Raw genomic sequence first — 57,671 nt, forward strand, 5'->3', positions numbered from 1 at the left:
ATATAGTGCATGCCCGGCGTCACCCTTCACCGCTGATCAGCCTGCCGATGTTTAAAACCCGCACCTTCTCAGTCGGCATCGGTGGCAACATCGCGTCACGTCTCGGCACGGGCTGCGTGCCCTTTTTAATGCCACTGATGTTGCAGGTCGGTTTTGGCTATTCAGCGATTATCGCAGGCTGCATGATGGCTCCCACCGCGATAGGCTCTATCCTGGCGAAATCCACGGTGACCCAGCTGCTGCGCTGGCTGGGATACCGCCGCCTGCTGGTCGGCATTACCGCCATCATTGGCATTCTGATCGCCAGCTTCTCCCTGCAGTCGCCTGCTGAGAGCATTATTGTGCTGTTACTGCCGCTGTTTATTCTCGGCATGGCCATGTCGACACAGTTCACTGCCATGAATACGATCACGCTGGCCGATCTGGATGATGACAACGCCAGCGGCGGCAACAGCGTGCTGGCCGTGACGCAGCAGTTAGCGATCAGTTTTGGTGTGGCCGTCAGCGCCGCGGTACTGCGCTTCTATCAGGAGTTTGAAACCAGCACCATTTCACAGTTTCACGCCACATTTCTGACCATGGGCGTGATAACCGTCTTCTCCGGGCTGACCTTTATGCTGCTGAAAAACGGGGATGGACGTAACCTGATCACCAATCGCGACAGGAAGAAAAAGTCTTAAGCCGACCCACGCACCACGAGTTCCGGCGTCAGCACCAGCGTCTGCTGGCTGGCGTCGGGATCGCTGAGACGGTGGATTAAGGTGTCTATCGCCAGTTCGCCCAGGGCATCTTTTGGCTGATGAACGGTACTCAGTGGCGGAGAAAGATAGCGCGCCAGTTCGATATCGTCATAGCCCATGACCGCCATCTGCTGTGGAACCTGCAGTCCGGCCTGATAGAGCGCATGGTAAACGCCGACCGCCATGGCGTCGTTGCTGGTGAACACCGCATCCGGTGGCGTGTCCAGTGCCAGCAGCTCTACCATCCCGTTGTAACCGCCCTGAAATTCAAAGTCACCGCTCACCACGTAGCCCGGCAGAATCTCAAGGCCGCTTTTTGTCATGGCGTTGCGATACCCCTGCAGACGCATGCGGGCTGGAGTTTTATCCTGCGGGCCGGCGATACAGGCGATGCGGGTATAGCCGCTGTCGATAAGATGCTGAGTTGCCAGTTCGCCTCCCAGCAGCGCGTTATCCTGAATAATGTCACCACGCCCTTCAAATGGCGCCCAGTCCATCATGACGGCCGGGATAGAGGGATAGCGATTCAGAATGTCTGCGGAAGGGAGGTGACTTTCGGTGCACATAATCAGTAAGCCGTCGACGCGCTTTTGCATCAGCGTCTCAAGGCTACGGTTCATCCGCTCCTCATCCCCGGCGGTGTTACAGAGGATCAGGCTGTAGCCACGCTGATAGCAGCTCTCTTCGACGCCCCGCACCACCTCCGCATAGAACGGGTTACTACTGGTGGTCAGCAGCATGCCTATCGTGTGGGTCTGGTTGATCTTCAGACTGCGCGCCAGTGCCGAGGGGGCGTAATTCAGATGACGTATCGCCTGCTCGACTTTTTCCCGCACGCCTTCACTGACAAAGCGATTGTTGTTGATGACGTGCGAGACGGTGGAGGTAGAGACGCCCGCCAGGCGAGCGACATCTTTCATGGTACTCAAGCGCTTAGCCCTGCTGCTGCAAAAATTCATCGATCTCCGCGCGCCACGGCACGGAGGGCTGTGCACCCGAGCGGGTCACGGCAATCGCGGCGGCGGCGTGGGCAAATCGTACGGCCTCACCGATCGGCTTCTGCTCCAGTCGCGCGGTAATAAACGCACCATTAAAGGTATCGCCCGCCGCGATAGTATCGATCGCCTTCACGCTGAAGCCTGCAATGCGCTGGCCCTCACCCTGTTCGCTCAGCCAGACGCCGCGGCGCCCCAGCGTAATCAACACCGTGCCGATGCCCTTTGCATGTAACACTGCCGCGGCGCGGGCAGCATCTTCATCGCTGTTGACGGCGATGCCGGTCAGGCTCTCCGCTTCGGTCTCATTCGGCGTAATAATGTCGACCAGCGCCAGCAGGTCGTCAGAGAGCGGGGTGGCCGGGGCCGGATTGAGAATCACCTGGGTCTGATGCTGTCGGGCAAACGTGGCCGCGGCCAGGACGCTCTCCAGCGGTGACTCCAGCTGCATAAGAAGCGCATCGGCTGCAGCAATGACCGGCTGATGACGCGCCACACAGGCAGGCGTTAACGCCGCGTTGGCACCGGCGTAGATACCGATACTGTTTTCGCCGTCACCGTTAACGAAAATCATCGCCACGCCGGTGGACTCACCCGAAACTACTTCAACCGGGGTGGTATCAATATTGTCCTGCGCCAGCTGCTGACGAATCCGTTCACCCATGTCGTCAGCGCCCACACAGGCGATAAAGGCGATATCGGCGCCTGCGCGACCGGCGGCAACCGCCTGATTCGCACCTTTACCGCCAAACGCAATCTGATAATTCTGCCCGATCACCGTTTCACCGGGACGAGGAAAGTGCGCCAGATTAAGGATGTGGTCAGCGTTAATGCTGCCAAGAACGGCCAGTTTTGCGTTTTTGCTCATTAGGGGAGTCCGGAATAAGTGCGCCACCGGAAGGGTGGCGCGGTGCCCTGCTTTTCTTTGAGTTATTGAGTGACCAGCTTCAGGTCGACCGGATTGATCGCCTGCACTTTTTCACCCTTCAGCACTTTATCAGCGGTATCCACGCCGATCATGCCAATTTTGTCCGGCATCTGTGCCACGGTCGCAGACAGTTTGCCACTTTCTACCGCTTTCACGCCATCCGCCGTGCCGTCAAAACCGACCACGATCACACCGGTTTTACCGGCGGTCTGCAGCGCGCGCAGAGCACCCAGAGCCATTTCATCGTTCTGCGCGAAGACGGCCTGCACATCCGGGTGGGCCTGCAGCAGGTTCTGCATAACGTTCAGCCCTTTGGTGCGGTCAAAGTCAGCGGGCTGGCTGGCGAGGATCTGGAACTTATGCGCATCGGCAGCCTGTTTGAAACCTTCGCCACGTTCACGGGCCGCGGAGGTCCCGGCAATGCCCTGCAGCTCAATAATTTTCGCGTTTTCACCGACTTTTTTGGCGATGAAGTCACCGGCCATTTTACCGCCGAACCGGTTATCGGAGGCGACATGGCTGACAACTTTGCCCTGTGACGCGACGCGATCCAGTGTGATGACCGGGATGTTCGCCTGATTAGCCATCTTCACGGCATTGCCTACAGCATCCGAGTCGGTAGGGTTGATCAGCAGCAGTTTAGTGCCGCGCACCGTCAGATCCTGCACGTTTGCCAGCTCTTTCGCCGGATTGTTTTGTGAATCCAGCACCACCAGGTTGTAGCCCAGCTTATCGGCTTCTTTCTGCGCACCCTCTTTCAGCGAAACGAAGAAGGGGTTATTCAGGGTCGAAACCACCAGAGCGATGGTCTCTTTTGCCATGGCGCTGGTACTGAGGGTTGCGCCAAGGATGATGGCCAGTGCGGTTAACTTTTTCATCTTATTATCCTGTGTAAGGTCAGAGTTATTTACTGCTTTTATTATCCACCAGCACCGCCAGCAGGATGACTACCGCTTTAACGATCATCTGGTAGTAAGAAGAGACGCCCATCAGGTTCAGGCCGTTGTTCAGGAAGCCGAGGATCAGCGCACCGATCAGCGTGCCGAAAATACGCCCTTTACCGCCCGCCAGACTGGTGCCACCCAGCACCACCGCGGCAATCGCATCCAGCTCATAGCCGGTGCCCGCAGTAGGCTGTGCCGAAGAGAGACGGGCCACTTCAATCGTGCCCGCCAGCGCCGCCAGCATGCCACTCAGTGAATAGACGATGATTTTGACGCGATTCACATTGATGCCGGAGAGACGGGTAGCCGCTTCGTTACCGCCCAGCGCATAGATATAACGGCCCAGGCGGGTATGCTGCAGCATGTACCAGGCGGCGATAAAGACCAGCGCCATCAGCCAGACCGGTGCAGGCACACCCAGCGGGCGACCAATACCAAACCAGCCCAGCAAATCGGCATTGGCGCTGAATCCGGTGTTAATCGGGCTGCCGTCGGTATAGACCATGGTAACGCCGCGTAACAGCAGCATCATGACCAGCGTGGCAATAAACGCCTGTACCCTGCCGCGCGCCACGATGGTGCCGGTCAGGGCACCGATTGCCGCCCCCAGCGCCAGCGAAGCCGCCACCGCCACCAGGGCATTGACCTCCATACCCACCAGCGACGCGCCTACCGCACCGGTCAGTGCCAGCAGCGATCCCACAGAGAGGTCGATACCGGAAGTCAGGATCACCAGCGTCATCCCGACCGCCATAATGGCATTCACCGAGGTCTGCTGCAGGATGTTGAACAGGTTCGCGACGGTAAAGAAGTTCGGACTCTGACTGGCGACCACGGCGATTAGCACCATCAGCGCAATCAGCGACTTCTGCTCCAGTAACCAGCTTTTGCTAAACCAGCGGCGGCTGGCAGGTAACGTTTGGGTTGTCATACCACTAAATCCTCGCTGTGTTGCTTGCCTACGGCGGCGGCCATCAGATGTTCCTGAGTGGCGTCTTCCCGGGTAAATTCGCCGCTGATACGGCCTTCATGCATCACCAGAATCCGGTCGCTCATGCCCAGCACTTCCGGCATTTCCGAGGAAACGAGGATGATGCTCAGCCCTTCGGCCTTGAACTGGTTAATCAGTTGATAGATCTCTTTCTTCGCGCCGACATCCACACCGCGGGTCGGTTCGTCCAGAATCAGTACGTTGGGCCGGGTCATCAGTCCGCGGGCAATCGCCACTTTCTGCTGATTACCCCCGGAAAGCAGGCCAATCGGCTGCTCCATTGAGGGCGTTTTCACATTGAACAGCCGGATAAAATCGCCGACCGCCAGCTGCTCTGCCGCGTGCTTCAGTGACCCGCTGCCGCGACTGAAATAACGCAACGCCGTCAGCGACATGTTCTCTTTTACCGACATGCCCAGCACCAGGCCGTCGCGCTTACGATCCTCGGAGATATAGACGATGCCGTTAGCCAGCCCATCCTGTGGCGAACGCGTTACCACTTCGCGGCCGCTGAGCCACAGTTTGCCTTCGTGGCGCGGCAGCGCGCCGTAAAGCACCTTCATCAGTTCGGTACGGCCCGCGCCCATCAGGCCGGAGATACCCAGAATTTCGCCTTTGCGCAGGCTGAAGCTGACCTTATCCACGCCCGGTCCGCTGACGTTTTCCACTTTCAGGCGCACGTCGCCGGGCGCCTGATCCAGACGGGGATATTGATCTTCCAGTTTGCGCCCGACCATCATCTCGATCAGGCTCTCTTCGGTCAGCGCGCTGACCGGACGCTCCGCAATAAACTGCCCGTCACGGAACACCGTGACGTCATCGCAGATCTCAAAGATCTCTTTCATGCGATGCGAGATGTAGACGATGCCGCAGCCCTGCGCTTTCAGCTCATTGATCACCCGGAACAGCGACAGCGTTTCGGTGTCGGTCAGCGCGTCGGTCGGCTCATCCATGATGATCACCTGCGATTCAAAGCTCAGCACTTTGGCGATTTCGACCATTTGCTGATCGCCAATCGACAGCTCGCCCACCAGCTTGTGGCTGCTGAAGCGCAGATTGAGGCGTTTGAGCAGCGCGTCGGCTTCGGCATACATGCGTTGCCACTGAATGCGGCCAAACCGGCTGACATATTCGCGACCAAGAAAAATGTTCTCCGCCACGGTTAACTGCGGGATCAGGTTCAGTTCCTGATGGATGATGCCAATGCCCGCTTCCTGCGACGCTTTCGGCCCACTGAAGCGGGTCTCTTTGCCGAGCCAGCGCAGCGTACCGGCATCATACTGGTAGATCCCGGTCAGGACTTTCATCATGGTGGACTTGCCTGCGCCGTTCTCTCCGACCAGCGCCATCACGCGACCTGCGCGGACATTCAGCGAAGCACCCTTAAGGGCTTTCACCCCTGGAAAGGATTTTTCAATGCCGTCGAGTTGCAGTAAAGGTTGCATAGCGGCCTCAGAAGGTCACACCGGCGCTGAGGATGACATTGGCAAACGGAGAGCACTCCCCGCTGCGAATGACCGCCTGGCTACGCTGCGTGTGTTGTTTGAACTGTTCATGCGAAAGGTAGCGGATGGTGATGACGTTCCCCTGCTGCTGCTGCAGGGCTTCGAGTGCGGCAATCAGCGCACGGTGAAGAGGCGGATTGTGCTGCTGAATCTCCTCCGCCATCAGGGCGCTTTCTACCTGCATCTCCAGGGCAACCGCATTCACCACCTGCATAAAATCGGGCGTACCCGGCGTGAGCGCCAGATCAATACGCTGCGGACCGGCCGGAATCGGCAGGCCAGCATCCGCAATCGTCAGCGTATCCGTGTGTCCCAGGCGGGCAATCACATGAGAGAGTTCAGCGTTTAACAGGCGACCTTTTTTCATCTTTTCACTCCACAGCGAAACGTTTCGCTGACAGGAGTGTATGAAATGCCGCCATCAACTCAACCGGCAAAGAAGAAATCTGTGATCGCTATCGAAACGTTTCGCTTACGCGGGCGAGAATTTGAATTAGGGCAGGAGAGGGGATGAAAAAAGGATCGTGAAGGCAGTCTCAGGCGGCTGGCAAACTTAACGCCGGAAAAAACGGGCAGCAAGGGTTCAGCACCAGACAGAGAGGAGATGGACAGAGGAGGAAAGCGTCCCGCGCCGGGAGAGGCGCGGGCCTGAAAAAAAGATTAAGGCAGTTTCTTAACCTGTTTGACGTCCATCTCAATGCTGTTGAAATCTTTATCCAGCTCACCCGTCAGCTCAACATTGTCTTTCGGTGAGATGGTCTGGCCGTTCCAGTGCTTGTGGTCGATTTCAACTTTCATCGTGCCGGTCTGGTCGCGAAACAGATAATCTTCATCGCCGATCTGTTTCTCCAGCTTGCCGCGCACGGTGATCCAGCTGTCATCTTTCATCTCTTCTGCCTGCTTCACCGTCACCACACTGGTCTGGTCGGCACGAAAACCGCCCTGGCCAGCGGCAGCCTTCGTCTGTGCGGCGGGCGCACTGGGATCAACAAATCCGCCCTGCTGTGCAGCAAAAACCGGCGCGGAAGCCAGCATAACGACGGTCAGAATAGCAGCGTGCTTTTTCATGGTGTACCCCTTTTTTAGTGGTCGGTCCGGGTGGAACAGGCTCAGTTGACCACAGAGTTCTTAACAGCTTCTTAAGCATTAAAAATAGACGATATTTGCCGGAATCCGCTGTACAAGCAGGAGGGGGCTTCGTATAAAACGCTATCGGAACAGGGAGACATCATGCGTATTTTACTGATTGAAGACGATCGCTTAATTGGTGACGGTATTAAGGCAGGGCTGAGCAGGCTGGGCTTCAGCGTTGACTGGTTTACCTCCGGTGAGGCGGGCTTTAACGCGCTGGACGCGGCCCCCTGGGATGCGGTGATTCTGGATCTCTCTCTGCCCGAACGCGACGGGCTCGATATTCTGCGACAGTGGCGGCAGCAGGGCAAAGATGTTCCGGTGTTAATCCTGACCGCGCGCGATGCGCTCGATCAGCGGGTCGAAGGGCTGCAGCAGGGCGCCGATGACTATCTGTGTAAACCTTTTGCCCTGACCGAGGTGGCCGCGCGCCTGCAGGCGTTGATTCGCCGCCGGCACGGTCAGCTTCAGCCTGAACTTCGTCACGGCAATGTGGTGCTGATCCCCGGCGGTCACAGCGTGATGCGTGAGGGGGAAACCATTGCGCTGAAAAGCCGGGAGCTGGCGCTGCTGGAGCTGTTTATGCGAAACCCCGGCCGGGTACTGACGCGCAGCCAGCTGGAGGAGAAGCTCTACAGCTGGGATGCCGATGTCTCCAGCAATGCGGTGGAGGTGCATATCCATCATCTGCGTAAAAAACTGGGCAGTCAGTTCATCCGCACGCTGCACGGCGTCGGCTATACCCTGGGAGCCGCCGAATGCGATCAATGAGCCTGTTTCTGCGGCTTGGCATCGGTTTTGTGCTGCTGGTCGCTCTCTGCTGGGTCAGTGCCAGCCTCAGTGCCTGGCATCAGACGCGTGAAACCCTGGATGAACTCTTCGATACCCAGCAGATGCTGCTGGCAAAGCGTCTGCTGACACTGGATTTTTCGACGCTGGAGAACACCACGCTGCCAAAAACCAAAGCGATCCTGCACCACCATCGCGGCGAACAGGATGACGACGCCCTGGCATTTGCCGTCTTCACGCATGACGGCAGGCAGGTGATGAACGATGGGGATAATGGCCGCTATCTGCCGTTCGACGCAGCGTCTCAGGGATTCCATGAAGGTCAGCTCACGAATGATGATGATCGCTGGCGGTTTGTCTGGCTCACCACTCCCGACAAGCAGTTTCGTGTGGTGGTCGGCCAGGAGCTGGAATACCGGGATGACATGACGCAGGACGTGATGAAAGCGAGCGTGCTGCCCTGGTTGATCGCGCTGCCGTTTATGTTGCTGCTGCTGATGGGGCTGGTCTGGTCTGAACTGCGCCCGCTGAAGAGGCTGGCGAAGCAGCTGGCGCAGCGCGCGCCCGATGATGATACGCCGCTGCAGGCCGGGCGGGTGCCGAAAGAGGTCCAGCCGCTGATGGTGGCGCTGAATGGCCTCTTCCGCCGCATCAGCGCCATGATGCAGCGCGAACGGCGCTTTACCGCCGATGCGGCGCACGAGCTGCGCAGTCCGCTGGCTGCACTGCAGGTGCAAAGCGAGGTCATTCAGCTGACGGCGGATGATGAGGTGATGCGCACCCATGCGCTGCAGCAGCTGGATGCGGGGATCCTGCGCGCCACGCGGCTGGTGGATCAGCTGCTGACGCTCTCGCGGGTGGAAGCCGACGATGCGCGCAGTGCCTTCGGGCCGGTGGCGCTGAAGCGCACGGTTCAGGAGACGCTGGCCGCCCAGCTGCCGCTGGCGGATAAAGCGGGCGTGACGCTGCGGCTGCATGCCGACGCCGATCCGCAGATTCAGGGGCATGCGCTGCTGCTGTCACTGCTGGTGCGTAATCTGCTGGATAACGCCATTCGTTATACGCCAGCAGGCAGTGAAGTTGATGTGCGGTTACAGGCGAACAGCCTGGCGGTGGAGGATAACGGCGAGGGATTGAGTGAAGCCGACCGCCAGCGTCTTGGTGAACGTTTCTGGCGACCGCCCGGTCAGGAGAAGAGTGGCAGCGGACTGGGACTCTCGATTGTGCGTAATATTGCCCAGCTGCACGGGATGCAGGTGAGCTTCAGCCAGCGTCCCGGCAGCGGCCTGTGCGTCACGCTGCGCTGGTCCGCGCCCACCCCATAAGGCGGGCGCGACCCGTCAAATCTCGACCTGGGTGCCCAGCTCGATAACCCGGTTTGGCGGGATCTCGAACTGGTCTGGTGCGCGCAGTGCGTTGCGCTGCAGCGCCAGGAAGAGTTTGCCGCGCAGGCGCAGATACCAGGGGCGTTTGCCGATGATCAGCGACTCGTGCGACATGAAGAACGACGTCTCCATCATGCGGCAGTTCAGCCCTTCCAGCCCGCAGCGATGGAAAATCTCCTCAACGTTAGGCGTTTCACGCCAGCCGTAACTGGCGACCACCCGCCAGAAGGTCGGTGAGAGCTGCTCAATCGTCACACGCCGCACGTTGTGAACGTAGGGCGCATCTTCCGTTCTCAGCGTCAGCAGCACCACGCGCTCATGCAATACCTTGTTGTGCTTGAGGTTATGCAGCATGGCGAACGGAATCACATTCAGCGCACGCGACATATAGACCGCGGTGCCCGGCACGCGAACCGGCGGCGACTTCTCCAGCGAGGCGATCATCGCCTCCAGGGAATTACCGTGCTCATGCATGCGACGCAGCAGGCGGAAACGCTCGCTTTTCCACGTCGTCATAATGATAAACATCACCAGACCGAGGCAGAGCGGCAGCCAGCCACCGGAGAAGATTTTCACCAGGTTGGCGGTAAACAGCGGCACGTCGATAAACAGCAGCAGCACCAGGATGAGGCCGACGGCCAGCTTTTGCCAGTGCCAGTTTTTAATGGCCACGGTGCAGACGAGGATCGAGGTCAGCACCATGGTGCCGGTTACGGCGATACCGTAGGCCGCCGCCAGGTTACTCGAATGCTCAAAGCTGATAATCACAATCAGCACGGCGAAATAGAGCACCCAGTTGATGGCCGGAATATAGATCTGACCCGACTCGCGCTCAGAGGTGTGGATGATACGCATCCCAGGCAGATAGCCCAGTCGCACCGCCTGACGCGTCAGCGAGAAGACGCCAGAGATAACCGCCTGTGAGGCGATAACGGTGGCCAGCGTCGCCAGAATCAGCATCGGGATCAGCGCCCAGTCCGGGGCCAGCAGAAAGAAGGGGTTTTTAATCGCTTTCGGATCGCTGAGCAGCAGCGCGCCCTGACCAAAGTAGTTCAGCACCAGCGACGGCAGCACCACCGAGAACCAGGCCAGCCGGATCGGCACTTTGCCGAAGTGGCCCATATCCGCATAGAGTGCCTCCACGCCGGTAATCGCCAGCACGACGGCGCCCAGCGCGAAGAACGAGACCGACTTGTAGTGCAGGAAGAACTCAATGGCATAGGCGGGATTGAGTGCGTGCAGCACTTCCGGGTTTTTCATGATGCCGCAGGCTCCCAGGACCGCCAGCACCAGGAACCAGATCAGCATCACGGGCGCGAACAGTTTGCCCACCATACCGGTGCCATGTTTCTGAATCACAAACAGCAGCGTCAGCACCGCAATCGACATCGGCACAATAAAAGGATCCAGTGACGGCGCGGCAATCTCCAGGCCCTCAATCGCGGACATCACCGAAATGGCCGGTGTGATCACCACCTCCCCGTAGAAGAAGCTGCCGCCAATCAGTCCCATGATCACCAGCACCGCCGTGGCGCGCGCACCGGTGTGGCGGCCCGCCAGCGACATCAGGGTCAGAATACCGCCCTCTCCGGCGTTGTCGGCGCGCATCACATAACTGATATATTTGAGTGAGACCACCAGCACCAGCAGCCAGAAAATCAGCGACAGAAAGCCAAACACCGCTTCCCGTTCAACGCCGAAACCAAACTGTCCGGAGAGACATTCACGCAGGGTATAGAGCGGACTGGTGCCGATATCCCCGTAAACAACACCAATCGCGGCCAGCGTTAATCCGGGAAGGGACTGCTTATTATCTGAGCTCATAGAGTTATCTTTTGTTGGAGTCTGAGAGGCGCAAACACCCCTCGCTCAGGCCATCAAAAAGCGCACAGTATGCACGTATTGGTGAAAATTCCTATACCCGCTTCGCCTTGCTCGCCGGATAACGGGGGCGCTTCAGGCGGTAAAATGTCAGTGGATACCGCGTGATAGCAGGCAAACCTTCTGATACAAAAAAGCTGACAGCTATCAACGCTTTCACGCATGATGATCTATAGAGTAAGGCGCTTGCTTAAGCGCGGCGGCCCGTCGATCGTAAGGACATTGAAGTGATTATGGCTCAACCCCATCTTTTGGCAGAAAGAATTTCTCGCCTGAGCAATGCGTTAGAAAAAGGATTGTATGAGCGGCATCATGCCATTCGCCTTTGCCTGCTGGCGGCGCTGAGCGGTGAAAGCGTGTTCCTGCTGGGCCCGCCCGGCATCGCCAAGAGCCTGATAGCACGCCGCCTCAAATATGCCTTTCAGCACGCCCGCGCCTTTGAATATCTGATGACCCGTTTCTCGACGCCGGAAGAGGTGTTTGGCCCGCTCTCTATTCAGGCGCTGAAGGATGAAGGGCGCTATCAGCGCCTCACTAAAGGGTATCTGCCCGACGCAGAGATTGTGTTTCTGGATGAGATCTGGAAAGCCGGCCCGGCGATTCTGAATACCCTGCTGACCGCCATCAACGAACGCCGCTTCCGCAATGGCGACAGCGAAGAGACCATCCCGATGCGTCTGCTGGTCACCGCCTCCAATGAACTCCCGGAAGCGGACAGCGGTCTTGAGGCGCTCTATGACCGGATGCTGATCCGCCTGTGGCTGGATAACGTGCATGAGAAGCAGAACTTCCGCAGCATGCTGACTCACCAGCAGGATGAACACGCCAATCCGGTGGCGGAATCTCTGCGCATCAGTGATGAGGAGTATGCGCAGTGGCAGCTCAGCATCAGCCAGGTGGGCCTGCCGGATGCCGTTTTCGAGCTGATCTATCAGCTGCGTCAGCAGCTGGAGAGCCAGCCTGCCGCCCCCTACATTTCCGATCGTCGCTGGAAAAAAGCCATTCACCTGTTACAGGCCAGCGCCTTTTACAGCGGACGCAGCGCGATTGCGCCGATAGACCTGATCCTGCTGAAAGATTGCCTCTGGCACGACGTGGCGTCCATGCAGCTGCTGGAACGCGAAATCGACCAGCTGATGACACAACACGCCTGGCAGCAGCAGCCGATGCTGCTGAAACTGCATCAGATCAAAGCCCGTCGTCTGGCGCTGCAGCAACAGCAGAGCGTGGCGCAGGCCATCACGCTGGAGAAGCACAGCGGCATGTTCAGCCGCAAGCCGCACTACGATATGCCCGAAAGCCTCACCGACGAGCAACTGACGCTGATGCTGCAAAAGCCGCTGATGCTGCACGATATGCAGGTTACTCACCTGGTCATCGCGCGTGATGCGCTGAACCAGTGGCTGCAGAAAGGGGGCGAGGTGCGCGGCAAGCTCAACGGCATCGGCTTTGCTCAGAGCCTGGATCTTCAGGTGGATGCGCAGCACTGCCTGGCGATCCGCGATGTCAGCCTGCAGTCGTCGCGGCTGACCCTGCCCGGCGTCAGCAACAGCGAGCCGCTGCCCGGTGAGATTACCGAGGCGCTGGATGCACTGGAGAGTGAACTGCGCACCCAGCGGCATCTCTTCAGTCAGCATCAGCGCTGCCTGTTTATCAGCGACGACTGGCTGGCGCGGGTCGAAACCAGCCTGCAGGATGTGGCAGAGCAGCTGAAACAGGCGCGTAAATGATCTCCGTGGAGACGCTCAGCACCCTGCTCTCGGTGGGGGAGACCGAACTGATTGAAGAGCTGATCGTCGCCCTGCTGGCCTCCCCACAGCTTGCGCTGTTTTTTGAAAAGTTTCCCGGGCTGAAAAAAACGCTGCTGCGCGATGTGCCGCGCTGGCGGGCCGAGATCAACGCGGAACTCAAAGCCACCCCGGTTCCGGCCACGCTGGCAGAGGAGTTTCAGCTCTTTCAGCGGGTTCAGCTCCTCAGCGATCGTGAATTTATCCACCAGCTGGATGCGACGCTTCAGGCGCTGCAAAGCCTGCCTTCGCCCTTCCTGGATGAAGCGAACCGGCTGTTGCAGCACACCGATATCCACCATCTCAGCAGCGCGCAGCACCAGCTTTTTCTGCAGCGCTGGCGGCTGAGTCTGACCTTACAGACCCTGACCCTGAATCAGCAGCTGCTGGAGCAGCAGCGCGAACGCCTGCTGGCGGAGCTGCAGCAGCGCATGGCGCTGAGCGGTCAGCTGGCCCCGATCCTGGGCGACGATGAAGAAGCGGCGGCAGGCCGGTTATGGGACATGAGCAAAGCGTCACTGCAGCCCGGCGACTATCAGCTGATGCTGCAATATGGTGATTTTCTCGCGCAGCAACCGGAGCTGCTGAAGCTGGCACAGCAGCTGGGCCGCAGTCGGGAGGCTAAATCGGTGCCGTCACAGGATGCCCCGATGGAGGCCTTTCACCATCTGGTGCAGGAGCCCGCGTCCGTGCCGGAAGAGGTGAGCGGCATTCATCAGAGCGATGACGTGCTGCGTCTGCTGCCGCCGGAGTTAGCCGCGCTGAGCATCAGCGAACTGGAGCTGGAGTTTTACCGGCGCCTGGTTGAGAAACGGCTGCTGACCTACCGTCTGCAGGGCGAGGCCTGGCACGAAAAAGTGACGATGCGGCCAGCCAGCCATCAGCAGCATGAGGAGCAGCCCCGCGGGCCGTTTATCGTCTGCGTAGATACCTCCGGCTCCATGGGGGGCTTCAACGAGCGCTGCGCAAAAGCGTTTTGTCTGGCGCTGCTGAAAGTCGCGCTGGCCGACCGGCGTCGCTGCTACATCATGCTGTTTGCCCATGAAGTCATCGGCTACGAGCTGACCGGGGAAGATGGGCTGGAACAGGCGATTCGCTTTCTCAGTCAGCGCTTTCGTGGCGGCACCGATCTGGCCGCCTGCCTCTCCTCGGTGGTGAACCGGATGGAGGGCGCACTGTGGCAGGAAGCGGATGCGGTCATCGTCTCCGATTTCATCGCCCAGCGTCTGCCGGAAGAGGTGATCGGGGCGATAAAACAGCGCCAGCGACACAATCAGCAACGTTTTCACGCGGTGGCCATGTCGGCCCACGGGAAACCCGGTATTCTGCGCATCTTCGACCATATCTGGCGTTTTGATACCGGCATGAAAAGCCGCCTTCTGCGCCACTGGCGCCGTTAAGAGCCTGTCCCGACAGGCGTAATTGTTGCAGGCAGTCTGGACACGGACAGCGCGGAACAACCGGAGCGTACACGGAGTACGTGAGGATTGTGAGCACTGCCCAGGTTCAGAGTGGCAAATAAAATAGCCTGACGGGCAGGCTCTAAGTCATCTGGCAGAAAAGCTTCTTTGCTATAGTGAATTACCGTTTCACTTACTCAGCAATCTGGAGCTTCCTGTGACGCTTGCTCAACCCCACCGCGATCTGCCTGCACCTACGCGGACGTTATTGCTCTCCGGCCAGAATAGCGAACAAAAACGTGCCGATTTGCTGGCCTATTTCCATCAGACCTGGGAGCAGTATGAGAGTCTGTTTACCTGTCTGGCGGATCCGCAGGCCTGGTTCACTAAAGCCATTCCGCTGCGCCACCCCCTGATTTTCTATTTCGGTCACACGGCGACCTTCTACATTAATAAGCTGATGGCCGGACGTCTCATCGACGCGCGTCTGAACGATCGCATCGAAGCGATGATGGCGATTGGGGTGGATGAGATGAGCTGGGACGATCTCAATGACAGTCACTACGACTGGCCCACCGTCGATGAAGTGCGTGAATACCGGGGACGTGTGAAAGCCCTGGTCAGCGATCTCATCCAGACCATGCCGCTGACTCTGCCGATCGACTGGGAAAGTCCGGCCTGGGTGATCCTGATGGGCATCGAGCATGAGCGCATTCATCTGGAAACCTCCAGCGTGCTGATCCGCCAGCTTCCGATTGAGTGGGTTAAGCCGCAGTCCGCATGGCCCATCTGTCCGCTGGCGCGCCACCAGCGTCAGGCTGTTCCGGCCAACGCCCTGCTGCCGATGCCCGGCGGCACGGTCACGCTGGGTAAAACTGACGACACCTACGGCTGGGATAATGAGTATGGCCGCCAGCAGATTACGCTGCAGCCGTTCCAGGCGAGCAAAATGCTGGTCAGCAACGCAGAATTTCTGGCCTTCGTCGAGGCGGGAGGATATCAGGATCGTCGCTGGTGGGATGATGAAGGCTGGGGCTGGTGTCAGTTTGCCAAAGCAGAGATGCCCACCTTCTGGGTTGGCACACCTGCGATGCCCGATCAGCTGAAACTGCGTCTGATGTGTGAAGAGGTGGCCATGCCCTGGGACTGGCCTGCCGAGGTCAATCAGCTGGAAGCCGCCGCCTTCTGCCGCTGGAAAGCAGAGCAGACGGGGCTGGCGATTCAGCTTCCCTGCGAAGCGGAGTGGACTCAGCTGCGCGAACAGGTTGCCGGCGACCAGCCGCACTGGGAGCAGGCACCGGGCAACATTAACCTGGCTTACTGGGCCTCCTCGTCACCGGTCGATCTGTTCGCCCAGGGCGACTTCTTCGATATCGTCGGCAACGTCTGGCAGTGGACCACTACGCCAATTAACGGCTTCGAAGGCTTCCGGGTCCATCCGCTTTACGACGATTTCTCGACGCCGACGTTCGATGGCAAGCACTCGCTGATCAAAGGGGGCAGCTGGATATCCACCGGCAACGAAGCCCTGAAATCGGCACGCTATGCGTTTCGCCGCCACTTCTTCCAGCATGCCGGTTTCCGCTATGTGGTGTCCGGGCACAGGGAGAGCATGGCGCTGAATCCGTATGAATCTGACGCCATGGTGTCGCAGTATCTCGACTTCCAGTATGGCCCGCGCTATTTCGGCGTGGAAAACTATGCCGAAAGCCTGGTGAAGCTGGCGCTGAATTACACCCGCGCCCGGGGCGACGCCCTGGATATCGGCTGCGCGACCGGACGCGCCAGTTTCGAACTGGCCCGCCACTTTGAACGCGTCACCGGCATGGACTACTCGGCGCGTTTCATTGATGTGGCGCTGCAGCTGACCAGCGGTGAAGATTTCCGCTATCTCCTGCCTCAGGAGGGCGATCTGGTCGAGTATCGTCAGGTTCGCCTGAAAGATTTCGATCTGGAGAGCGATCTGGCGCAGCGAATCCGCTTTGTGCAGGGGGACGCCTGCAATCTGAAGCCGCAACCGGCCGGTTACGATCTGGTGCTTGCCTCCAATCTGATCGATCGTCTGCGTCAGCCCGCGCGCTTCCTGCAGGATGTGACGCCGATGCTGCGTCCGGGCGGCATTCTGCTGCTCTCATCGCCTTACACCTGGCTGGAAGATTTCACGCCGAAAGAGAACTGGCTGGGCGGCGTGCGGGAAAACGGAGAAGCCCTGACGACCCTGCAGGCGCTGCAACGGCTGCTGGCCGCCGACTTCGAGCTGATCGATGAACCGCAGGATGTGCCGTTCGTGATCCGCGAAACGGCCCGCAAGTTCCAGCATACGCTGGCGCAGGTCACCGTCTGGCGCAAACGCTAAGCAACCCGGCAGCGGCGCCCGTCGCTGCCGGGAGTTGCCTGAACCACTATTTTGCTGCACATTCACCCTTGTTCACTTAAGCAGACCCACAACGAGGATGGCCATGGCCGAACATCTGCAGCTCGACAATCTGGATCGCGGCATTCTGAATGCCCTGCTGGAGAATGCGCGCACCGCTTACGCCGAGCTGGCAAAGCAGTTTAACGTCAGTCCCGGCACCATTCATGTGCGCGTGGAGAAGATGAAGCAGGCGGGTATTATCCTCGGCACGCGGGTGGATATTGATCCGCGCCAGCTGGGGTTTGATGTCTGCTGCTTTATCGGCATTATCCTGAAGAGCGCGCGTGACTATCCGGCGGCGCTGAGCAAACTGGATGCGCTGGATGAGGTGGTTGAAGCCTGGTACACCACCGGTCACTACAGCATCTTTATTAAGGTGATGTGCCGGTCAATCGATGCCCTGCAGCAGGTGCTGATCAACAAGATCCAGACCATTGATGAAATTCAGTCAACCGAAACCCTGATCTCGCTGCAAAACCCGATCATGCGCACCATCAAGCCCTGATCGTCCCTTCCCTTGTGCATAATCTTATCCCTGACGAATGTGGCGGCTGACAACGGCTGCGTTCGCCTTTCCCGATCCATTAACCCTGTTGTCCACAGGTGGATCACCGCTTGATCACAGCGTACAATGCTCGCCTTACTGTCCGGGAGAGCAAGATGGCCGATATTACCTTAATCAGTGGCAGTACTCTGGGAAGCGCCGAGTATGTGGCTGAACATCTGGAAGAAAAATTACAGGAAGCAGGCTTCTCCACGCAGCTGCTGCATGGCCCGGAGCTGGATGAGGTGCCGCAGACCGGTATCTGGCTGGTGGTCTGCTCAACGCATGGTGCCGGCGATATTCCTGACAATCTGCTGCCACTCGCTGAAGCCATCCGCGACAGCCAGCCCGATCTTTCTCAGGTTCGCTTTGGCGCTGTCGGACTCGGCAACCATGAGTACGATCTCTTTTGCGGTGCGATCCGCCAGATTGATGCGCTGCTGACCGCACAGGGGGCGCAGCGGATAGGCGATCGTCTGGAGATTGACGTGCTGGAGCATGAGATCCCCGAAGATCCGGCAGAGGCCTGGCTGGAAACGTGGAAAAACGCGATCTGAATCGTGGACGGGGATCGCGAAATAGTGACGATCCCCAGTGGAAGATGCTGATTTTATCCTTTTCCGCTCGTTTATTTTGTGGATAACTACCCTCTTTTACTGCGTATAACCGGTAGTTATCCAAAGAACAACCGATGCATGTTTTTTGAGCTGTGTATAACCTAAGGTTTTGATCCCAGCTTATACGGATCAGGATCACCGATCACTCACAGCTAGTGATCCTGCCCATCCTGTTGTTTATGCAATGCTTCTGGCACATATCCACAGGAGGCCGGGATCCTAATAAGAGATCTAACAGAAAGATCATATACAGATCTAAGATCCTTTCTTTTAAAACCGGACGATCCCGCGGCTTTCACCCCAGACGGAATTTGAGTAGAATCCACGCCCCAGGACGACGATCCTGCACGTTCATCAACCGAGGTACCACTTCATGTTTTATCAGGATCCTTTTGACGTCATCGTAATTGGTGGTGGTCATGCGGGCACCGAAGCCGCAATGGCGGCAGCCCGAATGGGTCAGCAAACCCTGTTACTCACCCATAACATTGATACGCTTGGACAAATGTCCTGCAACCCGGCGATCGGTGGCATTGGCAAAGGACATTTGGTGAAGGAAGTGGATGCCCTGGGGGGTCTGATGGCCCATGCGATCGACCAGGCCGGTATCCAGTTTAGGATACTAAACGCCAGCAAAGGGCCGGCGGTGCGGGCCACCCGTGCTCAGGCCGATCGCGTGCTCTATCGCCAGGCGGTGCGCACTGCCCTGGAGAACCAGCCTAACCTGATGATCTTCCAGCAGGCGGTCGACGATCTCATCGTTGAAAACGATCGTGTGGTGGGTGCCGTGACTCAGATGGGACTCAAGTTCCGCGCGAAAACCGTGGTACTGACCGTCGGAACCTTCCTGGACGGCAAAATTCATATCGGTCTGGACAACTACAGTGGCGGTCGCGCAGGTGATCCCCCGTCCATTCCGCTGGCAAAACGACTTCGCGCGCTGCCGCTGCGGGTAAACCGCCTCAAAACCGGCACGCCGCCGCGCATTGACGCTCGCACCATCGATTTTTCAGTGCTGAGCCCGCAGCATGGGGATAATCCGATGCCGGTCTTCTCGTTTATGGGCAGTGCCGCTCAGCATCCGCAGCAGGTGCCGTGCTGGATCACTCATACCAATGAGAAAACCCACAACGTGATCCGCGAAAACCTGGATCGCAGCCCGATGTACGCCGGGATCATCGAAGGGATCGGCCCGCGCTACTGCCCGTCGATCGAAGACAAAGTCATGCGCTTTGCCGATCGTAACTCGCATCAGATCTTCCTGGAGCCGGAAGGGCTGACCAGTAATGAGATCTACCCGAACGGTATCTCTACCAGCCTGCCGTTTGACGTGCAGATGCAGATCGTCCGCTCAATGAAGGGGATGGAGAATGCGAAGATCGTGCGTCCGGGTTATGCCATCGAGTATGACTTCTTCGATCCGCGCGATCTCAAACCGACGCTGGAGAGTAAGTTTATCGACGGCCTCTTCTTTGCCGGACAGATCAACGGCACAACCGGTTATGAAGAAGCCGCTGCGCAGGGGATGCTGGCCGGTCTGAACGCCGCCCGTCAGTCTGCTGACAAAGAGGGCTGGGCACCGCGTCGCGATCAGGCTTATCTGGGCGTGCTGGTTGATGACCTCTGTACGCTCGGCACCAAAGAGCCGTACCGCATGTTTACCTCCCGTGCCGAATACCGTCTGATGCTGCGCGAAGACAATGCCGATCTGCGTCTGACCGAAACCGGTCGTGAACTGGGTCTGGTCGATGATGCACGCTGGGCGCGCTTCAACCAGAAGCTGGAAGCGATTGAGCAGGAGCGTCAGCGTCTGCGTGATATCTGGGTTCATCCGAAATCCGAACACGTTTCCGACGTCAATACGGTGCTCAGCGCGCCGCTGACCAAAGAAGCGAGTGGTGAAGATCTGCTGCGTCGTCCAGAGATGACCTATCTGAAGCTGATGGCGCTGGAGGCCTTCGGCCCGGCACTGGCTGATGAGCAGGCCGCTGAGCAGGTTGAGATTCAGGTGAAGTATGAAGGCTACATCGCGCGTCAGCAGGAAGAGATTGATCGTCAGTTGCGTAATGAGAACACGCTGCTGCCGGTTGAGCTCGACTATCGCCAGGTGAATGGACTCTCCAATGAGGTGATCGCCAAGCTGAACGATCACAAGCCGACGTCGATCGGGCAGGCGACGCGCATTTCCGGTATTACCCCGGCGGCCATCTCGATTCTGCTTATTTACCTGAAAAAACAGGGTCTGCTGCGCAAAAGCGCCTGATCTTAAACGGGGCGAGGAGACTCGCCCCCGCTGAATGGACTTATGCTGTGATTAACACACTCACGTCGCTGCTCAATGCAGCCGGTATTTCCCTCTCCGATCAACAAAAACAGCAGCTGATTGCCTATGTCGGCCTGCTGGATAAGTGGAACAAAGCCTACAACCTGACCTCCGTCCGCGATCCGCAGCAGATGCTGGTGCGTCATATCCTCGACAGTATCGTGGTGGCGCCGCATCTTCAGGGCGCACGTTTTATTGATGTTGGCACCGGACCGGGTCTGCCAGGCATTCCGCTGGCTATCGTCATGCCGGAGGCGCACTTTACGCTGCTCGACAGTCTGGGCAAGCGGGTCCGGTTCCTGCGTCAGGTTCAGCATGAGTTAGGACTTACTAACATCACGCCGGTCCAGAGCCGGGTAGAGACCTTCCCGGCGGAACCCCCGTTCGACGGGGTGATCAGCCGTGCTTTTGCCTCCCTGACCGATATGGTGACCTGGTGTCATCATCTGCCGGGAAGGGAAGGGCGCTTCTTTGCGCTGAAAGGGGTGCGACCAGACGATGAAATTGCCGCTTTACCGGCGGGCTTTGGGGTAGATTCCGTCATCAGACTGCAGGTGCCTCAGCTGGACGGTGACCGCCACCTGGTCATTCTGCGTCACCAGTAACCTTATCGTCAGCAGGGTCTTAGCGCGTTTCAGCCTCAGGCCCTCTCAGGCGGCTGATTAAAAAAAACGCAGACGAGATCGGTGTGATAAAAGTTTTTGATTAAACGCGCGCGGTAAGAAGGTTAAAAAGGCCGATGGAAATTATCCGAAAAGCTCTGTTACATTTAACCTTTAATTCACATTTGGTTATCAGAAATATCACTTGTATAGCTGGGTAGCGGAATAAAAATAGTCACGTCAGAAAATATATCGCGGTAATAACCTGCCGTGCGTAATATCAGTTTCACGATTCTCAGGCACAGTTCGATGTCAATAGCCTGTTTTCCGGGAAATTACGCTTTCCGCTACAGCGATCTAATTTTAAGTGGCTGATTCAACTAGCCTTAACCTATGCAGGCCGGGCGCTGAAATAGCGCCCCGATAAAACTCATTCTGGCGCAGGTGCTTATTATGTGATCTAAAGCACGCTTTAAAAGCAAGACGCCAGTGAATTTTCAGTCCGATTCAGATGAATTCCGGCAGGGTAATCTTTGGAAAAATAGCCCTCCGGAAAGAAATTTAAATAATTGTTCACCTTTTCGCTACTTACCGATTGAAATCGCAGGTGCGGCCCGTATAATTTGCACGGCTTTTGCTGCTTGACTCAACTGCGCAAAGGCAGTCTTATACGACACGCGACATACCCCTGATGGGGCAGGAGAGTATCAGCGTCATGTCAGTGTCTCTTTACAGTGTGAAATTCGCCCGAACGGTGCTGATGATTCAGCTGGTGACGATAGTCATCATCGGCGCACTCTTTGCTGTTAAAGATGTCACGTGGGGTGTCTCTGCTCTTGCTGGCGGAGCGGCAGCCTGGCTGCCAAACGTATTGTTTTTGTTTTTAGCCTGGCGCCTGCAGGGGCAATCCCCCGCTTCGGGGCGAGTCGCGTGGAGCTTCGCTTTAGGTGAAATAGCCAAAGTGTTTGCGACCATCATTTTGCTCATTGTGGCGTTGGGTCTATTCGGCGCGGTCTTCTGGCCGGTCGGAATAACCTGGTTATCGGTGCTGGTGGTACACATGCTGGCACCGGCGGTAATTAACAACAAAGGGTAAGAGGCATCATGGCTGCAGGAGAAATCTCTACTCCGCAAGAGTACATTGGTCACCACCTGACTCATCTTCAGTTGGACCTGCGTACCTTCGAGTTAGTGAATCCGCACGACGCTCCCGCGACGTTCTGGGTATTAAATATCGATTCCATGTTTTTCTCTCTGGTGCTGGGAGTTATCTTCCTGGTGTTGTTCCGTAGCGTGGCGAAGTCTGTCACCAGCGGTGTGCCAGGGAAAATGCAGGCGGCTATCGAACTGGTTGTCGGCTTCGTTGATAGTAACGTGCGCGACATGTATCACGGTAAGAGTAAACTTATCGCCCCGCTGGCTCTGACAATCTTTGTCTGGGTCTTCCTGATGAACTTCATGGATCTGCTGCCAATCGACCTGCTGCCTTATATCGGCGAGCACGTATTGGGGTTACCGGCGCTGCGCGTCGTACCGTCTGCAGACGTGAACATCACGCTCTCTATGGCGTTGGGCGTATTTATTTTGATTCTGTTCTACAGCGTCAAAATGAAAGGCATTGGCGGCTTCACGAAAGAGCTGACGCTGCAGCCTTTTAACCACCCGATCTTCATCCCGATCAACCTGATTCTGGAAGGTGTAAGCCTGCTGTCTAAGCCTGTTTCACTGGGTTTACGACTGTTCGGTAACATGTATGCGGGTGAACTGATCTTTATCCTTATTGCCGGTCTGTTGCCGTGGTGGTCACAGTGGGTGCTGAATGTGCCGTGGGCCATTTTCCACATCCTGATCATTTCGCTACAGGCTTTCATTTTCATGGTCCTCACGATCGTCTATCTGTCGATGGCATCTGAAGAGCATTGATTTTTTTCTCAACACTACTTTCCCTCCTGATTCCGGGTGGCAGCGCACGCCGCTGAAGCCCGGAAGATGAAGGGAGCATTTAACTGAAACAAACTGGAGACTGTCATGGAAAACCTGAATATGGATCTGCTGTACATGGCTGCCGCTGTGATGATGGGCTTGGCGGCAATCGGTGCTGCGATCGGTATCGGCATCCTCGGAGGAAAATTCCTGGAAGGCGCTGCTCGTCAGCCTGACCTGATTCCTCTGCTGCGTACGCAGTTCTTTGTTGTAATGGGTCTGGTGGATGCAATCCCGATGATCGCTGTTGGTCTGGGTCTGTACGTGATGTTTGCTGTCGCCTAAAGCCCTGTGTTCACTCAGCGCACAATGTGCAGGGGTGAACGGATTCTGCCGCTTATCGCTGATAACGGCAGAAAAGTTAAATACTCAATCTAGAGGCATTGTGCTGTGAACATTAATGCAACAATCCTCGGCCAGGCTATCGCGTTCATCCTGTTTGTCGCGTTCTGCATGAAGTACGTATGGCCGCCGATTATGGCTGCCATCGAAAAGCGCCAGAAAGAAATTGCTGAAGGCCTTGCTTCTGCTGAACGTGCGAAGAAAGATTTGGATCTCGCGCAGGCTAATGCGACCGACCAGCTGAAAAAAGCCAAAGAAGACGCTCAGGTCATTATCGAGCAGGCGAACAAGCGTCGCACGCAGATTCTGGACGAAGCCAAAACCGAAGCTGAAAACGAACGTAATCGTATCGTGGCACAAGCGCAGGCGGAAATTGACGCCGAACGTAAACGTGCACGTGAAGAACTGCGTAAGCAAGTCGCGTTGCTGGCTATGGCTGGCGCCGAGAAGATCATCGAACGCTCCGTGGATGAAGCTGCTAACAGCGACATCGTTGATAAACTGGTCGCTGAACTGTAAGGAGGGAGGGGCTGATGTCTGATCTGATTACTGTAGCTCGCCCCTACGCCAAAGCAGCTTTTGACTTTGCTGTTGAGCATCAAAGTATTGAACGCTGGCAACAGATGCTGGCGTTCGCCGCAGAAGTGGCTCGCAATGAACAGATGGCTGATCTTCTCTCTGGTGCGTTAGCACCGGAAGCGCTGGCAGCGTCGTTTAACGCAGTCTGTGGTGATCAACTGGATGAACCCGCGCAGAACCTGATTAAGGTGATGGCGGAAAACGGACGTTTGACAGCGCTTCCGGCTGTACTGGCCCAATACATCGAACTGCGTGACGCTCATGAAGCCACCGCTGAAGTTGATGTTATCTCCGCCAGTACGCTGAGTGACGACCAGCTGAATAAAATCAGCGCCGCGATGGAAAAACGTCTGTCACGCAAAGTTAAGCTGAATTGCAAAATTGATAAGTCTGTGATGGCAGGCGTGATCATCCGTGCGGGTGATCTGGTTATTGATGGCAGCGTACGCGGCCGTCTTGACCGTCTGGCTGACGTCTTGCAGTCTTAAGGGGACTGGAGCATATGCAACTGAATTCCACCGAAATCAGCGAACTGATCAAGCAGCGCATTGCTCAGTTCAATGTCGTGAGCGAAGCTCACAACGAAGGTACGATTGTTTCTGTAAGTGACGGTATCATCCGCGTACACGGCCTGGCCGATGTCATGCAGGGTGAGATGATTGCCCTGCCGGGTAACCGTTACGCTATCGCCCTGAACCTCGAGCGTGACTCGGTTGGTGCTGTGGTGATGGGTCCTTACGCTGACCTCGCCGAAGGCATGAAGGTTAAGTGTACTGGCCGTATTCTTGAAGTACCGGTAGGCCGTGGCCTGCTGGGCCGCGTCGTGAACACCCTGGGTGCTCCTATCGACGGTAAAGGCGCAATCGACAACGACGGTTTCTCACCGGTTGAAGTGATTGCTCCTGGTGTTATCGATCGTCAGTCAGTCGACCAGCCGGTTCAGACCGGTTATAAGTCGGTCGATGCGATGATTCCAATCGGCCGTGGCCAGCGTGAGCTGATCATCGGTGACCGTCAGACCGGTAAAACCGCGATGGCGATCGATGCGATCATCAACCAGCGCGACTCAGGCATCAAGTGTGTCTACGTTGCGATTGGTCAGAAAGCCTCAACCATCTCTAACGTGGTTCGTAAGCTGGAAGAGCATGGCGCACTGCAGAACACCATCGTTGTTGTGGCGTCTGCGTCTGAATCTGCTGCACTGCAGTATCTCTCTCCGTACGCAGGTTGTGCGATGGGCGAATACTTCCGTGACCGCGGTGAAGATGCGCTGATCGTCTATGATGACCTCTCCAAGCAGGCTATCGCATACCGTCAGATCTCTCTGCTGCTGCGTCGTCCACCAGGTCGTGAAGCATTCCCTGGCGACGTGTTCTATCTCCACTCTCGTCTGCTGGAACGTGCATCACGCGTAAGCGCTGAATATGTTGAGCGTTTCACCAATGGCGCGGTGACAGGTAAAACCGGTTCACTGACTGCACTGCCGATCATCGAAACTCAGGCGGGCGACGTTTCTGCGTTCGTTCCGACCAACGTAATCTCGATTACTGACGGTCAGATCTTCCTGGAATCGAACCTGTTCAACTCCGGTATTCGTCCGGCGGTTAACCCAGGTATTTCGGTATCCCGTGTTGGTGGTGCTGCACAGACCAAGATCATCAAGAAACTGTCCGGTGGTATCCGTACCGCGCTGGCACAGTATCGTGAACTGGCGGCGTTCTCGCAGTTCGCTTCTGATCTGGATGATGCAACCCGTAAACAGCTGAGCCACGGTCAGAAAGTGACCGAGCTGCTGAAGCAGAAACAGTATGCGCCGATGTCTGTCGCGCAGCAGGGTCTGGTTCTGTTCGCTGCCGAGCGTGGCTACCTGAACGACGTTGAACTGGCAAAAATTGGTAGCTTTGAAGCTGCACTGCTGGCCTTCGCCGATCGCGACCACGCTGAGCTGATGGCTGAAATCAACCAGTCGGGCAACTTTAACAACGATATCGAAGCGAAGCTGAAAGGCCTGATCGATACGTTTAAAGCAACCCAGTCCTGGTAATGTCTGGCGGCTTGTCTGAAAAGGCAGGCCGCAAGGCTTTGAGGAGAAGCTAATGGCCGGCGCAAAAGAGATACGAAGCAAGATTGGAAGCGTGAAAAACACGCAGAAAATCACCAAAGCGATGGAAATGGTCGCCGCCTCCAAGATGCGTAAAACGCAGGAACGCATGGCGGCCAGCCGTCCGTATGCAGACACCATGCGCAAAGTGATTGGTCACCTTGCGTTGGGTAATCTGGAATACAAGCACCCTTACCTGGAACAGCGCGACGTCAAGCGCGTCGGCTACCTGGTCGTTTCAACAGACCGCGGGCTTTGTGGTGGTTTGAACATTAACCTGTTCAAAAAATTACTGGCGGATATGAAGTCCTGGTCCGATAAAGGCGTGCAGAGCGATCTGTCGATTATCGGTTCAAAAGGGGCGTCATTCTTCAGTGCTGTGGGTGGCAACATCGTGGCGCAAGTCAGCGGCATGGGCGATAAACCTGCCCTGTCTGACCTGATTGGCCCGGTAAAAGTGATGTTGCAGGCTTATGATGAAGGCCGCATCGACAAGCTGATGATCGTCAGTAACAAGTTCAATAACACCATGTCTCAGACTCCGACCATCACCCAACTGCTGCCGTTAGCGCCAGCGGAAGGTGAAGAAGAGATGAAGGCGAAGACCTGGGATTACCTGTACGAACCCGATCCGAAAGCGCTGCTGGATACCCTGCTGCGTCGTTATGTCGAATCGCAGGTTTATCAGGGTGTGGTGGAAAATCTGGCCAGTGAGCAGGCCGCACGTATGGTGGCGATGAAAGCCGCAACCGATAACGGCGGAAATCTGATCAAAGAGCTGCAGTTGGTGTACAACAAAGCTCGTCAGGCCAGCATCACCCAGGAACTTACCGAGATCGTCTCGGGGGCCTCCGCGGTTTAACCAGGTTTGGAATTAGGTAGAGGATTCAAGATGGCAACTGGAAAGATTGTCCAGATTATCGGCGCCGTTGTTGACGTCGAATTCCCTCAGGACGCGGTACCGCAAGTGTACAGCGCCCTCGAGGTGATGAATGGTGATGCACGTCTGGTGCTGGAAGTTCAGCAGCAGCTGGGCGGCGGCGTTGTGCGTACCATCGCAATGGGTACGTCTGACGGCCTGAAGCGTGGTCTGAGCGTCAACGACCTGCAGAAACCGATTCAGGTTCCAGTCGGTAAAGCGACCCTGGGCCGTATCATGAACGTTCTCGGCGAGCCAATCGATATGAAAGGCGAGCTGAAAGAAGAAGATGGCAGCGCAGTAGAGATCGCCTCTATTCACCGCGCGGCACCTTCTTATGAAGATCAGTCTAACTCGCAGGAACTGCTGGAAACCGGCATCAAGGTTATCGACCTGATGTGTCCGTTTGCGAAAGGCGGTAAAGTCGGTCTGTTCGGTGGTGCGGGTGTAGGTAAAACCGTCAACATGATGGAACTGATCCGTAACATCGCGGCTGAGCACTCAGGTTACTCTGTGTTTGCCGGTGTGGGTGAGCGTACTCGTGAGGGTAACGACTTCTACCACGAAATGACCGACTCTAACGTTATCGATAAAGTTGCGCTGGTCTATGGCCAGATGAACGAGCCGCCGGGTAACCGTCTGCGCGTCGCACTGACCGGTCTGACCATGGCGGAAAAATTCCGTGATGAAGGCCGCGACGTTCTGCTGTTCATCGATAACATCTACCGTTATACCCTGGCCGGTACAGAAGTTTCTGCACTGCTGGGTCGTATGCCATCTGCGGTAGGTTACCAGCCAACGCTGGCAGAAGAGATGGGCGTGTTGCAGGAGCGTATTACCTCCACCAAGACCGGTTCAATCACATCCGTACAGGCCGTTTACGTTCCTGCGGATGACCTGACTGACCCGTCACCAGCGACCACCTTCGCGCACCTGGACTCAACCGTTACGCTGAGCCGTCAGATTGCCTCTCTGGGTATCTACCCGGCCGTTGACCCGCTGGATTCTACCAGCCGTCAGCTGGATCCGCTGGTTGTGGGTCAGGAGCACTATGATGTTGCACGTGGCGTTCAGTCACTGCTGCAGCGTTATCAGGAGCTGAAAGACATCATCGCCATCCTCGGTATGGATGAGCTGTCTGAAGAAGACAAACTGCTGGTGGCACGTGCGCGTAAGATTCAGCGCTTCCTGTCTCAGCCGTTCTTCGTTGCGGAAGTATTCACCGGTTCACCGGGTAAATACGTTTCCCTGAAAGACACTATCCGTGGCTTTAAAGGCATCATGGAAGGTGAGTTTGACCACCTGCCAGAGCAGGCCTTCTACATGGTTGGTGCCATCGAAGAAGCCGTGGAAAAAGCGAAGAAACTGTAATAACGGTTTCCCGGGAGGAAGATTATGGCTATGACTTATCACCTGGATGTGGTCAGCGCAGAGGAGCAGTTGTTCTCTGGTCTGGTACAGAAAATTCAGGTGTCAGGTAGCGAAGGTGAACTGGGGATTTTCCCTGGCCATGCGCCGCTGCTGACTGCCATTAAGCCTGGAATGATCCGTATCGTGAAACAGCACGGCGAAGAGGAGTATATCTACCTCTCTGGCGGCGTGCTGGAAGTGCAACCGGGCAGCAGCACCGTTCTGGCCGATACCGCGATTCGCGGTACCGATCTGGATGAAGCGCGTGCTCTGGAAGCAAAACGCAAAGCAGAAGAGCACATGAACAGCAGCCACGGCGACGTGGACTATGCTCAGGCCTCTGCCGAGCTGGCGAAAGCCATTGCTAAACTGCGCGTGATCGAACTGACCAAAAAAGCGATGTAATCCAGCTTTATGCGTCACGAAATGCCAGCCCTCGGGCTGGCATTTTTTTTGTCTGCTGTGGCAAATCGGCCTCTTCGCCTAATTTCGGCCTGAGAAAAATGTAGTAATCTCCCCCCTAAACCGTTTTACTTTCACCCGTAAAAATTCACCCAGGATAGTTATGTCTAACAGTGCGATGAGTGTGGTGATCCTTGCTGCTGGCAAGGGCACCCGTATGTATTCCGATCTGCCGAAAGTTCTGCATACGCTGGCAGGCAAACCGATGGTTCAGCATGTCATTGACGCCGCCAAAGGGCTGGGCGCACAGCACATCCATCTGGTTTATGGTCACGGCGGCGACCGCCTGAAAGCAACCCTCACTGATAGTGCACTCAACTGGGTGTTGCAGGCTGAACAGCTTGGCACCGGCCACGCGATGCAGCAGGCCGCGCCTGCGTTTGCCGATGATGAAGAGATCATGATGCTGTATGGTGACGTGCCGCTGATCTCCCAGGAGACCCTGAAGCGACTGCGCGAAGCCAGACCGCAGGGCGGTATCGGGCTACTCACCGTGGTGCTGGACGACCCCACCGGATACGGGCGCATTGTGCGTGAGAACGGCACCATCACCGGCATCATCGAACAGAAAGATGCCAGCCCGGCACAGCTTGCCATTACCGAAATCAACACCGGTATTCTTATCGCCAACGGCGGCGATTTAAAACGCTGGCTGGCGCAGCTCACCAACAATAATGCGCAGGGCGAATATTACATCACCGACATTATTGCGCTGGCGCATCAGGAAGGGCGGACGATCAATGCCGTTCATCCGGCGCGTATCAGTGAAACCGACGGGGTGAACAACCGGCTGCAGCTGGCAACCTTAGAACGCACTTATCAGGCGGAACAGGCGGAAAAATTGCTGCTGGCGGGCGTGATGCTGCGCGATCCGGCCCGTTTTGACCTGCGCGGAACGCTGACGCATGGGCGGGATGTGGAGATCGACACCAACGTCATTATTGAAGGCCAGGTGACGCTGGGCGCACGCGTGAAAATCGGTGCAGGCTGCATTATCAGAAACAGCGTGATTGGCGACGATTGCGAAATCAGCCCCTATAGCGTGATCGAGGATGCCACCCTCGCGACCGCCGTCACCGTCGGGCCGTTTGCCCGTCTGCGTCCCGGCAGCGATCTGGCGCACGCCGCCCACGTGGGTAACTTCGTCGAAATGAAAAAAGCGCGTCTGGGCAGAGGATCGAAAGCGGGTCACCTCTCCTATCTCGGCGATGCGGAGATCGGCGACAACGTAAATATCGGTGCAGGCACCATCACCTGTAACTATGACGGCGCGAACAAATTTAAAACCGTGATTGGCGATGACGTCTTTGTGGGCTCCGATACCCAGCTGGTGGCCCCGGTCAGCGTGGCAGCAGGCACCACTATCGCGGCAGGCACCACCATCATGAAGGATGTGACCGAAGCCGGTCTGGTCTACAACCGTAAAGAGCAGAATCACAAAGCGGACTGGCAGCGTCCGGTGAAGAAAAAATAAATTTTTAACGGCCCGCCTTGAGCGGGCCGGTACAGTGCAGTGCCAAAACTATAATCCCCACTCTCTACAAGGCTCGGGGAACCGGCAAAGCCGGATATCAGGTCGCATGACAACGAAAGTGGCGAAAAGCCATGTAGTCAGGAAAACATCATTATGTGTGGAATTGTTGGTGCAGTAGCACAGCGCGATATCGCAGAGATTCTGCTGGAAGGTCTGCGTCGTCTTGAATATCGCGGATATGATTCGGCCGGTCTGGCCGTGGTCGATCGTCAGGGGCACGTTACGCGCCTGCGGCGTTTAGGGAAGGTGCAGAAACTGGCGGAAGCCGCTGAACAGCAGCCGCTGATTGGGGGCACCGGCATCGCGCACACGCGCTGGGCAACCCATGGCGAGCCGTCGGAAGCGAATGCGCATCCGCACGTCTCAGAACATATCATCATCGTGCACAACGGCATTATCGAAAACCATGAGCCGCTGCGCGCGGAGCTGATCGAACGCGGCTACGTTTTTGTTTCTGAAACCGACACGGAAGTGGTGGCGCATCTGGTTCACTGGGAGCAGAAGCAGGGTGGATCGCTGCGTGACGTGGTGCTGCGCGTGATCCCGCAGCTGCGCGGTGCCTATGGCATGGTCATCATGGACAGCCGCGATCCTTCACGGCTGGTGGCGGCCCGTTCCGGCAGCCCGCTGGTCATCGGTCGCGGCGTGGGTGAAAACTTTATCGCCTCCGATCAGCTGGCGCTACTGCCGGTCACCCGTCGCTTCATCTATCTGGAAGAGGGCGATATCGCCGAGATCAGCCGCCGCGACGTGACGGTAATCGATCGGGAAGGCAACAGCGTGACGCGCGCCGAGATTGAGTCGAACCTGCAATATGATGCCGGTGACAAAGGCATTTACCGTCACTATATGCAGAAAGAGATCTATGAACAGCCGATGGCGCTGAAAAGTACCCTGAGCGGTCGCTTCAGCCAGGGGCAGGTGGATCTCAGCGAGCTGGGTGCGGGTGCCGAGGCGCTGCTGAGCCAGGTCGAGCATATCCAGATTATCGCCTGCGGCACCTCCTATAACTCTGGCATGGTGTCACGCTACTGGTTTGAGTCGCTGGCCAACATCCCCTGTGATGTTGAGATCGCCTCGGAGTTCCGCTACCGCAAGTCAGCGGTGCGCAAAAACAGCCTGCTGATCACCCTGTCGCAGTCGGGCGAGACCGCCGATACCCTGGCGGCGCTGCGCCTCTCGAAAGAGCTGGGCTACCTGGGATCGCTGGCGGTCTGCAACGTGGCCGGTTCGTCACTGGTGCGCGAGTCGGACCTGGCGCTGATGACCAAAGCGGGCACTGAAATCGGCGTCGCGTCGACCAAGGCGTTCACCACGCAGCTCGCCGTCCTGCTGATGCTGGTGGCGAAACTGGGCCGTCTGAAAGGGATGTCTGCCGACACCGAGCATGAGATCGTGCACGCGCTGCAGGCGCTGCCCAGCCGGATTGAGCAGATGCTGGCGCAGGATAAGCTGATTGAGAATCTGGCCGAAGGCTTCTCTGACAAGCATCACGCGCTGTTCCTGGGTCGTGGCGATCAGTATCCGATCGCTATGGAAGGGGCGCTGAAGCTCAAAGAGATCTCCTACATCCATGCGGAAGCTTACGCCGCTGGCGAACTGAAACATGGCCCGCTGGCGCTGATTGATGCCGATATGCCGGTCATCGTTGTAGCACCCAACAACGAACTGCTGGAGAAGCTCAAATCCAACATCGAAGAGGTGCGCGCCCGTGGCGGCCTGCTCTATGTCTTTGCCGACCAGGATGCCGGCTTCAGCGACAGTGACGGGATGAAGATTATCCCGCTGCCGCATGTCGAAGAGGTGATTGCGCCGATCTTCTACACCGTGCCGTTGCAGTTACTCTCCTATCACGTCGCCCTGATCAAAGGCACCGACGTCGACCAGCCCCGTAACCTGGCCAAATCGGTTACCGTGGAATAATCAGGTGGGCCCCAGCGTGGGCCCACTTCATTTTTGCGCACTGTCATATAACTGTCATATTTCGTACATTTCACTGTCATCAAACTGTCCTATTTTCCCTCCTGCAGCAATCACTGACTCTTACTAAAACGGCCCCGAGCCTGACTTTTCTCCCCTGGAGGGAACATGACACTGATGCGTAGCACCGTAGCCCGAATTCTTGCCACCACCTTCGCCGTCAGCGCGGTATCTGCTTTTGCGGCCACCGATCTCACGGGCGCTGGCGGGACATTCCCGGCACCGGTTTATGCCAAGTGGGCAGCAGAATATCAGCAAGCCACCGGTAGCAAAATTAACTACCAGGGCATCGGTTCATCCGGTGGTGTCAAACAGATCATCGCCAAAACCGTGGATTTCGGTGCGTCCGATGCGCCTATGAAAGAGGAAGATCTGCAGAAAAATGGCCTGTTCCAGTTCCCGACCGTCATCGGTGGCGTGGTACTGGCGGTTAACCTGCCAGGCATCAAGTCAGGCCAGCTGACGCTGGATGGCAAAACCGTCGGTGATATCTACCTCGGTACCATCAAAAAATGGAACGACCCGGCGATTGCCAGACTTAACCCGGGCGTAAAACTGCCAGAGACCAACATCAACGTGGTGCGCCGCGCTGATGGTTCAGGCACCTCGTTCGTCTTCACCAGCTATCTGGCGAAGGTGAACCCGGAGTGGAACAGCAAAATCGGTAAAGGGAACACCGTTAACTGGCCGGTCGGTCTGGGCGGGAAAGGCAACGACGGTGTCGCCGCCTTTGTTCAGCGTCTGCCGGGTTCAATCGGCTACGTGGAATATGCCTACGCCAAACAGAATAACCTGACCTACACCAAACTGATGGATGCCGATGGCAAAGCGGTCGCGCCAGACGAAACCAGCTTCAGCAATGCTGCGAAAGGCGCTGACTGGAGCAAATCGTTTGCCCAGGACCTGACCTTCCAGAAGGGTGCAGATGCCTGGCCTATCTCCTCCACCACCTTCATTCTGATCTACAAAGATCAGGCGAATGCGGCCAAAGGCGCTGAAGTGCTGAAGTTCTTCGACTGGGCTTACAAAAGCGGCGGCAAAACGGCTAACGCGCTGGATTATGCGGCGCTGCCTGCGAGCGTAACCGAACAGATCCGTGCCGCATGGAAAGCCAACATCAAAGACAGTTCTGGTAAAGCGCTTTATCAGTAATTGAACGACCCTGACCGGACGGTAGTCCGGTCAGACCCAGCGGGCGGCGTCATGCCGCCCCGATAACCTCTGAAGACTGAGACTTCTATGGCTGCAACGAAGCCGGCTTTCAAAGCCCCAGGCAAACAGGGTGACAAAATTTTCGGTGCACTGGTCCGGCTGGCTGCGCTGATTGTCCTGTTACTGATGGGCGGCATTATCGTCTCCCTGATCATCTCCTCGTGGCCCAGCATCCAGAAGTTTGGTTTCGCCTTTTTGTGGACCAAAACCTGGGATGCGCCTAATGAAGAATTTGGTGCTCTGGTGCCGATCTACGGCACGCTGGTGACCTCCCTTATCGCGCTGATTATCGCCGTGCCGGTCAGTTTTGGTATCGCGCTGTTCCTGACTGAACTCGCACCCGGCTGGCTGCGTCGTCCGCTGGGCACCGCTATTGAGCTGCTGGCGGCGATTCCGAGCATCGTTTATGGCATGTGGGGCCTGTTTGTTTTCGCCCCGCTGTTTGCCGAATATTTTCAGACGCCGGTCAACGACGTCATGTCAGGCATTCCGATTGTCGGCGCGCTCTTCTCCGGCCCCGCTTTCGGTATCGGTATTCTCGCGGCGGGGGTGATTCTGGCCATCATGATCATCCCTTACATCGCCTCCGTGATGCGCGACGTCTTTGAGCAGACGCCGGTCATGATGAAAGAGTCCGCCTACGGCATCGGCTGCACCACCTGGGAAGTGATCTGGCGCATCGTCCTGCCGTTTACCAAAAACGGCGTGATTGGCGGCATCATGCTGGGACTGGGTCGTGCACTGGGTGAGACCATGGCGGTCACCTTTATTATCGGCAACACCTACCAGCTCGACAGCCCGTCGCTGTTTATGCCGGGTAACAGCATTACCTCGGCGCTGGCCAACGAGTTTGCGGAGGCGGAGTCGGGTGTGCATGTTGCCGCGCTGATGGAGCTGGGGCTGATCCTGTTTGTGATTACCTTTATCGTTCTGGCGATTTCCAAGCTGATGATTATGCGCCTGGCGAAAAGTGAAGGAGCGCGCTCATGACCACGATTGAAATTCAGGCGCGTGCCGAACTGGACGCTTCACGCCGTAAAATGCAGTCCTGGCGCAGCACCAAAAATAAGATCGCGCTGACGCTGTCGCTGCTGACCATGGCGTTTGGCCTGTTCTGGCTGGTGTGGATCCTCTTCACCACGGTTTCCCGCGGCGTGGATGGCCTCTCCTGGTCCCTGTTTACCGAATCGACCCCGCCACCGAACACCGCGGGCGGCGGGCTGGCGAATGCCCTGGCCGGGAGTGGATTACTGATCTTCTGGTCGACCTTCTTTGGCACGCCGCTGGGCATTCTGGCCGGTATCTATCTGGCGGAATATGGACGCAAGTCCGCCCTGTCAGAGGTGATCCGCTTCATTAACGACATTCTGCTGTCGGCACCGTCGATTGTGGTCGGCCTGTTCGTCTACACCCTTGTGGTGTCGCAGATGCAGCACTTCTCCGGCTGGGCCGGGGTGATAGCGCTGGCGCTGCTGCAGGTGCCGATTGTGATCCGTACCACCGAAAACATGCTGCGTCTGGTGCCAGACAGCATGCGTGAAGCGGCTTACGCCCTGGGCACGCCGAAGTGGAAGATGATCTCGGCCATTACCCTGAAGGCGTCCGTCTCCGGCATCATCACCGGCGTGCTGCTGGCCATCGCCCGCATCGCCGGGGAAACAGCACCGCTGCTGTTTACCGCGCTCTCGAATCAGTTCTGGAGCACCGACATGATGCAGCCGCTGGCCAACCTGCCGGTCACCATCTTTAAGTTCGCCATGAGCCCGTTCGCCGAATGGCAGAGCCTGGCCTGGGCGGGCGTGCTGATTATTACCCTGTGCGTGCTGCTGCTGAACATTGTCGCGCGGGTGATTTTCGCCAAAGGCAAACACGGTTAACTTCCGGCGCGGCCCGCTGCGGCGCCGTATAAGAGAGATGAATGATGAGTATCGCGACGGCATCAGCCGATAAAATTCAGGTCCGTAATCTGAACTTCTATTACGGTAAGTTTCATGCGCTGAAGAACATCAACCTGGATATCGCTAAGAATCAGGTGACGGCATTTATCGGGCCATCGGGCTGCGGTAAATCGACCCTGCTGCGTACCTTTAACAAAATGTACTCCCTCTATCCTGAGCAGCGGGCCGAAGGGGACATTCTGCTGGATGGCGAAAATATTCTGACGGCCCAGCAGGATATTGCGCTGCTGCGCGCCCGCGTCGGCATGGTCTTTCAGAAGCCGACCCCGTTCCCGATGTCGATCTATGACAACATCGCCTTTGGCGTGCGCCTGTTTGAAAAGCTGTCACGTGCCGATATGGATGAGCGCGTGCAGTGGGCGCTGACCAAAGCGGCGCTGTGGAATGAAACCAAAGACAAGCTGCATCAGAGCGGTTACAGTCTCTCCGGCGGTCAGCAGCAGCGTCTCTGCATTGCGCGCGGCATCGCGATTCGCCCGGAAGTGTTACTGCTCGATGAGCCCTGCTCGGCGCTGGACCCGATCTCGACGGGGCGTATCGAGGAGCTGATCACCGAGCTGAAGCAGGACTACACCGTGGTGATCGTGACGCATAACATGCAGCAGGCGGCACGTTGCTCTGACCATACGGCCTTTATGTATCTGGGCGAGCTGATTGAGTTCAGCGACACCGACACGCTGTTTACCAAACCGGCGCAGAAGCAGACTGAAGACTACATTACCGGCCGCTACGGCTGATCTGACAGGAGATCGACATGGATAATCTGAATCTGAACAAACACATCTCCGGTCAGTTCAATGCCGAGCTGGAGCATATCCGCACTCAGGTGATGATCATGGGCGGGATGGTCGAGCAGCAGCTGACCGACGCGATTACCGCGATGCACAACCTGGACGGCGAGCTGGCGCAGCGGGTGATCGACGGTGACCAGAAGGTCAACATGATGGAGGTGGAGATTGATGAAGCCTGCGTGCGCATCATCGCCAAACGTCAGCCAACCGCAATCGATCTGCGGCTGGTGATGGCGATCATCAAAACCATCTCTGAGCTGGAGCGCATTGGCGATGTGGCAGAGAAGATCAGCCGCACGGCGCTGGAAAAGTTTGGTCAGCAGCATCTGCCGCTGCTGGTCAGCCTGGAGTCGCTGGGCCGCCACACCGTACAGATGCTGCATGATGTGCTGGACGCCTTTGCCCGCATGGATCTCAATGAGGCGATCACTATCTACCGTGAAGATAAAAAGGTGGATAAAGAGTATGAGGGCATTGTGCGTCAGCTGATGACCTACATGATGGAAGATCCCCGTACCATTCCCAGCGTGCTGACGGCGCTGTTCTGCGCCCGTGCGATTGAGCGCATCGGCGATCGCTGCCAGAACATCTGTGAAATCATCTTCTATTTCGTCAAAGGTCAGGATTTCCGCCACGTTGGCGGTGACCGTCTCGACGAACTGCTGTCGGGTGACGACGGCAGCAACCGCCCTTCCTGATCCCGCTTACCCTGCGCCTGCCCGGCGCAGGGATAAGCCTTTTCAATTGGTCACACCCTGAACACTCTTTATAATTGCGGCACTTTTCTCTCTGAGGTGCGCAAAGATGTCCCCTTCTCCCCAATCTAAGCCAGGCGTCACGCCCGGCAAAGCGATGCTGGCTGCGGTCAGTGGTTATGCCATGGATGGATTCGACCTGCTGATACTCGGCTTTATGCTGCCGGCTATCTCCGTTTCGCTGGCGCTCAACCCCTCACAGGCGGGATCGCTGGTGACCTGGACGCTGATTGGCGCGGTAATCGGTGGCATCGTGTTTGGTCATCTCAGCGACCGTTTTGGCCGCATCCGTATGCTCACCGTCACGATTCTGGTCTTTTCTGTCTTCACCGGTCTGTGCGCGGTGGCGCAGGGCTACTGGGATCTGCTCGCCTGGCGCACGCTGGCGGGCGTCGGACTGGGCGGCGAGTTTGGTATCGGCATGGCGCTGATTGCCGAAGCCTGGCCGGTGGAGAAGCGCAATCGCGCGTCAGCGTGGGTCGGCATTGGCTGGCAGCTCGGCGTGCTGATGGCGGCCTTTATCACGCCGCCGCTGCTGACGCTTATCGGCTGGCGCGGCATGTTCCTGGTCGGGCTGCTGCCGGCACTGGTCTCGTTTGCTATCCGCCGCGGCATGGGCGAGCCGGAAGCGTATCAGCGTCAGGTCAAGCAGGTGCCGTCGCTCTCTTTCCCGGCGCGCCTGAAGCTGCTGGTGCGCGATCGCACCACCGCCAAAGCCAGCCTCGGCATTTTTATTCTCTGTTCCGTGCAGAACTTTGGCTACTACGGGCTGATGATCTGGATGCCGAGCTACCTCTCCTCCAGCTTTGGCTTCAGCCTGACCAAATCGGGTCTCTGGACGGCGGTCACCGTCGTCGGGATGACCTTTGGCATCTGGCTGTTTGGCGTGCTGGCCGACCGCTTTGCGCGCTGGAAAATCTTCCTGCTCTACCAGTTTGGTGCCGTGGTGATGGTGGTGGTCTACGCCCAGCTGCGCGATCCCACCATTATGCTGGTGACCGGCGCGATCATGGGGATGTTCGTTAATGGCATGATCGGCGGCTACGGTGCACTGATTTCCGATACCTTCCCGCCGCAGGTGCGGGCCACCGCGCAGAATGTCCTGTTCAACCTGGGTCGTGGCGTGGGCGGCTTTGGGCCGGTGGTGATAGGGCTGCTGGCCAGCCAGTTTTCGTTCACGGCGGCGATTACCCTGCTGGCGCTGATTTATCTGCTGGATATTGTGGCGACGCTGTTCCTGCTGCCGAAGAAGCAGGGTCACGAAGATACGCTGGGCGCGATTGGCTGACAGACGGTGGCCGGGGGATCGCTCTCCCGGCCATCAGGGCTTTCTGATGCTGCTCAGCGTGCGCCGGGCTGGCACGATCAGTTCATCAGCGGCAGGAGTTGCCGATATAGGGTTGCAAAGGTTTCCCGGCGTGAGCGGTACTCCGCCATTCTGCCGGGATCCGGCTGATGCCGCTGCACCCGCACCGGTGTCGGGACGGTGACGCTGGCATCCAGCGCCTGCTGTGCCAGCCTGGCCGCGCCCAGGGCCGGGCCAACCTCGCCGCCATGACAGTAATCCAGCGTCTGGCCGCTGATATCCGCCAGCATCTGACGCCACAGCGCACTGCGCGCCCCGCCGCCGATCAGCATAATGCTCTCCGGCTGAACGCCACACTCATGCAGCACATCCATGCCCTGCGCCAGCGCAAAGCCGACCCCCTCCAGCACCGAGCGCGCCAGCTCGGGACGACCATGCTGGTGGGTAAAACCAAAGAAGGCGCCGAGGGCGTTGGGATTATTGTGCGGCGTGCGTTCACCGGAAAGATAGGGCAGAAACCAGAGTGGCGGCACGTCATCACGCGCCCGCGCGGCTTCATCCAGCAGCTCAGGCACATCCCGGCAGCCGGTCAGCGTCGCGGCCCAGTCCAGACAGGAGGCCGCACTCAGCATCACCGACATCAGATGCCAGCGCTGCGGCAGCGCGTGACAGAAGCTGTGAACGGCCTGCTGCGGATTGCTGAGATAGCCATCGCTCACCACAAAATAGACGCCGGAGGTGCCCAGCGACAGCATCCCCTGGCCGGGTTCGGTCATGCCGACGCCCACGGCACCGGCGGCATTGTCGCCCCCGCCTGCGGCCAGCGGCACCGCGTTCATCTTCCAGCGTGTCGCCAGGTCAGCATGTAAGGTGCCGGTCAGGGCATTGCCCTCATAGAGTTGCGGCATCTGGTCGCGACTGAGATCGCAGGCGTGCAGCATCACATCGCTCCAGTCACGCTGCGCCACATCCAGCCACATCGTGCCTGCGGCATCTGACATATCCGTGGCGAAGTCGCCACTCATCCGCCAGCGCAGGTAATCCTTGGGCAGCAGCACGTGCGCGATCTGACGGAAGATGGCCGGTTCATGCTGCTGCACCCACAGCAGTTTGGGGGCCGTGAAGCCGGGCATCATCAGATTTCCGGTGATCGCCCGTGAATCCGGCACCTTCTGCTCCAGCTCACGGCACTGCGCCTCACTGCGTCCATCATTCCAGAGCATGGCCGGGCGTAAGACCTGGTTTGCGCTGTCGAGCAGCGTCGCTCCATGCATCTGTCCGCTCAGCCCGATGGCCTGCACGGCATCCAGATCCTGCTGTGCGCTCAGCGCCTGCATCGCCTGATCCAGCGCCTGCCACCAGCTTTCGGGATCCTGCTCGCTCCACAGGGGGTGTGGACGCGAAACCTGCAGCGGCGAGGTTTCTGTCGCCACCACGTTGCCCTGTGCATCCATCAGCACCACTTTAACGCCAGAGGTGCCTAAATCGATCCCGATATACATGCTCCGCTCCTGAAGATTCAGAAATCAAACAGATAGTGATTCACCAGATTTTCCAGCTGCTCCTGACGCCCGCTCTGATGCTGCGGATTAAGCTGCTGCTGCTGAGCGTGCGCCGCCAGCGCGTCGAGGGAAAACTCGCCTTTCAGAATTTGCTGGCCGAACTCACTATTCCAGCCGCTGTAGCGCTGCGCCACACGCTTATCCAGCTCGCCGTCGCTGATCATGCGCGCCGCCACCTTCAGCGCCAGCGCCATCGTATCCATTGCCCCGATATGACCGTAGAAGAGGTCATATTTGTCGGTGCTCTGACGACGCACTTTGGCATCAAAGTTTAAACCGCCGGTGGTAAAGCCGCCCGCTTTAAGGATTTCATACATCACCAGCGCGTTCTCTTCCACGCTGACCGGGAACTGATCGGTGTCCCAGCCACACTGCGGATCGCCACGGTTCGCATCCACCGAACCGAAAATGCCCAGCGCAATGGCGGTGGCAATTTCGTGATGGAAGGAGTGACCGGCCAGCGTGGCGTGGTTCGCCTCCACGTTCACCTTGATCTCTTTCTCCAGCCCGAACTGTTTCAGGAAGCCATAAACCGTGGCGACATCGTAGTCATACTGATGTTTGGTCGGCTCCTGCGGTTTCGGTTCGATCAGCAGCGTGCCCTGGAAGCCGATTTTATGTTTATGCTCGACGACCATCTGCATAAAGCGGCCAATCTGCTCGCGCTCCTGCCGCAGATCGGTATTCAGCAGCGTTTCATACCCTTCACGTCCCCCCCACAGCACATAGTTTTCGCCGCCCAGGGTTTTCGTCGCCTGCATGGCGCTGCAGACCTGCGTCGCTGCCCAGGCAAAAACCTCAGGATCGGGATTAGTGGCAGCCCCGGCACCATAGCGCGGATGGGTAAAGCAGTTAGCGGTGCCCCACAACAGTTTCACGCCGGTCTCCTGCTGTTTCTCCAGCAGCTTATCGGTCATGGCGGCAAAGTTTTCTTTGTAGCTTTGCAGCGAATCCCCTTCCGGTGAGACGTCCACGTCGTGGAAGCAGTACCAGGGCACATTCAGCTTGTGGAAAAACTCAAAGGCCACATCCGCCTTCTGCTTTGCCAGCTGCAATGCATCGCCGCTTTTCTGCCAGGGACGATCAAAGGCGCCGACACCAAACATATCCGCGCCGTTCCAGCAGAAGGTATGCCAGTAGCAGGCGGCAAAGCGCAGATGTTCCGCCATGGTCTTGCCGAGGATCACCTCATCAGGATTGTAGTGGCGGAAAGCGAGAGGATGCGTCGACTGGGGACCTTCATAACGAACCCGATCGATCTGATCGAAATAAGCGTGCATGGTTTGCTCCTTAGCATCAGTACCCGAATGGTCTGCGTTGAAGCCATATTTGATATGGGTGACTGACTCAGCTCAATTACGATATTTCACTCCGGGTTTCAGATAATTATTATTTGTGCGCTGGCTCGCAAAATAAGGCTATTCCACGCGGAGCGTCGCGCGCGGCATGGTTTCTCCGAAAAGGATGAAAATCCGATCGCGCTCATAAAAAAACAAATAAACCAAAAAACGTAATAGCCGGATAAAAATCAGTAATTGCTGTCGTTCAGAAATAAGGGCAACAATTCATCCGCCTGGTTTATCGGCCTGAAACGAAAATAGCCTCAACCTACAGGATGATCACAATGAAGATGAAACATGCACTGTTTGCTGCCTGTGCGGCGCTGGCGCTGTTCAGCCAGACCAGCCTGGCGAAAGAAGTGAAGATCGGCATGGCAATTGATGATTTGCGCCTGGAGCGCTGGCAGAAGGATCGCGATATCTTTGTAAAACAGGCCGAGTCGCAGGGCGCTCAGGTGTTTGTTCAGTCTGCGAACGGCAATGAAGAGACCCAGATGTCGCAGATTGAAAATATGATCAACCGCGGTGTCGATGTGCTGGTCATTATTCCTTACAACGGTCAGGTACTGAGTAACGTCGTCGCAGAAGCGAAGCGGGAAGGCATTAAAGTGCTGGCCTATGATCGCATGATAAATAATGCCGATATCGATTTTTATATCTCTTTCGATAATGAAAAAGTGGGTGAACTGCAGGCCGAAAGCATTGTGAAACAGGTGCCTAAGGGCAACTATTTTTTAATGGGCGGATCGCCGGTGGATAATAACGCCCGCCTGTTCCGCGCCGGACAGATGAAAGTGTTAAAACCCTATATCGATAACGGCAGCATCAAAATTGTTGGCGATCAGTGGGTCGATGCTTGGCTGCCGGAAAATGCGCTGAAGATTATGGAAAATGCCCTGACCGCCAATGGTAACCATATCGATGCGGTGGTCGCCTCCAACGATGCCACCGCCGGGGGAGCGATTCAGGCGCTGAGCGCGCAGGGACTGGCAGGGAAAGTGGCCATCTCCGGCCAGGATGCCGATCTGGCGGCGATTAAGCGCATTAAAGCGGGCACCCAGACCATGACCGTTTACAAGCCGATCACCGAGCTGGCGACCGAAGCGGCGAAAATCGCGGTCGAGCTGGGCGATGGCAAAACACCCGCCAGCAACAGCACGCTGAACAATGGCCTGAAAGATGTGCCGTCGCGGCTGCTGAAGCCGATTCCGGTTAACAAAGACAATATCGAAAGCACCGTGGTGAAAGACGGTTTCCACAAACAGAGCGAACTCTGACCGCGCAAAGCGTGAGGGAGAACAGTCGATGCTGCTGGAAATGAAAAACATCACCAAGCGTTTCGGTGCCGTGAAAGCGCTGAATGATGTCAGCCTGCACCTGGAGGCGGGCGAAGTGATGTCGCTGTGCGGTGAGAATGGTTCAGGCAAATCGACCCTGATGAAAATCCTGTGCGGACTCTATCCGCACGGCGATTTCGAGGGGCAGATCCACTTCTCTGGCGACGAAATTCAGGCACAGACGATTCGCGATACCGAGCGTAAAGGCATCGTGATCATTCATCAGGAGCTGGCGCTGGTGCGGCAACTGACGGTGATGGAGAACATCTTCCTTGGTGCCGAACTGAGCCGGTTCGGCATGGTGGATGATGAAACCATGACCCTGCGCTGCCAGCAGCTGCTGGCGCGGGTCGGGCTTAACGTCTCTCCTGCCACCCGCCTGGGGGAGTTAGGTCTGGGCCAGCAGCAGCTGGTGGAGATTGCCCGCGCCCTTAACAAACAGGTCCGGCTGCTGATTCTGGATGAGCCGACCTCCTCCCTGACCGAGCAGGAGACGGAGGTGCTGCTCGGTATCATCCGCAATCTGCGTGAACACGGCATCGCCTGCATCTACATTTCGCACAAGCTGAATGAGGTGAAGGCAATCTCCGACACCATCTGCGTTATCCGCGACGGTCAGCACATTGCCACCCGTCCGGCGGCGGGCATGAGCGAAGATGACATCATCACCATGATGGTCGGCCGCGAGCTGACCGCGCTCTATCCGCATGCGCCGCATGAGATCGGCGACCCGGTGCTGAAGGTGGAAAAACTCACCGCCTGGCATCCCGTCAACCGCCATATCCGCCGCGTCAACAACGTCTCTTTTACGCTGCGACGCGGTGAAATCCTCGGCATCGCCGGGCTGGTGGGCGCGGGCCGAACCGAAACGGTGCAGTGTCTGTTTGGTGTCTGGCCGGGCCGCTGGCAGGGCGACATCTGGATCAATGGTCAGCAGGTCAGCCTCACCGACTGCCGCGCCGCGATTGCGCACGGCATCGCGATGGTGCCGGAAGATCGCAAAAAGGATGGCATCGTGCCGCTGATGGCGGTGGGCAAAAATATTACCCTGGCGGCGCTGGATCAGTTCAGTCACCAGCTCTCGACCCTGGATGAAGCGCAGGAGCAGCAGGCCATCAACGACGCGATCGGCCGGCTGCGGGTCAAAACCTCCTCGTCAGAATTGCCGATTGGCCGGTTAAGCGGCGGCAATCAGCAGAAAGCCATTCTGGCGAAATGCCTGCTGCTGAACCCGAAAATCCTGATTCTGGATGAGCCGACGCGCGGCATCGATGTGGGCGCGCGTCAGGAGATCTATCTGCTGATCAATGCGCTGGTTCAGCAGGGGATCGCTGTCATTGTGATTTCGTCTGAGCTGCCGGAAGTGCTGGGCCTGAGCGATCGGGTGCTGGTGATGCATGAAGGGCAGATCAAAGCCGATTTAGTTAACGATAACCTGACTCAGGAGCAGGTGATGGAAGCTGCCCTGCGGAGTGAACATTATGCTTAAAAGTGAAAGTACCCAAAGCCGCCTCTCCGGCACGCCGGGCAAACCGTCACCGGGCAGGTTCACGCTGCCTGACCTGCAGGTGCTGGTAATGCTGGGCGCGATTGTCGTGATTGCGCTGTTCTTTACCTGGACCACCGATGGCGCATGGCTCAGTGCGCGTAACGTCTCTAACCTGCTGCGTCAGACCGCCATCACCGGCATCCTGGCCGTCGGCATGGTGTTCGTGATTATCTCGGCGGAGATCGACCTGTCAGTGGGTTCGATGATGGGCCTGCTCGGCGGGGCCGCGGCGATATTCGACGTCTGGCTTGGCTGGCCGCTGCCGCTGACTATCGTGGTGACGCTGGTGATGGGGCTGCTGCTCGGCACCTGGAATGGCTGGTGGGTGGCTTACCGCAAAGTGCCGTCGTTTATCGTCACGCTGGCGGGGATGCTGGCGTTCCGCGGCATCCTGGTCGGGATTACCGACGGCACCACGGTGGCGCCGATTACGCCGGGAATGTCGCAGATTGGTCAGAGCTATCTGCCGGACGGCGTCGGTTTCGGCTTTGGTTTTGTCGGTCTGGCGCTGTTTATGCTGTGGCAGTGGCGTCTGCGGCTGCGCCGTCAGCAGCTCGGGCTGCCGCAGGGCGCGGCCAGCGGCACGGTGGGCCGTCAGGCGATCACCGCGATTCTGGTGCTGGGGGCCATCTGGTTACTCAATGACTATCGCGGCGTGCCGACGCCGGTATTGCTGCTGGTCATGCTGTTGCTGGCGGGCATGTTTATGGCTACCCGCACCGCCTTTGGCCGTCGTATCTACGCCATCGGCGGCAATATCGATGCTGCGCGCCTTTCGGGCATTAACGTGGCGCGCACCAAGCTGGCGGTGTTTGCCATCAACGGCGTGATGGTGGCGATTGCCGGGCTGATCCTCAGTTCGCGGCTGGGTGCTGGCTCGCCGTCGGCGGGTAACATCGCGGAACTCGACGCGATCGCCGCCTGTGTCATCGGCGGCACCAGCCTGGCCGGGGGCGTCGGTTCCGTGGCGGGGGCGGTGATGGGCGCCTTTATCATGGCATCGCTGGATAACGGCATGAGCATGATGGATGTGCCGACCTTCTGGCAGTACATCGTCAAAGGGGCGATTCTGCTGCTGGCGGTGTGGATGGATACGGCCACGCGGCGTCGGGTGTAATCGCGCGGACGATCACATTGTGGCGCAAACAATTTTTTTGCCCCTGTCAGCCGTGCTATGCAATGCGCTGAGCATTTAAGGGAACGCGCCACCATGCATGACAAACGCTATCGCATTACCCTGCTGTTTAACGCCAACAAAGTGTATGACCGTCAGGTTGTGGAGGGGGTCGGGGAGTATCTGCAGGCATCGCAGACTGACTGGGATATCTTCATCGAAGAAGATTTCCGCTGCCGCATCGACAACATCCGCGAATGGCTGGGAGATGGGGTGATCGCCGATTACGACGATCGCTCCATCGAAACCCTGCTGTCGAATGTCTCCGTGCCGATAGTGGGCGTCGGAGGCTCCTACCACCGGCCGCAAGATTATCCGCCGGTGCACTACATCGCCACTGACAACGCCGCGCTGGTAGAGAAAGCCTTTCTGCACCTGAAAGAGAAGGGGATCAATCGCTTTGCCTTTTATGGATTACCGGCCTCCAGCGGCAAGCGCTGGGCGCAGGAGCGGGAACAGGCGTTTCGCCAGCTGGTGGGGCGCGAACGCTATCAGGGCGTGGTCTATCAGGGGATGGAAACCGCGCCTGCCAACTGGCAGCACGCCCAGAACCGGCTCGCCGACTGGCTGCAGACGCTGCCGCCGCAAACCGGGATTATCGCCGTCACCGACTCACGGGCGCGGCACCTGCTGCAGGCGTGCGAACACCTGAAAATTCCGGTACCGGAGAAGCTTACGGTGATCGGGATTGATAATGAGGAGCTGACCCGCTATCTGTCGCGCGTGGCGCTCTCGTCCGTGGCGCAGGGCTCGCGGCAGATGGGCTATCAGGCGGCCAAGCTGCTGCACCGGCTGCTGGATAAGCAGCCTCTGCCGCTTCAGCGCATTCTGGTGCCGCCGGTAAAAGTGATCGCCCGCCGCTCGACCGACTTCCGCTCGCTGCGCGACCCGGCGGTGATTCAGGCGATGCACTACATCCGCTTTAATGCCTGCAAGGGGATCAAGGTGGAGCAGGTGCTGGATGCGGTCGGGCTGTCACGCTCCAATCTGGAAAAACGCTTCCGGGATGAAACCGGCGACACCATTCATGCGATGATCCACTGCGAAAAACTGGAAAAAGCGCGCGAACTGCTCGCGTCTTCCTCGCTTAACATCAATGAGATCTCACAGATGTGCGGCTACCCCTCGTTGCAGTATTTCTACTCGGTCTTCCGCAAAAGCTACGACACCACCCCGAAGGAGTACCGGCAGCATCACGGGGAGAAGGTGTTGTAGGGAAGAGTCTCTGCGGCCTCACACCCGCTGCTCACTCTGCTCCAGTACCGCCAGCGCCAGCCCGTTCGCCGGATCAATCCGGGTCGCGGGGAAATGCAGCTGGGTGTGCGTGGCGGTAAAGGCGAAGGCGTTGCCCTGCGCCGTGTCGCGCACTGCTTTGCAGAAAAGCTCGCTGGCGCTCCACGGGCAATCAATGATGATGGTGGCGGGGTTCAGCAGCAGCATGATCTGACTCAGCGCCGCACCGAGATAGCCCCCCGCCTGGGTCATCACCGTATCTACCACGCGTGGCGCGCTGTCGCGGTTCTGCCAGCTCAGGCCAGGCTGATGCTGCGCCAGCAGCTGATTCACGGCAGGTTTGCTGACCAGCGCCTCCAGACAGCCGCGCCGGCCACAGCTGCAGCGTGGCCCGCCAGGCTGAACGATCAGATGTCCCGCCTCACCCGCCGTCCAGCTGTGTCCGGTAAACACGTCGCCATGCTGGATCAGTGCGCCGCCGATGCCCTCGGCAATCCGCAGATAAAAATGCCCGCTCTCCACGGAGAGTCCGTGCTGCTCGACGGCCAGCAGCGCCGCCGCTTTGACATTGTTCATGATGCGGATGGGCAGGCGAACGTGTCTGCGCAGCGTGCTCAGCAGGTCAACATCCTGCCATTCAAGCGGCAGGGAGAGATGCATCCAGCCCCGGCGGGGATCGACGATGCCGGGAAAGCCAAGGCCGAAGCCAAGCAGATCGGGATAGCGCTCTGTCAGTTCCCGGCAGAGCATCGCCAGCTCCGCCAGCAGGCGGGTCGGGTTACTGGTATCGGTGCGCAGCGTCTGTTCCGCCAGCACCTGCGAAAAGTAGTCGCAGACCCGCCAGTGGATGACGTTGCGTTCCACCATAATGCCCGCGCTCTTGAGCTTTTCCGGCCGCAGGGCGATGCCGATTTTAGGCCGTCCGGCGGCCGCCACGCTGACCGGTCCCAGCTCCTCAATCAGCCCCTGATCCAGCAGGTCATCGATGATAAGTGAGACGGTGTTCTTACTGAGTTCCAGTGCCTCCGCCAGATCCTGACGCGACGTGACGCGCAGTTTACGTAACCGGGCCATTACCCGTTTCTGATTGTTCAGTCGCAGGAGTGCAGGGCCTTTGCCGTTTGTTTTCATCACGGATCCACCCAACAGAGGAGACAGATTTCAGTGTATCAGCCCGTGAGAAACGTTGATCTGACACTTTTGTGTGCTGTTTCACACAACCTCGCTATCAGGGATAACCCTCGGCTGCAGGCGGGCGGGTAAGCGAAACGGTGCGCGTTTCGGATAAGAGTGAGGGAACGAGAGGACAGCGGTGCGGCCATGGGGAGAGCCGCACCAGCGGAGAGAGGCGCCAGCGCGCGAAGGAATTAATATTCGTCGCCGCGCACCCGGCTGCGGTAACTTTCCCAGTCAAACCGCACCCACAGGCTGTTGCCAAGCCGCATACGATCCATTACGCGCTCGCCCAGCAGGGCATTCATACCGGCATGGTCGAGGTTCGATAACATGCCGGTCGGGCGTTTGGAGGAGGAGCGGCGATCGACGATCTGGTTGATGATCACTTTTTCATAGCGCGATTCGCTCTGCATACCGATCTCATCGATCACCAGCAGGTCAACACTGCTCAGATCCTGAATCAGCCGCTCTTCGGTAATGCCGCTGCTGCCGCTGAAGGTGCCCTTCATGCTCGACATCAGGTCGGCGACCGTCACGATCAGCACGCTTTTGCCGCGCAGGATCAGGTCATTGCCGATCGCCGCAGCCAGATGGTTCTTACCGGTGCCGGGACGTCCTGAAAAGACAAAGCTGGCGATGCTGCCATCAAATTCTGCGGCATACTGCCGTGCCAGCTCCAGCGCCTTACGCTGGCCCTCATTCTCAACCCGGTAATTATCAAACGAGCAGTTGATATGCAGTTCGCGAATGCCGGAACGGCCCATCACGCGCTGCATTTTCATGGCGCGGTTCTCGCGTACTATCGCCTCTGAGCGCAGGCGACCCTGCTCCTGATTCCACGCCAGCAACTCCTGGCCATTGGCAAATTTGGGGCGGGTGCCTTCAGGCATCATTTTTTTCAGACGGCTAAAGAGATCGTTTGGCGTTTTCATCATTCACCTCGGAAACCATCGGGAATGGTACGGTCAGGATCGGGCAACTGGGTGATATCACGCTTCGGCTGCCCGCCATTTGCGGCGCGGTTCATCTGGATGCTGCGCGCCAGTTTCTGCTGCCACTGGACATGATGGAACATCCGGCCTTCCGCCTGCCAGTAGGCGACAAAGGCCGCCAGCTCGCCCGGCGTGACGGCTTCAGCCAGCGCCACGCCCCAGATCGCGGCCTGGCGCGTAAAGTCGGCATCCGGCTGCCAGCCCGGATACATGGCGAACTTCCCGGCCGGTGTGTGGATCGCGGCGGGCGCATCGTCATACAGGCTGTCATCCAGCGCCACATCATTCGGTTGCCGGGCGGCAGCTTCCAGCGCCAGCAACTCGGCCAGACGCGCCGGGGTGATGGCATACATCACCGGCGCATAGTTATCTAACACCGCCAGCGTGCCCTTTTCCGCCTGCTGCAGGGCAGTCAGCGGATCCTGTCGGAAGGCATCCAGGCCAATGAGCGTTGAAGTTAAGATTTTAGCTGACATGAAAAGACCTGAGGTTAACGAACACCTTGCGCCGGGAACCTGTCGCCGGCGCAGAAGGGGTTATTGTACCTTTTTTAACGGAGGGGATCGCTTAAAAAGCAGGAGTGCGGGTCAGTGCGAGGTCACCGGCGACGTGGCATGGCGGGCCGGTACAGATTCCGGTGCGCGCACGGTAAGGGCGGCAGCAGCGGGGCGGGTCTGCCATACATAGCGAACCGAGGCGAGCCAGCACAGGCTGTATCCCAGCAGCTCAGTGCCCTCTTCGGCCATGTTTTTCACCACCCGGTTGTAATCCCCCAGCATCAGGTGCTGCCACAGCACATGCACACCAAACAGTCGGGAGAAGACCAGTACCACTAAAAAGCCGGAGGCCATGACCGGCCAGCTGCGGTGCTGCACCAGGGCAGCCAGCGCATGCACGGTTTTTTTCGGCGTGCGCAGCGCGACGGCCAGTGAGCCCGCGGTGACGGCCAGCGCAAACCAGACCCAGCTGCCATGCTGAATGGCATCAAACACGAAGTCGAGTTCACGGATCAGCATACAGGCGTAAAAACCGGCGACCAGAGTCAGCGCGCCGCGCTGATCGGGACGGCGTCGGGCCGCGATAAAAAAGAGTGCGGCGATGGTCGCCAGCATCACTTCCTGAGTAGTTTCGGTCAATGAGGTCTCATGCAGTGCGTCGTTCATCCAGGCGACGTCGATGTAGACAGGAACGATGGTGAGGGCAAGAAACAGCGCTGCCAGCAGAAAAACCGCGATTTCGCGGCCAATAAGAGTGAGATCGTTGCGCATAGTGTTACCAGTATAATGATTAGCAGGCTCATTATATTTTAAACGCCCGAACGCCTTTCTCTTTTCATGCCCCGCTCAGAAGCTGGCGCTGAAGCCGAAGCTGTAAAGTTGCTGTTCCTGATTATTCAGCGCTTCGTTTTGTGAAAATGAGGCGAAAGCCGCCAGATTGTCGTTCAGCGGCAGCTGCGCCCCGATACTCAGGTCGATGCCCTCGCTCTGATCCGGGCCGTTCGTCGTCTCGCGGCGGGGAGTCTGGGGCGTCTCCGCCAGCAGATAGCGATAGCTGAGCTGCGCCCAGGGCGATATCCATCCCTGCTGCGAATCGATGCGCCAGCCGACGCTGGCACTCTGCTCGCGACTCTGCTGATCGCTGTAGTCACATTGCAGACAGTTTATGGGTTGCGGATCGACGGCATACTGCGCCACCGGCCCGGTGGTGAGCGACGGCGCAACAGGCATCTCCACGCCAGCCCGGTAGCGTTTTCCCAGCGGGGTGGTGCCTGCGCTGCCGGTTTCACTGTGCAGCGCGATGGGTGAAGCGGTGGGAGAGTTAATGGCGGCTTCAAACAGGGCGCGGTTTTCGTCACTGAAGGTGAGGGGCGTCAGCGCGATCTTCTCTGCCAGTATCGTATCGTAGTCCGGCAGAAAGTCGGCGTGCGGCGGCGCAGAGAGGCCGCTCCGGGCAAAAGCCGGTGCCATTAAGATTAACAGCCATGCAGCACAGCAGGTTCTCAGACCTTTCCAACCGCTTTTCGGCGACATCTCTTCTCCAGGCAGGGCTGAAGTTATTATCCGGCGTCGTAATTAAAATTCGCGCTGTCTCTGTTATTTAACCGCTGATCGTTTAACTATCAACCGATTAATTTTAAGATCAAGCGGACCGCTAAAATATTCTTGTTAAAAGGAACAAAGCGATGCAACGATGTGGTTGGGTAACACAGGATCCCCTCTATCTGGCTTATCACGACAGGGAATGGGGGGTGGCGCAGAGAGACAAGCGTGCGCTGTTTGAGATGCTCTGTCTGGAAGGACAGCAGGCGGGACTCTCCTGGATCACCGTGCTGAAAAAGCGGGAAAATTATCGCGCGGCGTTTCACCAGTTTGATCCGCAGGCGATTGCGCAGATGGACGCGCCAGCGATCGACCAGTTGCTGCTGAACAGCGGCATTATCCGCCATCCCGGCAAAATCGCCGCCATTATCGCGAATGCCCGCGCTTACCTGGAAATGGAGGCGAAAGGTGAGGATTTCAGCCAGTTCGTCTGGCAATTTGTCGATAACGTGCAAATCGTTCACCATTATCCCGACTACAGCCTGGCCCCCACCACGTCAGAGCAGGCCATTGCGCTCTCAAAGGCGTTAAAGCAGCGTGGTTTTAAATTCATCGGCCCGACAATCTGCTATTCCTTTATGCAGGCCTGCGGGCTGATAAACGATCATCAGAGCAACTGTTTCTGCCATCCTGATGCCATTACCCGCTGATTCTTCATAAATCAGGATTTTTCCTCATACATCCCTGTTCCACAGGCGGCATAATCGTGCCACTTATGGGGAAGGTTTTCCCCTGTGTCTCGACTGTAAGGGAACAAAAATGCAGAAGAAATTAATCGCGATCACCCTGTTACTGAGCGGCAGCCTGGCCCTGCCTGGCTGCACCACCAATCCTTACACCGGTGAATCACAGGCGGGTAAGTCAGGCGTAGGCGCTGGCCTGGGCGCATTAGTGGGTGCCGGTGTCGGCGTGCTTTCATCGTCGAAGAAAGATCGCCGTAAAGGTGCCCTGATTGGTGCCGCAAGCGGCGCGGCACTGGGCGGTGGCGTGGGCTACTACATGGACGTGCAGGAAGCGAAACTGCGTGACAAGATGCGCGGCACCGGCGTCAGCGTGACCCGTAATGGCGATAACATCGTCCTGAACATGCCCAACAATGTCACCTTCGACTCCAGCAGCAGCAATCTGAAACCCGCAGGCGCGAACACCCTGACCGGTGTTGCAATGGTGCTGAAAGAGTATCCAAAAACGGCGGTAAACGTCGTGGGTTACACCGACAGCACCGGCACCCGTGCGCTGAATATGCGTCTCTCTCAGCAGCGTGCTGAAAGTGTCGCCAGCGCGCTGATCGTGCAGGGCGTGGCGAGCGATCGCCTGCGTACGCAGGGTGCAGGCCCGGATAATCCGGTTGCCACCAACAGCACCGAAGCCGGCAAAGCGCAAAACCGTCGCGTTGAGATCACACTCACCCCGCTGGGCTAACCGTGGTCGCCCCCTCTCGGGGGCGCCCTTTTTTCTGGAAAGCCTTACGTTAAAAGCACCAGAAAGCGTTCTGTGGATAGAGCCAGCAGAGGCTTTATGGTAGCCTGATCAAAAATTGATCAGTGGAAATTTCCCTATGTCTCTTAAAGCCATCGCGGCGGTTTTAGGTCTCTCTGTCACCACCGTCAGCCGCGCCCTCAATGGTTACCAGGATGTCGCTCAGGAGACGCGTAAACGCATCGAAGCGGAGGCGCAACGGCGCGGCTACCGGCCTAATGCGGCGGCCAGACGGCTGAAAACCGGTCGCGCTAACGCGGTGGGCCTGGTCTGTCCGCCGGGGGCTTCGCCTCTGAGTGGCAGCGATTTCAGTGACATGTTACTGGCACTCGAGCATCACCTGGCCGCTTATGATATTAACCTGCTGCTGCTGACAGATAAGCAGCAGAATCCTCCGGCGCTCACCCGCCTGTTGCGCAGCGGGGCTGTCGATGCCCTGATTATCGGCCACACCCGGCCAGATGACTGTCGGCTTCATGCGCTGCTGCAGACCGATTTTCGCTTTCTGACGCTGGGTCGCAGCGATCTGCCCGCCACCTATGCCTGGTTTGATGTTGACCACCTTGCCGGTTCGCAGCTGGCGGTGGAGTGGTCGCTGGCACAGGGACGGCGGCGGATCGCCTGGCTTGGCAGTGAGGAGAACAGCAGCCGCGCGCGCGACCGGCGTCAGGGCTATCTGACGGCGCTGGGTGATCTCGCGCCTTATGCGATGGCGGCAGTGGCACCGACGCGCCGTGCCGGCTATCAGCAGACCCGGCAGTGGCTGGCAGAGGGGCCGATGCCGGAGGTGATCATCACCGACTGTGGTGCGCTGGCGGAAGGCGCGGCTGTGGCGCTGCATCAGGCCGGACGCGCAGCGGGTGAGGATGCCATCCTGCTGGCAGGCTGGGAGGGATTACCGGGGGATGCGATTCTCGATCATCCCATTGTCGCGATTCGTCAGGCAACGCCACATCAGGCTGGAGAGCAGGTGGCGGAGATGATTGTCCGGCTGATCGAGGGTGCGCCGCCGGAGACGTTACAGACCCTGTGGCAGCCCTGGCTGCAATTACCGGCGTAGCGCTTTTTGCTCCGGGCTGCGCTTGTGCTAGTCTCTGCCGAATTTATAATTTTGCAGGATATCTCATGAAAACCAGGCCGCCTCGCGCCACCATCAGCGATGTTGCTCACGCGGCTCGGACCGGTAAAACCAGCGTTTCACGTTATCTGAACGGTGAACTGCATCTGCTCTCCGCCGATCTGAAAGCGCGGATTGAACAGGCGATAGCGGACCTCAGCTATCGTCCGAGCCAGATGGCACGCGGTCTGAAACGCGGGCGTACGCGCCTGATTGGGCTGATTATCGCCGATATCACTAACCCCTATTCCGTCGATGTCATGAGTGGCATTGAAGCCGCCTGTCGTGAGCAGGGCTTTACGCTGCTGATGTGTAATACCAACAACGAAGTGGATCTGGAGCAGCACTACCTCCAGCTTCTGAGCAGTTATCAGGTTGAAGGCATCGTGGTTAATGCGGTCGGGATGCGCGAAGAGGTGCTGAATCATCTGCAGCAGTCCCTGCTGCCGATGGTGCTGATTGACCGCAAAATCCCCGATTTTCCCTGCGATGTGGTGGGCCTGAACAACGCCGAAGCCGCCGAAACCGCTACGCGCCATCTGGTCGACAATGGCTATGAGGCTCTGATGTTTCTCAGTGAGCCGCTGGGCAGTGTCAATACGCGCCGCGAGCGTCTGCAGGCGTTTCGCCATCTGCTGGCGGCGCATCCGCAGGTTGAGCATCAGAATGTGGAAGTGGTGCTGCATCAGCCCGATGCGCTTGACGCGGCGCTGCTGGCATTCCATCAGCAGCATGCGGGCAAACGCTGTGCGGTAATGGTCGCCAACGGGGCGCTGACGCTGCAGGTGGCGCGATCGCTGCAGCGACTCAACCTGCAGTGGGGCCGCGATATCGGCCTGCTCGGTTTCGATGAACTGGAGTGGGCGGCGCTGGCCGGTGTCGGGATTACCACGCTGAAACAGCCGACCTGGCAGATTGGCTTCAGCGCGCTGGAGCGACTGATTGCCCGTATTGATGGCAGTGACCTGCCGGTTGCCGAACAGGTGTTCTCCGGCGAGCTGATCGTTCGCGGCTCCAGCCAGCCGCTTCCCTGAGGTTAAGGTTTGTTCTTACTTCGGGCTGAGCGGGCAAATCAGAGAGTGTGCCGTTAAGGTATTGCCGAAAGGGACGAAAGAAGCCTGCTCAGGACAGGCTTCTTACTGGCTTACAAAGGCAGGCCGGAGAGAGTTAAATTAACAGCACACACGCTGAGAGGGCCTGGGCCTGGCGTCGAGAAAACTTTTATATTATCAAACCATTCATCCGGGCTTCCCCCGAAGATAATAAAGTTTTTTTCTGGCTCGCCTGAATCACTCATATTCACGGCGCCAGCAACGCGTTCGGCTTCTGACTTATCTATGTTTCTCATTTCGATCTCCTTAATTTGCATCCGTGTAGTCGTATATTTTCGATAACCTTTTCTAAGGATTCCTGCCTGAGGATGTCGCCCGTTAATAGCGTTACAGGCAGAGCTTTATATTCTTTTCTTACTTTTATTTTGTCTATCTCTTTTTTCTGCCAAAGACCGCATGCCGCCCAGGCTTTACCTTCAGGCGTGGCGGTTGCAGATTCCATCACACTTTCAAATATCTTTACAGAGTTGTTAACTTTTAAAGCTTTTTCATATATCAGTTGTTGCGGCATTTCCTTCGCAATAAATCCATTGAAGCCCATCGAAAATAGAGTGGCAGTGGAGAGTTCCTTTTCTATCTCCTGATCGGGTTGGGCTGAAACCGTTGTTAATCCTGAAGCAAGTAATAGTGTTATTAAAATCCATTTCATCTGCAAAACCTCCGTTTGCTATCTTATTACCGACTATAAATGACGCTGAGCAATAATAGGATGGAAATAAAGGAATTAAATTTAACAGCATCATAAAATGACGGTTTTGGTTTTTTCCGATCCGTTTTTGCATTAATCCCGTTAACGCTTTTCAGTAACGATGACTTCATAGCTATCCGCATCCCTCTTAACATGATAAAAATCCTCACTTTTTTCCTTAATCGGAGCTCTCTGATATGCACTTAGCGTACAATCCTGCGTTTGTAAGCCTCAGACCTCTCTTCGTGCTCGCTTCGTGAGCACGATCATAGTTTCACAGTTTGCTGCTTTGCTTTGGAACCGGTTCCATTTAGGGTTTTTGTATCCGCTACGCGCAAAAACCTGCCATGGAGCAGAACATGAAACCTGACATCATTGTGGTGACCGCCGCTTATGGCCATGCGCAGATCGCCGCAGTCGGCGGCCAGACTGCGCTGCTGCCGATCATTCAGCAGGCTGGTGCTGATGGCGTCGAAATCCGCCGCGAACTGCTTGATGACGCGGCGCTGGCCGATCTGCCCGCCCTGGCGCAGGCGGTGGCACAGCATCAGCTTCAGGCCAGCTATTCGGTGCCCGATACGCTGTTTTGTGACGGCGGCGAAATCAATCCGCGCATAACCCACTACGTTGAAGAAGCACGCCAGTTAAATGCGCAGCGGCTGAAAGTCGCGCTGGGACATTTCACCGGCGCACTTCACCGTGAAACGCTGCAGGCGCATCTGGCAGCACTGCCGTGTGAACTGACGGTGGAAAACGATCAGACCGAACAGGGCAAACTCGCACCCTCCGTCGCGTTTTTCACGGCGATCAGGGAAGCCGGGCTACCGATCACGATGACCTTCGACATGGGGAACTGGTGCTGGACCGGCGAAAACGCCTTCCAGGCCGCGCAGCAGCTGGCCGCGCAGGTCGGCTATGTGCATGTCAAAGCTGCCGTTCCGCATCAGGAGAGTTTCCGGGCAATTGCGCTGGACGAGGCGGACGCTGGCTGGCGTGACCTGCTGCAACAGCTGCCCGGCTCGGTGCCGCGCGGTATTGAATTTCCGCTGGAAGGCGACGATCTGATTGCGGTGACGCGCCACTATGTGTCGCTGCTGCGCAATGTGTAAGGAGTAAAAATGAGTCATCACACCCAATATCACACCGGTCCGCTTGATGTGGTCACCATCGGGGAAGCGATGGCGATGTTTGTCGCCCGTGAAACCGGCGATCTCGCCGCTGCAGAGACCTTTGTTAAACGCGCAGCAGGCGCAGAACTCAATGTCGCGACCGGCCTGGCGCGTCTTGGCCTGAAAGTGGGCTGGGTCAGCCGGGTTGGCGATGACGCCTTTGGTCGCTTTATCTGCCAGCAGCTGAAAAAAGAGGGCATTGACCATGCCCGGGTCACGGTCGATAACCGTTATCCCACCGGTTTCCAGCTTAAATCCAAAGTCGATGATGGCTCTGACCCGCTGGTCGAGTATTTCCGTAAAGGCTCGGCGGCCAGCCATCTGTCGGTTGACGATTTTGACGCGGACTACTTTGGCTCGGCACGCCATCTGCACCTCAGCGGGGTGGCGGCAGCGCTCTCAGAGAGTTCACTGGAACTGCTGAAGCACACGGCCAAGGAGATGCGCGCGCGCGGGAAAACCATTTCGTTTGATCCGAATCTGCGGCCGGTGCTGTGGCGCAGTGAAGAGGAGATGCGTAAGCAGCTCAATCTGCTGGCGGAGTATGCCGACTGGGTACTGCCAGGCGAAAAAGAGGGGCTGATCCTGACCGGCTACCGTCAGCCGGAAGCGATTGCGGATTTCTATCTCGATAAGGGTGTGAAAGCGGTCGTGATTAAAACCGGTTGTGACGGCGCCTGGTATAAAACCGCACAGGGTGAACAGGGACAGGTGGCGGCGATAAAAGTCGACAACGTGGTCGACACCGTAGGGGCCGGTGACGGTTTTGCCGTCGGCGTGATCAGCGCCCTGCTGGAAGGTCAGACGTTGCCGCAGGCGATTCGCCGCGGCAACAAAATTGGTTCGATGGCGATTCAGGTCATTGGTGACAGCGAAGGTCTGCCGACGCGTCAGCAACTGGGCGACGAGTAGTTCACGCGCCCCTCTACAGACACAGGAGTTCCCGATGAAAAAGCAGACAATCGCGCCAAAACGCTGGTGGTTCATCATGCCCATCGTGTTTATCACCTACAGCCTGGCGTATCTTGATCGTGCAAACTTTAGCTTCGCCTCTGCCGCCGGGATTAATGACGATCTCGGCATCACCAAAGGCATGTCCTCGCTGCTGGGCGCGCTGTTCTTCCTGGGATACTTCTTTTTCCAGATCCCGGGCGCAATCTATGCCGAACGCCGCAGCGTGAAGAAACTGATTTTCGGCTGCCTGATCCTGTGGGGTGGCTGTGCATCGCTGACCGGTGTGGTCAGCAACATTCCGATGCTGGCAGCGATTCGCTTTGTGCTGGGCGTGGTGGAAGCAGCGGTGATGCCGGCCATGCTGATTTACATCAGCAACT

55 protein-coding genes (1 of these 55 running past the window's edge) are annotated in these 57,671 nt (G+C 57.6%); 38 read left to right on the forward strand and 17 right to left on the reverse strand.

From position 1 onward, the window contains the following. Positions 1-680, forward strand: a 680-nt coding sequence (locus tag CKF42_RS08785) for an MFS transporter (RefSeq protein ID WP_146239927.1), incomplete at its 5' end; no start/stop codon positions are given. Here the strand turns inward: CKF42_RS08785 and rbsR are convergent. The 7 genes from rbsR to CKF42_RS08820 all read right to left on the reverse strand — a co-directional run bounded on the left by rbsR (position 677) and on the right by CKF42_RS08820 (position 7,171). Next, positions 677-1,669 carry a ribose operon transcriptional repressor RbsR gene (rbsR, locus tag CKF42_RS08790; RefSeq protein ID WP_009088175.1) on the reverse strand — a complete coding sequence of 331 codons (993 nt, stop codon included), beginning with the start codon at positions 1,667-1,669 and terminating at the stop codon, positions 677-679. The genes CKF42_RS08785 and rbsR overlap by 4 nt on opposite strands. Before the next feature lie 4 nt (positions 1,670-1,673). After that, positions 1,674-2,603: a ribokinase gene (gene rbsK, locus CKF42_RS08795; protein ID WP_111207999.1), complete on the reverse strand. Its 930-nt coding sequence runs from the start codon at positions 2,601-2,603 to the stop codon at positions 1,674-1,676. A 62-nt stretch (positions 2,604-2,665) separates the two neighbouring features. Then, positions 2,666-3,541 (reverse strand): ribose ABC transporter substrate-binding protein RbsB, encoded by an 876-nt coding sequence (gene rbsB, locus CKF42_RS08800; RefSeq protein ID WP_009088177.1) that lies wholly within the window; start codon positions 3,539-3,541, stop codon positions 2,666-2,668. A gap of 25 nt (positions 3,542-3,566) precedes the next feature. Continuing rightward, positions 3,567-4,538: a ribose ABC transporter permease gene (rbsC, locus tag CKF42_RS08805; RefSeq protein WP_009088178.1), complete on the reverse strand. Its 972-nt coding sequence runs from the start codon at positions 4,536-4,538 to the stop codon at positions 3,567-3,569. Next, the gene (rbsA, locus tag CKF42_RS08810; protein WP_111208000.1) at positions 4,535-6,043 is read right to left on the reverse strand and encodes a ribose ABC transporter ATP-binding protein RbsA; all 1,509 of its coding nucleotides are present in this window, start codon (positions 6,041-6,043) and stop codon (positions 4,535-4,537) included. Before rbsA ends, rbsC begins: the two co-directional genes overlap by 4 nt. 7 nt (positions 6,044-6,050) lie before the next feature. Beyond that, positions 6,051-6,470: a D-ribose pyranase gene (gene rbsD, locus CKF42_RS08815; protein ID WP_058957197.1), complete on the reverse strand. Its 420-nt coding sequence runs from the start codon at positions 6,468-6,470 to the stop codon at positions 6,051-6,053. A 293-nt stretch (positions 6,471-6,763) separates the two neighbouring features. Next, on the reverse strand, positions 6,764-7,171 hold the full coding sequence (locus CKF42_RS08820; RefSeq protein WP_009088181.1) for a YgiW/YdeI family stress tolerance OB fold protein: 408 nt from the start codon (positions 7,169-7,171) through the stop codon (positions 6,764-6,766). 162 nt (positions 7,172-7,333) lie between these two features. On the opposite strand from CKF42_RS08820, the gene qseB reads away from it, so the two are divergent. Further along, the gene (gene qseB / locus CKF42_RS08825; RefSeq protein ID WP_009088182.1) at positions 7,334-8,005 is read left to right on the forward strand and encodes a quorum sensing response regulator transcription factor QseB; all 672 of its coding nucleotides are present in this window, start codon (positions 7,334-7,336) and stop codon (positions 8,003-8,005) included. After that, positions 7,993-9,348, forward strand: coding sequence for a quorum sensing histidine kinase QseC (gene qseC, locus CKF42_RS08830; RefSeq protein WP_111208001.1), 1,356 nt, complete (start codon positions 7,993-7,995; stop codon positions 9,346-9,348). The genes qseB and qseC overlap by 13 nt, the downstream gene beginning before the upstream one ends. Before the next feature lie 15 nt (positions 9,349-9,363). Here the strand turns inward: qseC and kup are convergent, their stop codons facing one another. Beyond that, positions 9,364-11,232: a low affinity potassium transporter Kup gene (gene kup / locus CKF42_RS08835; RefSeq protein WP_009088184.1), complete on the reverse strand. Its 1,869-nt coding sequence runs from the start codon at positions 11,230-11,232 to the stop codon at positions 9,364-9,366. 290 nt (positions 11,233-11,522) lie between these two features. Between kup and ravA the strand changes: the two genes are divergently transcribed. From ravA to CKF42_RS08955, 24 genes are all read left to right on the forward strand, one after another. Then, the gene (gene ravA, locus CKF42_RS08840) at positions 11,523-13,019 is read left to right on the forward strand and encodes an ATPase RavA (protein WP_009088185.1); all 1,497 of its coding nucleotides are present in this window, start codon (positions 11,523-11,525) and stop codon (positions 13,017-13,019) included. After that, positions 13,016-14,476: an ATPase RavA stimulator ViaA gene (gene viaA, locus CKF42_RS08845; protein WP_111208002.1), complete on the forward strand. Its 1,461-nt coding sequence runs from the start codon at positions 13,016-13,018 to the stop codon at positions 14,474-14,476. The genes ravA and viaA overlap by 4 nt, the downstream gene beginning before the upstream one ends. Before the next feature lie 217 nt (positions 14,477-14,693). Beyond that, positions 14,694-16,832, forward strand: coding sequence for a 5-histidylcysteine sulfoxide synthase (gene ovoA / locus CKF42_RS08850; protein ID WP_111208003.1), 2,139 nt, complete (start codon positions 14,694-14,696; stop codon positions 16,830-16,832). A gap of 103 nt (positions 16,833-16,935) precedes the next feature. Beyond that, complete coding sequence (asnC, locus tag CKF42_RS08855) at positions 16,936-17,397, forward strand: transcriptional regulator AsnC (protein ID WP_009088190.1); 462 nt, start codon at positions 16,936-16,938, stop codon at positions 17,395-17,397. A gap of 155 nt (positions 17,398-17,552) precedes the next feature. Further along, on the forward strand, positions 17,553-17,993 hold the full coding sequence (gene mioC, locus CKF42_RS08860) for an FMN-binding protein MioC (protein WP_058957195.1): 441 nt from the start codon (positions 17,553-17,555) through the stop codon (positions 17,991-17,993). A gap of 433 nt (positions 17,994-18,426) precedes the next feature. After that, complete coding sequence (mnmG, locus tag CKF42_RS08865; protein ID WP_009088193.1) at positions 18,427-20,316, forward strand: tRNA uridine-5-carboxymethylaminomethyl(34) synthesis enzyme MnmG; 1,890 nt, start codon at positions 18,427-18,429, stop codon at positions 20,314-20,316. Positions 20,317-20,363: 47 nt separating this feature from the next. Next, entirely contained in the window at positions 20,364-20,981 is a 618-nt protein-coding gene (gene rsmG, locus CKF42_RS08870; protein ID WP_111208004.1) for a 16S rRNA (guanine(527)-N(7))-methyltransferase RsmG, read from the forward strand. Between the two features lie 712 nt (positions 20,982-21,693). Next, on the forward strand, positions 21,694-22,074 hold the full coding sequence (gene atpI / locus CKF42_RS08875) for a F0F1 ATP synthase subunit I (RefSeq protein WP_009088196.1): 381 nt from the start codon (positions 21,694-21,696) through the stop codon (positions 22,072-22,074). 8 nt (positions 22,075-22,082) lie between these two features. Beyond that, entirely contained in the window at positions 22,083-22,901 is an 819-nt protein-coding gene (gene atpB / locus CKF42_RS08880) for a F0F1 ATP synthase subunit A (RefSeq protein WP_009088198.1), read from the forward strand. Positions 22,902-23,006: 105 nt separating this feature from the next. Beyond that, positions 23,007-23,246 carry a F0F1 ATP synthase subunit C gene (gene atpE, locus CKF42_RS08885; RefSeq protein ID WP_003849523.1) on the forward strand — a complete coding sequence of 80 codons (240 nt, stop codon included), beginning with the start codon at positions 23,007-23,009 and terminating at the stop codon, positions 23,244-23,246. 105 nt (positions 23,247-23,351) lie between these two features. Continuing rightward, positions 23,352-23,822: a F0F1 ATP synthase subunit B gene (gene atpF / locus CKF42_RS08890; RefSeq protein WP_009088200.1), complete on the forward strand. Its 471-nt coding sequence runs from the start codon at positions 23,352-23,354 to the stop codon at positions 23,820-23,822. 14 nt (positions 23,823-23,836) lie between these two features. Continuing rightward, positions 23,837-24,370, forward strand: coding sequence for a F0F1 ATP synthase subunit delta (gene atpH / locus CKF42_RS08895; RefSeq protein WP_009088203.1), 534 nt, complete (start codon positions 23,837-23,839; stop codon positions 24,368-24,370). Between the two features lie 14 nt (positions 24,371-24,384). Further along, complete coding sequence (gene atpA, locus CKF42_RS08900; RefSeq protein WP_009088205.1) at positions 24,385-25,926, forward strand: F0F1 ATP synthase subunit alpha; 1,542 nt, start codon at positions 24,385-24,387, stop codon at positions 25,924-25,926. 52 nt (positions 25,927-25,978) lie between these two features. After that, entirely contained in the window at positions 25,979-26,845 is an 867-nt protein-coding gene (gene atpG / locus CKF42_RS08905; protein ID WP_003849534.1) for a F0F1 ATP synthase subunit gamma, read from the forward strand. Between the two features lie 30 nt (positions 26,846-26,875). Then, on the forward strand, positions 26,876-28,273 hold the full coding sequence (gene atpD / locus CKF42_RS08910) for a F0F1 ATP synthase subunit beta (RefSeq protein WP_058957193.1): 1,398 nt from the start codon (positions 26,876-26,878) through the stop codon (positions 28,271-28,273). Between the two features lie 24 nt (positions 28,274-28,297). Further along, positions 28,298-28,717, forward strand: coding sequence for a F0F1 ATP synthase subunit epsilon (locus CKF42_RS08915; RefSeq protein ID WP_008926374.1), 420 nt, complete (start codon positions 28,298-28,300; stop codon positions 28,715-28,717). A gap of 160 nt (positions 28,718-28,877) precedes the next feature. Next, a complete protein-coding gene (gene glmU / locus CKF42_RS08920; protein WP_111208005.1) occupies positions 28,878-30,248 on the forward strand; it encodes a bifunctional UDP-N-acetylglucosamine diphosphorylase/glucosamine-1-phosphate N-acetyltransferase GlmU in 1,371 nt (456 codons plus the stop codon). A gap of 153 nt (positions 30,249-30,401) precedes the next feature. Beyond that, the gene (gene glmS, locus CKF42_RS08925; RefSeq protein WP_009088215.1) at positions 30,402-32,231 is read left to right on the forward strand and encodes a glutamine--fructose-6-phosphate transaminase (isomerizing); all 1,830 of its coding nucleotides are present in this window, start codon (positions 30,402-30,404) and stop codon (positions 32,229-32,231) included. A 165-nt stretch (positions 32,232-32,396) separates the two neighbouring features. Further along, a complete protein-coding gene (gene pstS / locus CKF42_RS08930) occupies positions 32,397-33,440 on the forward strand; it encodes a phosphate ABC transporter substrate-binding protein PstS (RefSeq protein WP_009088217.1) in 1,044 nt (347 codons plus the stop codon). 87 nt (positions 33,441-33,527) lie between these two features. Next, positions 33,528-34,490, forward strand: a complete 963-nt coding sequence (pstC, locus tag CKF42_RS08935; protein WP_009088219.1) for a phosphate ABC transporter permease PstC — start codon at positions 33,528-33,530, stop codon at positions 34,488-34,490. After that, entirely contained in the window at positions 34,487-35,377 is an 891-nt protein-coding gene (gene pstA, locus CKF42_RS08940; RefSeq protein WP_009088221.1) for a phosphate ABC transporter permease PstA, read from the forward strand. The genes pstC and pstA overlap by 4 nt, the downstream gene beginning before the upstream one ends. Before the next feature lie 44 nt (positions 35,378-35,421). After that, positions 35,422-36,195: a phosphate ABC transporter ATP-binding protein PstB gene (gene pstB / locus CKF42_RS08945; protein WP_009088223.1), complete on the forward strand. Its 774-nt coding sequence runs from the start codon at positions 35,422-35,424 to the stop codon at positions 36,193-36,195. A 17-nt stretch (positions 36,196-36,212) separates the two neighbouring features. Next, entirely contained in the window at positions 36,213-36,947 is a 735-nt protein-coding gene (gene phoU / locus CKF42_RS08950) for a phosphate signaling complex protein PhoU (protein WP_009088225.1), read from the forward strand. 106 nt (positions 36,948-37,053) lie between these two features. Further along, positions 37,054-38,292 (forward strand): MFS transporter, encoded by a 1,239-nt coding sequence (locus CKF42_RS08955; RefSeq protein WP_111208006.1) that lies wholly within the window; start codon positions 37,054-37,056, stop codon positions 38,290-38,292. A 77-nt stretch (positions 38,293-38,369) separates the two neighbouring features. On the opposite strand, the gene xylB is transcribed toward CKF42_RS08955, so the two are convergent. Beyond that, a complete protein-coding gene (xylB, locus tag CKF42_RS08960; protein ID WP_111208007.1) occupies positions 38,370-39,812 on the reverse strand; it encodes a xylulokinase in 1,443 nt (480 codons plus the stop codon). Positions 39,813-39,829: 17 nt separating this feature from the next. Next, positions 39,830-41,152: a xylose isomerase gene (gene xylA, locus CKF42_RS08965; RefSeq protein WP_111208008.1), complete on the reverse strand. Its 1,323-nt coding sequence runs from the start codon at positions 41,150-41,152 to the stop codon at positions 39,830-39,832. Between the two features lie 344 nt (positions 41,153-41,496). On the opposite strand from xylA, the gene xylF reads away from it, so the two are divergent. From xylF to xylR, 4 genes are all read left to right on the forward strand, one after another. After that, positions 41,497-42,489, forward strand: a complete 993-nt coding sequence (gene xylF / locus CKF42_RS08975; protein ID WP_009088231.1) for a D-xylose ABC transporter substrate-binding protein — start codon at positions 41,497-41,499, stop codon at positions 42,487-42,489. 28 nt (positions 42,490-42,517) lie between these two features. Next, positions 42,518-44,038: a xylose ABC transporter ATP-binding protein gene (locus CKF42_RS08980; protein ID WP_111208009.1), complete on the forward strand. Its 1,521-nt coding sequence runs from the start codon at positions 42,518-42,520 to the stop codon at positions 44,036-44,038. Then, entirely contained in the window at positions 44,031-45,215 is a 1,185-nt protein-coding gene (gene xylH, locus CKF42_RS08985) for a xylose ABC transporter permease XylH (protein WP_009088234.1), read from the forward strand. Before CKF42_RS08980 ends, xylH begins: the two co-directional genes overlap by 8 nt. Before the next feature lie 93 nt (positions 45,216-45,308). Continuing rightward, positions 45,309-46,487, forward strand: coding sequence for a D-xylose utilization transcriptional activator XylR (gene xylR, locus CKF42_RS08990; RefSeq protein WP_111208010.1), 1,179 nt, complete (start codon positions 45,309-45,311; stop codon positions 46,485-46,487). A gap of 18 nt (positions 46,488-46,505) precedes the next feature. Here xylR and CKF42_RS08995 read toward each other — a convergent pair whose 3' ends face one another. The 5 genes from CKF42_RS08995 to CKF42_RS09015 all read right to left on the reverse strand — a co-directional run bounded on the left by CKF42_RS08995 (position 46,506) and on the right by CKF42_RS09015 (position 50,703). After that, positions 46,506-47,636: an ROK family transcriptional regulator gene (locus CKF42_RS08995; protein WP_009088238.1), complete on the reverse strand. Its 1,131-nt coding sequence runs from the start codon at positions 47,634-47,636 to the stop codon at positions 46,506-46,508. A gap of 236 nt (positions 47,637-47,872) precedes the next feature. Beyond that, entirely contained in the window at positions 47,873-48,613 is a 741-nt protein-coding gene (gene dnaC / locus CKF42_RS09000) for a DNA replication protein DnaC (RefSeq protein WP_009088239.1), read from the reverse strand. Further along, positions 48,613-49,149, reverse strand: coding sequence for a primosomal protein DnaT (gene dnaT / locus CKF42_RS09005; RefSeq protein WP_009088241.1), 537 nt, complete (start codon positions 49,147-49,149; stop codon positions 48,613-48,615). Before dnaT ends, dnaC begins: the two co-directional genes overlap by 1 nt. A gap of 111 nt (positions 49,150-49,260) precedes the next feature. Further along, positions 49,261-49,941, reverse strand: coding sequence for a hypothetical protein (locus CKF42_RS09010; protein WP_111208011.1), 681 nt, complete (start codon positions 49,939-49,941; stop codon positions 49,261-49,263). Positions 49,942-50,016: 75 nt separating this feature from the next. Then, on the reverse strand, positions 50,017-50,703 hold the full coding sequence (locus CKF42_RS09015) for an autotransporter (RefSeq protein WP_111208012.1): 687 nt from the start codon (positions 50,701-50,703) through the stop codon (positions 50,017-50,019). A gap of 152 nt (positions 50,704-50,855) precedes the next feature. Between CKF42_RS09015 and CKF42_RS09020 the strand changes: the two genes are divergently transcribed. The 4 genes from CKF42_RS09020 (at position 50,856) to CKF42_RS09035 (ending at position 54,402) form a co-directional block, all read left to right on the forward strand. After that, the gene (locus tag CKF42_RS09020; protein ID WP_033736113.1) at positions 50,856-51,422 is read left to right on the forward strand and encodes a DNA-3-methyladenine glycosylase I; all 567 of its coding nucleotides are present in this window, start codon (positions 50,856-50,858) and stop codon (positions 51,420-51,422) included. 109 nt (positions 51,423-51,531) lie between these two features. Beyond that, positions 51,532-52,194: an OmpA family lipoprotein gene (locus CKF42_RS09025; protein WP_009088249.1), complete on the forward strand. Its 663-nt coding sequence runs from the start codon at positions 51,532-51,534 to the stop codon at positions 52,192-52,194. 136 nt (positions 52,195-52,330) lie between these two features. Continuing rightward, positions 52,331-53,311 (forward strand): LacI family DNA-binding transcriptional regulator, encoded by a 981-nt coding sequence (locus CKF42_RS09030; RefSeq protein ID WP_111208013.1) that lies wholly within the window; start codon positions 52,331-52,333, stop codon positions 53,309-53,311. A gap of 65 nt (positions 53,312-53,376) precedes the next feature. Continuing rightward, positions 53,377-54,402: a LacI family DNA-binding transcriptional regulator gene (locus CKF42_RS09035; RefSeq protein WP_009088252.1), complete on the forward strand. Its 1,026-nt coding sequence runs from the start codon at positions 53,377-53,379 to the stop codon at positions 54,400-54,402. A gap of 110 nt (positions 54,403-54,512) precedes the next feature. Here CKF42_RS09035 and CKF42_RS09040 read toward each other — a convergent pair whose 3' ends face one another. After that, on the reverse strand, positions 54,513-54,716 hold the full coding sequence (locus tag CKF42_RS09040) for a hypothetical protein (protein ID WP_111208014.1): 204 nt from the start codon (positions 54,714-54,716) through the stop codon (positions 54,513-54,515). Next, positions 54,713-55,129, reverse strand: coding sequence for an MchS3 family protein (gene mchS3, locus CKF42_RS09045; RefSeq protein ID WP_111208015.1), 417 nt, complete (start codon positions 55,127-55,129; stop codon positions 54,713-54,715). Before mchS3 ends, CKF42_RS09040 begins: the two co-directional genes overlap by 4 nt. A 398-nt stretch (positions 55,130-55,527) precedes the next feature. On the opposite strand from mchS3, the gene CKF42_RS09050 reads away from it, so the two are divergent. The 3 genes in view from CKF42_RS09050 to CKF42_RS09060 are tightly spaced (at most 34 nt apart) and all read left to right on the forward strand, a layout consistent with a single transcriptional unit that may run on beyond the window. After that, complete coding sequence (locus CKF42_RS09050; protein WP_111208016.1) at positions 55,528-56,277, forward strand: sugar phosphate isomerase/epimerase; 750 nt, start codon at positions 55,528-55,530, stop codon at positions 56,275-56,277. 9 nt (positions 56,278-56,286) lie between these two features. After that, the gene (locus tag CKF42_RS09055; protein WP_009088257.1) at positions 56,287-57,249 is read left to right on the forward strand and encodes a sugar kinase; all 963 of its coding nucleotides are present in this window, start codon (positions 56,287-56,289) and stop codon (positions 57,247-57,249) included. A 34-nt stretch (positions 57,250-57,283) separates the two neighbouring features. Next, positions 57,284-57,671 carry the beginning of an MFS transporter gene (locus tag CKF42_RS09060; protein WP_009088258.1) on the forward strand. 893 nt of this gene lie beyond the right edge of the window, so the window shows 388 of its 1,281 coding nt (coding positions 1-388); the start codon lies at positions 57,284-57,286; its stop codon lies off the right edge, out of view.

The sequence above is a fragment of the Pantoea sp. ARC270 genome (assembly GCF_003236725.1).
Classification (GTDB): domain Bacteria; phylum Pseudomonadota; class Gammaproteobacteria; order Enterobacterales; family Enterobacteriaceae; genus Pantoea; species Pantoea anthophila.

Excerpts from the sequence above, each read along its gene's own strand:
- pstC (WP_009088219.1), top strand. The coding sequence starts at position 33,528 with ATGGCTGCAACGAAGCCGGCTTTCAAAGCCCCAGGCAAACAGGGTGAC.
- CKF42_RS09020 (WP_033736113.1), top strand. The coding sequence starts at position 50,856 with ATGCAACGATGTGGTTGGGTAACACAGGATCCCCTCTATCTGGCTTAT.
- dnaT (WP_009088241.1), bottom strand. The coding sequence starts at position 49,149 with ATGTCAGCTAAAATCTTAACTTCAACGCTCATTGGCCTGGATGCCTTC.
- glmS (WP_009088215.1), top strand. The coding sequence starts at position 30,402 with ATGTGTGGAATTGTTGGTGCAGTAGCACAGCGCGATATCGCAGAGATT.
- glmU (WP_111208005.1), top strand. The coding sequence starts at position 28,878 with ATGTCTAACAGTGCGATGAGTGTGGTGATCCTTGCTGCTGGCAAGGGC.
- CKF42_RS08995 (WP_009088238.1), bottom strand. The coding sequence starts at position 47,636 with ATGAAAACAAACGGCAAAGGCCCTGCACTCCTGCGACTGAACAATCAG.
- qseC (WP_111208001.1), top strand. The coding sequence starts at position 7,993 with ATGCGATCAATGAGCCTGTTTCTGCGGCTTGGCATCGGTTTTGTGCTG.
- xylF (WP_009088231.1), top strand. The coding sequence starts at position 41,497 with ATGAAGATGAAACATGCACTGTTTGCTGCCTGTGCGGCGCTGGCGCTG.
- xylR (WP_111208010.1), top strand. The coding sequence starts at position 45,309 with ATGCATGACAAACGCTATCGCATTACCCTGCTGTTTAACGCCAACAAA.
- CKF42_RS08820 (WP_009088181.1), bottom strand. The coding sequence starts at position 7,171 with ATGAAAAAGCACGCTGCTATTCTGACCGTCGTTATGCTGGCTTCCGCG.
- rbsC (WP_009088178.1), bottom strand. The coding sequence starts at position 4,538 with ATGACAACCCAAACGTTACCTGCCAGCCGCCGCTGGTTTAGCAAAAGC.
- CKF42_RS09035 (WP_009088252.1), top strand. The coding sequence starts at position 53,377 with ATGAAAACCAGGCCGCCTCGCGCCACCATCAGCGATGTTGCTCACGCG.
- CKF42_RS08915 (WP_008926374.1), top strand. The coding sequence starts at position 28,298 with ATGGCTATGACTTATCACCTGGATGTGGTCAGCGCAGAGGAGCAGTTG.
- phoU (WP_009088225.1), top strand. The coding sequence starts at position 36,213 with ATGGATAATCTGAATCTGAACAAACACATCTCCGGTCAGTTCAATGCC.
- CKF42_RS09025 (WP_009088249.1), top strand. The coding sequence starts at position 51,532 with ATGCAGAAGAAATTAATCGCGATCACCCTGTTACTGAGCGGCAGCCTG.
- asnC (WP_009088190.1), top strand. The coding sequence starts at position 16,936 with ATGGCCGAACATCTGCAGCTCGACAATCTGGATCGCGGCATTCTGAAT.
- atpH (WP_009088203.1), top strand. The coding sequence starts at position 23,837 with ATGTCTGATCTGATTACTGTAGCTCGCCCCTACGCCAAAGCAGCTTTT.
- ravA (WP_009088185.1), top strand. The coding sequence starts at position 11,523 with ATGGCTCAACCCCATCTTTTGGCAGAAAGAATTTCTCGCCTGAGCAAT.
- pstA (WP_009088221.1), top strand. The coding sequence starts at position 34,487 with ATGACCACGATTGAAATTCAGGCGCGTGCCGAACTGGACGCTTCACGC.
- CKF42_RS09030 (WP_111208013.1), top strand. The coding sequence starts at position 52,331 with ATGTCTCTTAAAGCCATCGCGGCGGTTTTAGGTCTCTCTGTCACCACC.
- atpB (WP_009088198.1), top strand. The coding sequence starts at position 22,083 with ATGGCTGCAGGAGAAATCTCTACTCCGCAAGAGTACATTGGTCACCAC.
- xylB (WP_111208007.1), bottom strand. The coding sequence starts at position 39,812 with ATGTATATCGGGATCGATTTAGGCACCTCTGGCGTTAAAGTGGTGCTG.
- qseB (WP_009088182.1), top strand. The coding sequence starts at position 7,334 with ATGCGTATTTTACTGATTGAAGACGATCGCTTAATTGGTGACGGTATT.
- atpE (WP_003849523.1), top strand. The coding sequence starts at position 23,007 with ATGGAAAACCTGAATATGGATCTGCTGTACATGGCTGCCGCTGTGATG.
- mioC (WP_058957195.1), top strand. The coding sequence starts at position 17,553 with ATGGCCGATATTACCTTAATCAGTGGCAGTACTCTGGGAAGCGCCGAG.
- atpG (WP_003849534.1), top strand. The coding sequence starts at position 25,979 with ATGGCCGGCGCAAAAGAGATACGAAGCAAGATTGGAAGCGTGAAAAAC.
- atpA (WP_009088205.1), top strand. The coding sequence starts at position 24,385 with ATGCAACTGAATTCCACCGAAATCAGCGAACTGATCAAGCAGCGCATT.
- mnmG (WP_009088193.1), top strand. The coding sequence starts at position 18,427 with ATGTTTTATCAGGATCCTTTTGACGTCATCGTAATTGGTGGTGGTCAT.
- pstB (WP_009088223.1), top strand. The coding sequence starts at position 35,422 with ATGAGTATCGCGACGGCATCAGCCGATAAAATTCAGGTCCGTAATCTG.
- CKF42_RS08980 (WP_111208009.1), top strand. The coding sequence starts at position 42,518 with ATGCTGCTGGAAATGAAAAACATCACCAAGCGTTTCGGTGCCGTGAAA.
- CKF42_RS09055 (WP_009088257.1), top strand. The coding sequence starts at position 56,287 with ATGAGTCATCACACCCAATATCACACCGGTCCGCTTGATGTGGTCACC.
- CKF42_RS08955 (WP_111208006.1), top strand. The coding sequence starts at position 37,054 with ATGTCCCCTTCTCCCCAATCTAAGCCAGGCGTCACGCCCGGCAAAGCG.
- CKF42_RS09050 (WP_111208016.1), top strand. The coding sequence starts at position 55,528 with ATGAAACCTGACATCATTGTGGTGACCGCCGCTTATGGCCATGCGCAG.
- rbsK (WP_111207999.1), bottom strand. The coding sequence starts at position 2,603 with ATGAGCAAAAACGCAAAACTGGCCGTTCTTGGCAGCATTAACGCTGAC.
- mchS3 (WP_111208015.1), bottom strand. The coding sequence starts at position 55,129 with ATGAAATGGATTTTAATAACACTATTACTTGCTTCAGGATTAACAACG.
- kup (WP_009088184.1), bottom strand. The coding sequence starts at position 11,232 with ATGAGCTCAGATAATAAGCAGTCCCTTCCCGGATTAACGCTGGCCGCG.
- rbsB (WP_009088177.1), bottom strand. The coding sequence starts at position 3,541 with ATGAAAAAGTTAACCGCACTGGCCATCATCCTTGGCGCAACCCTCAGT.
- rbsD (WP_058957197.1), bottom strand. The coding sequence starts at position 6,470 with ATGAAAAAAGGTCGCCTGTTAAACGCTGAACTCTCTCATGTGATTGCC.
- dnaC (WP_009088239.1), bottom strand. The coding sequence starts at position 48,613 with ATGAAAACGCCAAACGATCTCTTTAGCCGTCTGAAAAAAATGATGCCT.
- pstS (WP_009088217.1), top strand. The coding sequence starts at position 32,397 with ATGACACTGATGCGTAGCACCGTAGCCCGAATTCTTGCCACCACCTTC.
- xylH (WP_009088234.1), top strand. The coding sequence starts at position 44,031 with ATGCTTAAAAGTGAAAGTACCCAAAGCCGCCTCTCCGGCACGCCGGGC.
- xylA (WP_111208008.1), bottom strand. The coding sequence starts at position 41,152 with ATGCACGCTTATTTCGATCAGATCGATCGGGTTCGTTATGAAGGTCCC.
- CKF42_RS09010 (WP_111208011.1), bottom strand. The coding sequence starts at position 49,941 with ATGCGCAACGATCTCACTCTTATTGGCCGCGAAATCGCGGTTTTTCTG.
- atpI (WP_009088196.1), top strand. The coding sequence starts at position 21,694 with ATGTCAGTGTCTCTTTACAGTGTGAAATTCGCCCGAACGGTGCTGATG.
- CKF42_RS09040 (WP_111208014.1), bottom strand. The coding sequence starts at position 54,716 with ATGAGAAACATAGATAAGTCAGAAGCCGAACGCGTTGCTGGCGCCGTG.
- rbsA (WP_111208000.1), bottom strand. The coding sequence starts at position 6,043 with ATGCAACCTTTACTGCAACTCGACGGCATTGAAAAATCCTTTCCAGGG.
- atpD (WP_058957193.1), top strand. The coding sequence starts at position 26,876 with ATGGCAACTGGAAAGATTGTCCAGATTATCGGCGCCGTTGTTGACGTC.
- viaA (WP_111208002.1), top strand. The coding sequence starts at position 13,016 with ATGATCTCCGTGGAGACGCTCAGCACCCTGCTCTCGGTGGGGGAGACC.
- CKF42_RS09015 (WP_111208012.1), bottom strand. The coding sequence starts at position 50,703 with ATGTCGCCGAAAAGCGGTTGGAAAGGTCTGAGAACCTGCTGTGCTGCA.